General features: G+C 59.4%; 56 protein-coding genes (1 of these 56 cut by a window edge). 19 read left to right on the top strand and 37 right to left on the bottom strand.

Features of this window, described 5'->3' with window-relative positions; genetic code table 11:
• The first annotated feature begins 245 nt into the window (after positions 1-245).
• Positions 246-665, top strand: a complete 420-nt coding sequence (locus tag BZK31_RS20035) for an organic hydroperoxide resistance protein (RefSeq protein ID WP_083184767.1) — start codon at positions 246-248, stop codon at positions 663-665.
• Positions 666-690: 25 nt separating this feature from the next.
• On the top strand, positions 691-1,710 hold the full coding sequence (locus BZK31_RS20030; RefSeq protein ID WP_083184766.1) for an alpha/beta hydrolase: 1,020 nt from the start codon (positions 691-693) through the stop codon (positions 1,708-1,710).
• Positions 1,711-1,787: 77 nt separating this feature from the next.
• Here the strand turns inward: BZK31_RS20030 and BZK31_RS20025 are convergent, their stop codons facing one another.
• Together BZK31_RS20025 and earP are read right to left on the bottom strand one after the other, a co-directional pair.
• Positions 1,788-2,357 carry an elongation factor P gene (locus BZK31_RS20025; protein WP_083184765.1) on the bottom strand — a complete coding sequence of 190 codons (570 nt, stop codon included), beginning with the start codon at positions 2,355-2,357 and terminating at the stop codon, positions 1,788-1,790.
• A gap of 99 nt (positions 2,358-2,456) precedes the next feature.
• A complete protein-coding gene (gene earP / locus BZK31_RS20020) occupies positions 2,457-3,590 on the bottom strand; it encodes an elongation factor P maturation arginine rhamnosyltransferase EarP (RefSeq protein ID WP_083184763.1) in 1,134 nt (377 codons plus the stop codon).
• Positions 3,591-3,755: 165 nt separating this feature from the next.
• Between earP and BZK31_RS20015 the strand changes: the two genes are divergently transcribed.
• The 4 genes from BZK31_RS20015 (at position 3,756) to BZK31_RS20000 (ending at position 5,708) form a co-directional block, all read left to right on the top strand.
• Entirely contained in the window at positions 3,756-4,142 is a 387-nt protein-coding gene (locus BZK31_RS20015) for a hypothetical protein (RefSeq protein ID WP_083184761.1), read from the top strand.
• 3 nt (positions 4,143-4,145) lie between these two features.
• Positions 4,146-4,628, top strand: coding sequence for a GreA/GreB family elongation factor (locus BZK31_RS20010; protein ID WP_083184759.1), 483 nt, complete (start codon positions 4,146-4,148; stop codon positions 4,626-4,628).
• A 110-nt stretch (positions 4,629-4,738) separates the two neighbouring features.
• Entirely contained in the window at positions 4,739-4,945 is a 207-nt protein-coding gene (locus tag BZK31_RS20005) for a hypothetical protein (RefSeq protein WP_083184757.1), read from the top strand.
• A 226-nt stretch (positions 4,946-5,171) separates the two neighbouring features.
• Complete coding sequence (locus BZK31_RS20000; RefSeq protein WP_083184756.1) at positions 5,172-5,708, top strand: PaaI family thioesterase; 537 nt, start codon at positions 5,172-5,174, stop codon at positions 5,706-5,708.
• Between the two features lie 118 nt (positions 5,709-5,826).
• On the opposite strand, the gene BZK31_RS19995 is transcribed toward BZK31_RS20000, so the two are convergent.
• Complete coding sequence (locus tag BZK31_RS19995) at positions 5,827-7,104, bottom strand: aromatic amino acid transport family protein (RefSeq protein ID WP_083184754.1); 1,278 nt, start codon at positions 7,102-7,104, stop codon at positions 5,827-5,829.
• A gap of 340 nt (positions 7,105-7,444) precedes the next feature.
• On the opposite strand from BZK31_RS19995, the gene BZK31_RS19990 reads away from it, so the two are divergent.
• Positions 7,445-8,065 (top strand): TetR/AcrR family transcriptional regulator, encoded by a 621-nt coding sequence (locus BZK31_RS19990; protein ID WP_083184753.1) that lies wholly within the window; start codon positions 7,445-7,447, stop codon positions 8,063-8,065.
• A gap of 64 nt (positions 8,066-8,129) precedes the next feature.
• On the opposite strand, the gene BZK31_RS19985 is transcribed toward BZK31_RS19990, so the two are convergent.
• From BZK31_RS19985 to mtnA, 14 genes are all read right to left on the bottom strand, one after another.
• Positions 8,130-8,459, bottom strand: coding sequence for a ComEA family DNA-binding protein (locus tag BZK31_RS19985; RefSeq protein ID WP_083184751.1), 330 nt, complete (start codon positions 8,457-8,459; stop codon positions 8,130-8,132).
• Positions 8,460-8,618: 159 nt separating this feature from the next.
• Positions 8,619-10,613: a polysaccharide biosynthesis protein gene (locus tag BZK31_RS19980; RefSeq protein ID WP_083184749.1), complete on the bottom strand. Its 1,995-nt coding sequence runs from the start codon at positions 10,611-10,613 to the stop codon at positions 8,619-8,621.
• Positions 10,614-10,711: 98 nt separating this feature from the next.
• The gene (locus BZK31_RS19975; protein WP_083184747.1) at positions 10,712-11,728 is read right to left on the bottom strand and encodes an MraY family glycosyltransferase; all 1,017 of its coding nucleotides are present in this window, start codon (positions 11,726-11,728) and stop codon (positions 10,712-10,714) included.
• Positions 11,721-12,698, bottom strand: a complete 978-nt coding sequence (locus BZK31_RS19970; protein ID WP_083184745.1) for a UDP-glucose 4-epimerase family protein — start codon at positions 12,696-12,698, stop codon at positions 11,721-11,723. The genes BZK31_RS19975 and BZK31_RS19970 overlap by 8 nt, the downstream gene beginning before the upstream one ends.
• 216 nt (positions 12,699-12,914) lie before the next feature.
• The gene (locus BZK31_RS19965; protein WP_083184744.1) at positions 12,915-14,339 is read right to left on the bottom strand and encodes an MBL fold metallo-hydrolase; all 1,425 of its coding nucleotides are present in this window, start codon (positions 14,337-14,339) and stop codon (positions 12,915-12,917) included.
• A gap of 390 nt (positions 14,340-14,729) precedes the next feature.
• A complete protein-coding gene (locus BZK31_RS19960; protein WP_083184743.1) occupies positions 14,730-14,981 on the bottom strand; it encodes a LapA family protein in 252 nt (83 codons plus the stop codon).
• Between the two features lie 24 nt (positions 14,982-15,005).
• Positions 15,006-15,302 (bottom strand): integration host factor subunit beta, encoded by a 297-nt coding sequence (gene ihfB / locus BZK31_RS19955; protein WP_003369729.1) that lies wholly within the window; start codon positions 15,300-15,302, stop codon positions 15,006-15,008.
• A 295-nt stretch (positions 15,303-15,597) separates the two neighbouring features.
• Positions 15,598-17,283 carry a 30S ribosomal protein S1 gene (rpsA, locus tag BZK31_RS19950; protein ID WP_025261287.1) on the bottom strand — a complete coding sequence of 562 codons (1,686 nt, stop codon included), beginning with the start codon at positions 17,281-17,283 and terminating at the stop codon, positions 15,598-15,600.
• Between the two features lie 122 nt (positions 17,284-17,405).
• The gene (gene cmk / locus BZK31_RS19945; RefSeq protein ID WP_083184741.1) at positions 17,406-18,095 is read right to left on the bottom strand and encodes a (d)CMP kinase; all 690 of its coding nucleotides are present in this window, start codon (positions 18,093-18,095) and stop codon (positions 17,406-17,408) included.
• A complete protein-coding gene (locus BZK31_RS19940; RefSeq protein WP_415639604.1) occupies positions 18,092-19,684 on the bottom strand; it encodes a prephenate dehydrogenase/arogenate dehydrogenase family protein in 1,593 nt (530 codons plus the stop codon). Before BZK31_RS19940 ends, cmk begins: the two co-directional genes overlap by 4 nt.
• 87 nt (positions 19,685-19,771) lie before the next feature.
• Positions 19,772-20,866 (bottom strand): prephenate dehydratase, encoded by a 1,095-nt coding sequence (gene pheA / locus BZK31_RS19935; protein ID WP_083184737.1) that lies wholly within the window; start codon positions 20,864-20,866, stop codon positions 19,772-19,774.
• Positions 20,866-21,951 (bottom strand): 3-phosphoserine/phosphohydroxythreonine transaminase, encoded by a 1,086-nt coding sequence (gene serC / locus BZK31_RS19930; protein WP_083184735.1) that lies wholly within the window; start codon positions 21,949-21,951, stop codon positions 20,866-20,868. The genes pheA and serC overlap by 1 nt, the downstream gene beginning before the upstream one ends.
• A gap of 150 nt (positions 21,952-22,101) precedes the next feature.
• Positions 22,102-24,885, bottom strand: coding sequence for a DNA gyrase subunit A (gyrA, locus tag BZK31_RS19925; protein ID WP_083184733.1), 2,784 nt, complete (start codon positions 24,883-24,885; stop codon positions 22,102-22,104).
• Between the two features lie 304 nt (positions 24,886-25,189).
• A complete protein-coding gene (gene mtnA / locus BZK31_RS19920) occupies positions 25,190-26,266 on the bottom strand; it encodes an S-methyl-5-thioribose-1-phosphate isomerase (RefSeq protein WP_083184731.1) in 1,077 nt (358 codons plus the stop codon).
• 117 nt (positions 26,267-26,383) lie between these two features.
• Between mtnA and BZK31_RS19915 the strand changes: the two genes are divergently transcribed.
• The 5 genes from BZK31_RS19915 (at position 26,384) to BZK31_RS19895 (ending at position 31,179) form a co-directional block, all read left to right on the top strand.
• Positions 26,384-27,724: a TRZ/ATZ family hydrolase gene (locus BZK31_RS19915; RefSeq protein ID WP_083184729.1), complete on the top strand. Its 1,341-nt coding sequence runs from the start codon at positions 26,384-26,386 to the stop codon at positions 27,722-27,724.
• 84 nt (positions 27,725-27,808) lie between these two features.
• Positions 27,809-28,507 (top strand): bifunctional 2-polyprenyl-6-hydroxyphenol methylase/3-demethylubiquinol 3-O-methyltransferase UbiG, encoded by a 699-nt coding sequence (ubiG, locus tag BZK31_RS19910; RefSeq protein ID WP_083184727.1) that lies wholly within the window; start codon positions 27,809-27,811, stop codon positions 28,505-28,507.
• Between the two features lie 3 nt (positions 28,508-28,510).
• Positions 28,511-29,182, top strand: coding sequence for an N-acetylmuramic acid 6-phosphate phosphatase MupP (gene mupP, locus BZK31_RS19905; RefSeq protein WP_083184726.1), 672 nt, complete (start codon positions 28,511-28,513; stop codon positions 29,180-29,182).
• A 27-nt stretch (positions 29,183-29,209) separates the two neighbouring features.
• On the top strand, positions 29,210-29,950 hold the full coding sequence (locus BZK31_RS19900; RefSeq protein ID WP_083184724.1) for a YciK family oxidoreductase: 741 nt from the start codon (positions 29,210-29,212) through the stop codon (positions 29,948-29,950).
• 302 nt (positions 29,951-30,252) lie between these two features.
• Complete coding sequence (locus tag BZK31_RS19895; protein WP_083184722.1) at positions 30,253-31,179, top strand: GGDEF domain-containing protein; 927 nt, start codon at positions 30,253-30,255, stop codon at positions 31,177-31,179.
• 30 nt (positions 31,180-31,209) lie between these two features.
• Here the strand turns inward: BZK31_RS19895 and BZK31_RS19890 are convergent, their stop codons facing one another.
• The 7 genes from BZK31_RS19890 to BZK31_RS19860 all read right to left on the bottom strand — a co-directional run bounded on the left by BZK31_RS19890 (position 31,210) and on the right by BZK31_RS19860 (position 39,039).
• Positions 31,210-31,995, bottom strand: a complete 786-nt coding sequence (locus tag BZK31_RS19890; RefSeq protein WP_083184720.1) for an iron-containing redox enzyme family protein — start codon at positions 31,993-31,995, stop codon at positions 31,210-31,212.
• Between the two features lie 30 nt (positions 31,996-32,025).
• Positions 32,026-34,488 carry an EAL domain-containing protein gene (locus BZK31_RS19885; protein ID WP_083184718.1) on the bottom strand — a complete coding sequence of 821 codons (2,463 nt, stop codon included), beginning with the start codon at positions 34,486-34,488 and terminating at the stop codon, positions 32,026-32,028.
• A gap of 123 nt (positions 34,489-34,611) precedes the next feature.
• Entirely contained in the window at positions 34,612-36,438 is a 1,827-nt protein-coding gene (locus BZK31_RS19880) for an ABC transporter ATP-binding protein (protein ID WP_083184717.1), read from the bottom strand.
• The gene (locus tag BZK31_RS19875; protein ID WP_083184715.1) at positions 36,431-37,063 is read right to left on the bottom strand and encodes a DsbA family protein; all 633 of its coding nucleotides are present in this window, start codon (positions 37,061-37,063) and stop codon (positions 36,431-36,433) included. The genes BZK31_RS19880 and BZK31_RS19875 overlap by 8 nt, the downstream gene beginning before the upstream one ends.
• 3 nt (positions 37,064-37,066) lie before the next feature.
• Positions 37,067-38,005, bottom strand: a complete 939-nt coding sequence (gene trhO / locus BZK31_RS19870; RefSeq protein WP_167378062.1) for an oxygen-dependent tRNA uridine(34) hydroxylase TrhO — start codon at positions 38,003-38,005, stop codon at positions 37,067-37,069.
• 200 nt (positions 38,006-38,205) lie between these two features.
• Positions 38,206-38,499 carry a BolA family protein gene (locus BZK31_RS19865; RefSeq protein ID WP_083184712.1) on the bottom strand — a complete coding sequence of 98 codons (294 nt, stop codon included), beginning with the start codon at positions 38,497-38,499 and terminating at the stop codon, positions 38,206-38,208.
• A 12-nt stretch (positions 38,500-38,511) separates the two neighbouring features.
• Positions 38,512-39,039, bottom strand: a complete 528-nt coding sequence (locus tag BZK31_RS19860; protein WP_024688982.1) for a DUF2059 domain-containing protein — start codon at positions 39,037-39,039, stop codon at positions 38,512-38,514.
• 169 nt (positions 39,040-39,208) lie between these two features.
• Between BZK31_RS19860 and BZK31_RS19855 the strand changes: the two genes are divergently transcribed.
• Together BZK31_RS19855 and BZK31_RS19850 are read left to right on the top strand one after the other, a co-directional pair.
• On the top strand, positions 39,209-40,603 hold the full coding sequence (locus BZK31_RS19855) for a class II fumarate hydratase (protein WP_083184711.1): 1,395 nt from the start codon (positions 39,209-39,211) through the stop codon (positions 40,601-40,603).
• Complete coding sequence (locus BZK31_RS19850; protein ID WP_083184709.1) at positions 40,596-41,210, top strand: NAD(P)H-dependent oxidoreductase; 615 nt, start codon at positions 40,596-40,598, stop codon at positions 41,208-41,210. The genes BZK31_RS19855 and BZK31_RS19850 overlap by 8 nt, the downstream gene beginning before the upstream one ends.
• Before the next feature lie 18 nt (positions 41,211-41,228).
• Here the strand turns inward: BZK31_RS19850 and BZK31_RS19845 are convergent, their stop codons facing one another.
• On the bottom strand, positions 41,229-42,188 hold the full coding sequence (locus BZK31_RS19845) for a DMT family transporter (RefSeq protein ID WP_083184707.1): 960 nt from the start codon (positions 42,186-42,188) through the stop codon (positions 41,229-41,231).
• A 99-nt stretch (positions 42,189-42,287) separates the two neighbouring features.
• A complete protein-coding gene (locus BZK31_RS19840) occupies positions 42,288-42,890 on the bottom strand; it encodes a tRNA-uridine aminocarboxypropyltransferase (protein WP_083184705.1) in 603 nt (200 codons plus the stop codon).
• Between the two features lie 211 nt (positions 42,891-43,101).
• Here BZK31_RS19840 and BZK31_RS19835 point away from each other — a divergent pair, with 211 nt between their 5' ends.
• On the top strand, positions 43,102-43,416 hold the full coding sequence (locus BZK31_RS19835; RefSeq protein ID WP_083184703.1) for a hypothetical protein: 315 nt from the start codon (positions 43,102-43,104) through the stop codon (positions 43,414-43,416).
• A gap of 85 nt (positions 43,417-43,501) precedes the next feature.
• On the opposite strand, the gene BZK31_RS30300 is transcribed toward BZK31_RS19835, so the two are convergent.
• Positions 43,502-43,624: a PA1414 family protein gene (locus BZK31_RS30300; protein ID WP_102136517.1), complete on the bottom strand. Its 123-nt coding sequence runs from the start codon at positions 43,622-43,624 to the stop codon at positions 43,502-43,504.
• 181 nt (positions 43,625-43,805) lie between these two features.
• Positions 43,806-45,170, bottom strand: coding sequence for a DNA recombination protein RmuC (locus BZK31_RS19830; RefSeq protein ID WP_167378060.1), 1,365 nt, complete (start codon positions 45,168-45,170; stop codon positions 43,806-43,808).
• Positions 45,171-45,931: 761 nt separating this feature from the next.
• On the opposite strand from BZK31_RS19830, the gene BZK31_RS19825 reads away from it, so the two are divergent.
• The 4 genes from BZK31_RS19825 to BZK31_RS19805 all read left to right on the top strand — a co-directional run bounded on the left by BZK31_RS19825 (position 45,932) and on the right by BZK31_RS19805 (position 49,129).
• Positions 45,932-46,237 (top strand): hypothetical protein, encoded by a 306-nt coding sequence (locus BZK31_RS19825; RefSeq protein ID WP_083184699.1) that lies wholly within the window; start codon positions 45,932-45,934, stop codon positions 46,235-46,237.
• 482 nt (positions 46,238-46,719) lie between these two features.
• A complete protein-coding gene (locus BZK31_RS19815) occupies positions 46,720-46,944 on the top strand; it encodes a hypothetical protein (protein ID WP_083184807.1) in 225 nt (74 codons plus the stop codon).
• 270 nt (positions 46,945-47,214) lie between these two features.
• Complete coding sequence (locus tag BZK31_RS19810) at positions 47,215-47,694, top strand: hypothetical protein (RefSeq protein ID WP_083184697.1); 480 nt, start codon at positions 47,215-47,217, stop codon at positions 47,692-47,694.
• A 151-nt stretch (positions 47,695-47,845) separates the two neighbouring features.
• Positions 47,846-49,129, top strand: coding sequence for an OmpP1/FadL family transporter (locus tag BZK31_RS19805; RefSeq protein WP_083184695.1), 1,284 nt, complete (start codon positions 47,846-47,848; stop codon positions 49,127-49,129).
• Positions 49,130-49,253: 124 nt separating this feature from the next.
• On the opposite strand, the gene BZK31_RS19800 is transcribed toward BZK31_RS19805, so the two are convergent.
• The 9 genes from BZK31_RS19800 to cobD form a co-directional block, all read right to left on the bottom strand.
• Positions 49,254-49,805, bottom strand: coding sequence for a glutathione peroxidase (locus BZK31_RS19800; protein ID WP_083184693.1), 552 nt, complete (start codon positions 49,803-49,805; stop codon positions 49,254-49,256).
• 65 nt (positions 49,806-49,870) lie between these two features.
• Positions 49,871-49,993, bottom strand: coding sequence for a hypothetical protein (locus tag BZK31_RS30295; protein ID WP_279628814.1), 123 nt, complete (start codon positions 49,991-49,993; stop codon positions 49,871-49,873).
• A complete protein-coding gene (locus BZK31_RS19795; protein ID WP_083184691.1) occupies positions 49,990-51,198 on the bottom strand; it encodes an MFS transporter in 1,209 nt (402 codons plus the stop codon). Before BZK31_RS19795 ends, BZK31_RS30295 begins: the two co-directional genes overlap by 4 nt.
• A gap of 116 nt (positions 51,199-51,314) precedes the next feature.
• Positions 51,315-52,046: an adenosylcobinamide-GDP ribazoletransferase gene (locus tag BZK31_RS19790; RefSeq protein ID WP_083184689.1), complete on the bottom strand. Its 732-nt coding sequence runs from the start codon at positions 52,044-52,046 to the stop codon at positions 51,315-51,317.
• A 1-nt stretch (position 52,047) separates the two neighbouring features.
• Positions 52,048-52,620 (bottom strand): alpha-ribazole phosphatase family protein, encoded by a 573-nt coding sequence (cobC, locus tag BZK31_RS19785; protein ID WP_083184687.1) that lies wholly within the window; start codon positions 52,618-52,620, stop codon positions 52,048-52,050.
• Positions 52,617-53,669, bottom strand: a complete 1,053-nt coding sequence (gene cobT / locus BZK31_RS19780; protein ID WP_083184685.1) for a nicotinate-nucleotide--dimethylbenzimidazole phosphoribosyltransferase — start codon at positions 53,667-53,669, stop codon at positions 52,617-52,619. Before cobT ends, cobC begins: the two co-directional genes overlap by 4 nt.
• Positions 53,666-54,187 carry a bifunctional adenosylcobinamide kinase/adenosylcobinamide-phosphate guanylyltransferase gene (gene cobU / locus BZK31_RS19775; protein WP_083184684.1) on the bottom strand — a complete coding sequence of 174 codons (522 nt, stop codon included), beginning with the start codon at positions 54,185-54,187 and terminating at the stop codon, positions 53,666-53,668. The genes cobT and cobU overlap by 4 nt, the downstream gene beginning before the upstream one ends.
• A 1-nt stretch (position 54,188) precedes the next feature.
• Entirely contained in the window at positions 54,189-55,649 is a 1,461-nt protein-coding gene (locus BZK31_RS19770; RefSeq protein ID WP_083184682.1) for a cobyric acid synthase, read from the bottom strand.
• Positions 55,637-56,229 carry the 3' portion of a threonine-phosphate decarboxylase CobD gene (gene cobD, locus BZK31_RS19765; RefSeq protein ID WP_083184680.1) on the bottom strand. It continues 421 nt past the right edge of the window, so 593 of the gene's 1,014 nt are visible here — the last part of the coding sequence; the start codon falls outside the window, past its right edge; the stop codon is at positions 55,637-55,639. The genes BZK31_RS19770 and cobD overlap by 13 nt, the downstream gene beginning before the upstream one ends.

Raw genomic sequence — 56,229 nt, 5'->3', positions numbered from 1 at the left:
ATAAGGTCACCGCGTCCCTGCGCCCTCCTGCGCATGACGTGCGGGAGACTCCTCGCCCTGAAAACCTTTCGCGCGAACGACAAATGGCCAGGCACCTCCTCCCTTAACGCCCGCCATGCAGACTGATCAGCATTCTTTTCAAAAATTAACTTGCGCGCAAAGTATTCGAGGGCTACATTTATCTGGCACATATTTAGCGCGCAAACCTTTAGCGCGAAAACAAATATTCCATGAGGACCGACACCATGAACACGCTCTATACCGCAGTCGCAACCGCCACCGGTGGCCGTGATGGCCGTGCTGTTTCCAGCGACAACATTCTCGACGTCAAACTGGCCACGCCAAAAGAACTCGGCGGCGCGGGCGGCGAAGCTACCAACCCGGAGCAACTGTTCGCAGCCGGCTACTCGGCCTGCTTCATCGGTGCCCTGAAGTTCGTTGCCGGTCAGAGCAAACGCAGCATTCCGGCTGATGCCTCGATTACTGCCCATGTCGGCATCGGTCAGATCCCGGGCGGTTTTGGTCTGGACATCGATCTGCACATCAGCCTGCCGGGCCTCGAACAAGCCGATGCCCAGCAACTGGTCGATGCCGCTCACCAAGTGTGCCCGTATTCCAACGCCACCCGTGGCAACGTCGATGTTCGTCTGCACGTAACCGTCTAAACCTCGTCTGCCACAGGAAGCGAACATGAACTCTTTTAGCAAAGTCTTGACCGGTACCCTGCTTGCCCTGTCTGTCAGCGCTGCGTTTGCCGCAAGCGATTCGGGCGTGGAGCACAATACTCAGGCCTTCCTCGATGCCCTGAACTCAGGCACCGGCAAACCCATCGAGCAGTTGTCGCCCAAAGACGCTCGTGCGGTGTTGGCCGGTGCTCAGTCAGGTGTGAAGCTGACCCTGCCCAAGGCCGATGTCAGCGAGAAGACCATCAAGGTCGACGGACAGCCCATCAGCCTGAATATCGTGCGTCCTGCAGGCGTGAAAGGAACGTTGCCGGTTTTTATGTTCTTCCACGGTGGCGGCTGGGTACTGGGTGACTTTGCAACTCACGAGCGTCTGGTTCGCGATCTGGTCGCAGGTTCCGGGGCGGTGGCGGTGTTCGTCAATTACACGCCGTCGCCCGAAGCGCACTACCCGACCGCAATCAACCAGGCGTATGCCGCCACGCGCTGGGTGGCTGAGCACGGCAAGGAAATCAATGTCGATGGCAAGCGTCTGGCCGTGGCCGGCAACAGCGTTGGCGGCAACATGGCAGCGGTCGTGGCGCTGATGGCCAAAGAGAAAGGCGCACCCGCGCTGCGCTATCAGGTACTGCTATGGCCTGTGACGGATGCCAATTTCGATACGCCGTCCTACGATCAATACGCTGAAGGGCATTTCCTGACGCGCAACATGATGAAATGGTTCTGGGACAACTACACCACCGACGCCGCGCAGCGTAACGAAATCTACGCCTCGCCGTTGCGTGCGACCACCGAACAGTTGAAGGGCCTGCCGCCTGCGTTGGTTCAGACCGCCAGTGCCGACGTCCTGCGTGACGAAGGTGAAGCCTATGCCCGAAAGCTCGATCAGGCTGGCGTAGCGGTCACTGCGGTGCGCTACAACGGCATGATCCATGACTACGGCCTGCTCAATGTGGTCAGCCAGGTGCCGGCAGTTCGCTCCGCCATGCTGCAGGCGTCCGAAGAACTGAAAGCGCATCTGAAATAAGCGACGCGCCAAACCGCAGGCAAAAAGAAACCCGCATCGCTGCGGGTTTCTTGCGTAACGAGGTTACAAAACCATGCTTATTTGGCACGGCCTTTGTAGGAACCGCCGTCACGGGTATCGATCTCGATCATGTCGCCGATTTCGATGAAGTCAGCAACGCTCAGCTCGGTACCGTTCTTCAGCTTGGCCGGTTTCATGACCTTGCCGGAGGTGTCGCCACGCGCCGAACCTTCGGTGTAGTCAACCTGACGCACGATAGTGGTCGGCAGCTCTACGGAGACCAGACGCTCTTCGAAGAATACGGCTTCGCACACGTCGGTCATGCCTTCTTCAACGAAAGGCAGAACGCTTTCGATGTCTTCAGCGTTCAGTTCGTACATGGTGTAGTCAGTGGTGTCCATGAACGTGTAGGTGTCGCCGCTGATAAAGGACAGCGTCGCTTCCTTGCGGTCGAGGATCACGTCGTCCAGTTTGTCGTCGGCGCTGTAAACGATCTCGGTCTTGTAACCGGTCAGCAGGTTCTTCAGCTTGGTTTTCATGATCGCGCTGTTACGACCGGATTTGGTGAATTCAGCTTTCTGAACCAGCCAAGGATCGTTTTCCAGACGGATCACAGTACCGGGTTTCAGCTCTTTACCAGTTTTCATTGCATATATCCGAATTTGGATGGAATTAACCAAAGGCTCTGTACGAGAAATAGCCTGCACAGGCACTTTTCGTACAGAGCCTTACATCAAGGCCGCGTATCATAGCGAATTTACATAAAACTGCACCAGCGCTGCCGCAAGATCAGTCCGGGATGCCTGCGCTTCGCACCACTGTTCGGCGTGACGCTCGATTTCCGGCCAGTGCGCAATCGATGCCTGCCAGCCTGCATCCAGCGCCTGACCGGCGTTCCAGCTCTGCCAGAAAGCGTTCAGCGCCTCAGCGGCCACGGGAGAGAGACTGGCCAGGTAAAGTTCGAGAAACGCGTCAAGCTTGGGCAGATGAGCATCCCCTTCCTGCTGATAGATGTGCCAAAGCATCGGTCTGCCAGCCCATTGGGCTCGCACGAATGAGTCCTCACCTCGAACCACGTTGAAATCGCAACTCCACAGCAAACGGTCGTAGTCTTCCTGCCTGACGAACGGCAGCACCTGAACGGTCAGCGCGCCTCGGCGCTGCACGGCGCCACTCTGTAGATCGCCTGCGCCGAGCCAGTGGTGCAAGTCGCCCAGGATCCGTCCTTCGGGCACCAGCAGGTGCGTGACCTGCGTGTCGCTGGCCAGCGCGTCCAGCCAACTGCCCAGCGCCGGGTTCTCGTAGGCGAACAGCGAAATCAGCCGCGCGCCGGCCAGAGGCTCAATACCCAGTCGGGCGAGGAAGGCCGCCTGGGCAGTTTTGTCGCTCTGGAACGCCCGGCGTTGCTCGATCAAGCCGCTTTCACGCAGCAATCCGCCAGTGGTCTCGCGAAAGCCGGGGAAGAAAAAGAACTTCTTCAAACCGCTCGACTGCACTGAAGGCAGGCCGTGGCAACCGGTTACCCACTCCTCGGCGCTAAGGTAATCCAGGTTCAGCCACACCGGGCGCGGTGAACGCCTCAGCATCGCCTCGGTATAAGGCGTTGGCAGTCGACAGGCAAAGGCCTCGATCACGCCCTCCGGAACATCGTTACTCGTCCATTGTTGCGGCCAATGACGAATCTCGACGCCGTCCTGCCACTGCTGTTCTGCCCGAGGGTCAGCCTGCGGACACAAACGGGCAAAGGCCGCCAGGTCATCGATCCATAACCGAATGCTCAGCCCATGCTCGGCGACTAACTGACGCGCCAGTCGCCAGGTCACACCCACGTCGCCGTAGTTGTCGACCACGTTGCAGAAAATGTCCCAAGAGGCTTTCATCCTGGCTCCCTGAGGCAGATTGAGAAAAGGTGCGATTGTGCTTGAGAAGCACCTGCCTGCACCAGACTAGAGCCATTTGCGAACATTCGCCGGATGCACGATTGTCATCCACACTCTTCAGGCATGGCACAATCCCACCGTTGCCCTTTTGTCAGGAATCCAGACATGTCGTCCCACACCCGCCGTCGCGAGCTGTATGTCTCCGTGAAATTGATCGTCTGCATCGCCGTGGGTATCTGGCTGGGTGCGATGGCGGTATTCCTGACTGGCTGGCTGTTCTACAAAAACCTGCCGCCTGCGCAGACCGTGATGCTGGAAAAAGCTGCGACACAGTTGACGGCACCGCCTGCGCCGCAGGTCGAACCGGAAACCGCCATGTTCAGAAAATACGAGCAGAGCCTGCGTGAAAGCGAAGCGCGACAAGCCCGGGAACAGGTTCAGGAACAACAGCAGCGCAACTTCAGTCGCTCCAAATGCGACTTCTGGATGCAACAGGACCGTACTGCGCCGAGCGAAAAAAGCCGCGCCAGCATCAATGAATATTGCGGATAAACCATGAACAAGCAGGACGTGCTGCACTGCATCATCGACAAACTCAAAGGCGATCTGGACATTGCACAACGAGCGGCCCAGACCGCTCGCGAAGCCGCAACGCACGAAGAGAACATCGCCGAAAACAAATACGACACCCTGGGCCTTGAGGCTTCCTACCTGGCGGTCGGCCAGGCCAGGCGCGTGGAAGAAATCCGGCAGTCACTCAAGCGCTATCAGGAATGGTCGCTCAAGGCTTTCGACGAATCTCGCGGTATTCAGGTCGGTGATATGGTCAGGCTCGAAAGCGGCTCGGGTCAGGTGCAGCATCTGTTTCTGGGGCCCGACGCAGCGGGCCTGAAGGTCAGCGTGGCGGAACAGTTGATCACCGTCATCACGCCTCGGGCACCGCTGGGCCAGAATTTGTTGGGAAAGTATGAAGATGACGCGGTAGAGATTGTCATCAAGGGCAGCCAGCATTCGTTCGAGATCACCCAAATCGCATGACCACCTGATTCAGGGTTGATCGCGCCAAGTTTTTATGGGTAAGGTGGCGCTGTCGCAGTACTCGGGGCTACATCAAAGCAAGCAAGGACTAAAACCCAAGGAGATTTTTCATGACGCACGTCATTGCATTCCCTGACGCCCATGAACGTGATCGCCTGAAGTCCAGTCAAGATCCGGCGTTGAGATACCTGAACCACAAAGAGCGGCTGCTGATCGATCAGTTACGCTCGACCAGCCATGCGGGACGTCAATACGTCTACGACTACGCGAGCATCATGCACCTGTCCAGGCCGCTTTACCCTGAGCCTGTAGACTGACGGCATGCCTGACTGAGTAAGAGATCCGACTGAATATCCGGGGCGTCCGCAATGGAGCCCTGGCTGCACATCTGTGCGCTTTGAAACGTACTCCCTCCTGCACCCTTTCCATCGTCGCCAATGCGCACGCCGCTACATGTAGGAATATTTAATTGCGACCATCATCAATATAAGATTACGATCGTAATCGATCATTGCATCGTAATTGATGAAGGAGCGGCGTCCCATGCAGAATCTTTCGCGTGAAGAAAAGATAGAACGATGGCTGGCGGAAGAAAAGACTGTGCGCGCCACGCTCGGGGCTCCCGGTGATATCGGACTGGCCGAGGCTGCGGTATTGGAACCGATCGAGTTTTTCAACGGCATTGGTCGTGGCGATTTGCCCAGCCCATCGCTCGGCGCGCTGATGGACTTCATCCCGCTGGTTTTCTCCGAGGGACAATTCATCTTTCAGGGCACGCCCGACAAACGGCATTACAACTCACTGGGTAGCGTACATGGCGGTTACGCCGCCGCGCTGCTGGATTCCTGCATGGGCTGCGCCATCCACACCCGACTCAAGAAAGGCCAGGGTTACACCACGCTCGATCTGCGGGTCAGCTACGTACGCGCCCTGACCGACAAGGTCGGACCGATACGAGCAGAAGGCAAAGTCATCCATATCGGTCGGTCCACGGCACTGGCCGAAGGGCGTCTGTATGACGTGGATGATCGTCTTTACGCAACCGCCAGCACGACCTGCATGATTCTTACCCTGGGCTGAGCGAGCATTCGTTATGACAGAAAGAGAGCGGCACGCACGCAGGGTGATCCGGTCCAGGGCCATGAGGCAAGGCAAGCGCCCTGCCCCATGGCAATCCCGAACGGCCGGGTCGGCGACATTACTGAAGCAGGGAATAGACCAGCGCGGTAATGGCGACCACGCCTGCAGCGACCACGAAAGCGTTGGACAGCTTACCGGCGTATTGACGCATCGCCGGAACCTTGTGGATGGCGTACATCGGCATCAGGAACAGCAGCGCCGAAATGATCGGGCCACCGAGTGTTTCGATCATGCCCAGGATACTCGGATTGAGCGTAGCCACGATCCAGCACACCACCAGCATGAACGCAGCGGTCATCCGGTCCAGCGCTTTGGGCGCAGGCCGCCGGCCGGTTTTCACGATAAGCCCTTTAAGACCTTCGCTGGCACCGATGTAGTGGCCCAGAAACGATTTCGAGATCGCCACGAACGCAATCAATGGAGCGACGAACGCAATGGTTGGATTGCTGAAATGATTGGCCAGGTACGACAGGATCGAAATGTTCTGAGCCTTGGCTTCAGCCAGTTGGGCGGGCGACAGGGTCAGCACGCAACTGAAGACGAAGAACAGCACCATGACCACCATCAGGCCATGAGCGCGAGCCAGAATCTGCGAGCTGCGAACCTCGGCGTTCTGGCCGTACTGCCGCTTCTGGTCAACCGCGAAGGCCGAAATGATCGGCGTGTGGTTGAAGGAGAACACCATTACCGGGATGGCCAGCCAAAGGGTCGGCCAGAACGCCGACGCCTCGGGCAGAGTGGTCGCGGTGCTCAGGATGCCGCCAGTCCAGTGCGGGATCAGAAACACGGCGAGGAACAGCAGCGCCACGATGAACGGATATACCATCAGGCTCATGGCCTTGACGATGAACCGCTCACCACAACGCACCACGGCCAGCAGGCCGACAATCAGCACAAATGCCAGCACAGCGCGGGGCGGCGACTCGACATGAAGCTGATGCTCAAGAAAGCTGCCTACCGTGTTGGTCAGCGCCACACTGTAGATCAACAGAATCGGGAAGATCGCAAAGAAGTACAGCAGCGTGATCAGCGCACCGGCTGCCTTGCCGAAATGTTGCTCGACCACTTCGGTGATGTCGGCACCTTCGCGGCCGGACAGGACGAACCGCGTCAGCCCCCGGTGCGCATAGAACGTCATCGGAAACGCCAGTACGGCAAGCACCAGCAGCGGCCAGAAACCTCCGATGCCCGCGTTGATGGGCAAGAACAGGGTGCCTGCGCCGATGGCCGTACCAAACAGACCGAGCATCCAGGTGGTGTCGTTGCGGTTCCACGCAGTGACACTTGCGGGTGTTGCATCCAGACGTTCTACGACGCCATTTGCCTGATCATTCATCCGGTGGACTCTCCGTGGCCGGTTATCAAAAAGGGAAACGCATCGAAAAAACCTGGCAGTCAGCGCTTCCCTCGAAAACAGGGGCCGGATTGTCCGGGATTACGGCGAGAAATCAACGTTTTTGTCGGACAGTTTTGCAAGCAGGACGTTGAAACGGATCAAAGAAACCTTTCACCTCACTGCTCAAACACCGATCAGTTTGCCGATCTGCCTGCCACTTATCGGGTAGCGCTACCCGTCAAACACGGGCCCAAACCACCCAAAACCCATGCTGCATCGTTTCACCTATCCCTGTATAAAGGCTCTGTAGCATTTCGGCCACTTCCTGGAGACTCAGCGCATGCGTTACGCGCTTGATCGTAAAGCTCAAACCCATCAGCGGATTGTCAAGGAAGCATCCGTACGTTTTCGCCGGGATGGCATTGGCGCAACAGGCCTGCAACCTCTGATGAAATCGCTGGGGCTGACTCACGGTGGCTTCTACGCGCATTTCAAGTCAAAGGATGATCTCGTCGATCAGGCCCTGAGGCACGCCGTCGATGAATCCAAGGCTATTACCCGAGAAATGTTCACCGGACAGGACTCGCTGAACGAGTTCATCGACCTCTATCTGTCCCCCGCACACCGTGACGAACCGGGCACGGGATGTCCGTTACCGAACATGTGCGCGGAACTGGGCCAGTTGAATCGGCCCAGCCCGATCACCGACGAGATGATTGTTCATCTACTGGAAACCTTCGATAACGCGCTTCAGATCGAAAATCCGGAACCTAAAAGCATGCTGGTCCTGTCGAGCCTGGTGGGCGCGATGATGCTGTCGCGCAGTGCGCATGACAAACAATTGTCGGAGCACATCCTGAAGGTTACGCGCGAGCACGTAAAACTGCATATCAGCAAACCTGAAAGTGCAACGGTTTCTCATCAGGCATCCTTACCTGAGGAAATACCACTGAACAATTGAGGCAATAAAAAACAGGCCGATGATTCATCGGCCTGTTTTTTATACGTGGGGCTGAAGCGTTTCTTTATTCAACCGTCAGTTTGTCCCTGTTCTTTTCCAGAATAGACTTACCGATACCTTTGACTTCGATCAACTCATCGACCGAGGTAAATTCGCCGGTACTCTCACGATAGGCCACAATGGCCTCCGCTTTATTCTTGCCGATACCGGCCAACTCTTTTTGAAGGGTTTCTGCATCAGCCTTGTTGAGGTTGATACGGCCTGCGGATTGCTCCTGAACAGCCTGTGCACTCGGCGCATCGGCCTTGACCGGAGCGGCAGGTGCGGCGCTCACGGCAACGGACGCACTGGTCAGCAGGGCAAATATCAGGGAAGAAAAAAAAGCGGTTCGCATAGTTAACGCTCCATAACAAGTTAAGGCAGCTTTCCGAAACTGCGCTTGAAACTTAGGGCTCGCATGACCCCCTGTCAATGAAGCCTGGCGTTGCCACTTATTTCAATACATGCCAACCACGTAAACATAAGGCTGTCGACGATACGTCATCAAGTAACATCAGGTTTCGCTGCGACGCTCTTGATACATCCAGTCCACAATCTCACCTTCCGGCGCATAGCCGCTCACTGTTTCACGAAGTAACTGACGAACACTGGTGTAATCATCACGGTCCACCGCATCGAGCAACTTCGTCAGCCTGCCTTTAAGTACATCCCAAGGCAAATAATCTTCAGTGGCACTCATGATCATCGGGTGTTCGGTGGCCACGACGTTATCGCCGATCAGCAGCTCCTCGTAGAGTTTTTCGCCAGGACGCAGCCCGGTGAAATCAATGGAGATATCGCCGTGCGGATTCTTCTCGGAGCGGATACTGAGGCCGGAAAGGTGGATCATCTTCTCAGCCAGCTCAATGATCTTGACCGGCTCCCCCATGTCCAGGACGAACACGTCGCCACCATGGCCCATGGATCCGGCCTGGATCACCAGCTGCGCCGCTTCCGGGATGGTCATGAAATACCGGGTGATCTTGGGATGAGTAACGGTCAAGGGCCCGCCAGACTGGATCTGCTTGTGAAACAGCGGAATCACCGACCCCGAAGACCCCAGGACATTGCCGAAACGAACCATGGTGAAGCGGGTCTTGTTGACCTGATAAACATTGGACTTGTCGCCGAAAATGACCGGCGCGGTCTCTCGGCTGAGCGCCTGCAGGATGAGCTCTGCAAGGCGCTTGGTGCTGCCCATGACGTTGGTCGGCCTGACGGCCTTGTCCGTGGAGATCAGGACAAAATTGGAAACACCGGCCTGCAGCGCCGCCTGGGCCGTATTGAGTGTACCTACTACGTTATTGATCACACCTTCGGCAATGTTGTGCTCGACCATGGGCACGTGCTTGTAAGCTGCGGCGTGATAAACCGTATCGACCTTCCAGGCCTTCATGATCGCCAACAGTTTGGAGTGATTGCGCACCGAGCCCAGAATGGGCAGCAACTTGACGCTCAGCGACTCACGCGACGAACGCTGCTCCAGTTCCGAGACGATGCTGTAGAGATTGAATTCACTGTGATCGAGCAACAACAGTTTGGTCGGGCCCAGCAGCAGGATCTGTCGGCACAACTCGGAACCGATCGACCCACCGGCGCCCGTCACCAATACAGTCTGACCCTTGATGCAGTGCTCCAGCAGGTTGTCCCGAGCCGGCACTGAATCGCGCCCCAGCAGGTCAGCGATGTCGACTTCCTGCAGGTCGTCTACCTTGACCCGCCCGGCCGCCAGGTCCATGAATCCCGGAACGCTTCGCACGTGCAGCGGAAAACCTTCCAGAAAACCCAGAATCTCGCGGCGGCGGCCACGCGATGAAGACGGGATGGCCAGCAGAATTTCCTGGGCTCCGGTGGAGTCGATCATTCGCTGGATATGTTTGGGCTTGTAGACTTGAAGACCGGAAATCACCCGGTTCGAGATGGATTCGTCGTCATCGATGAAGGCCACCGGGTGCATGACTCTACCCATCCGCAAGGCGGCGACCAATTGGTTACCAGCCGCTCCGGCACCATAGATGGCAACCTTCTGTAAACCGTTGTCGCTCTTGGCAAACGGCACGTGCTGGGCCGCGGCAAACCAGTCACCGAGGAAATACTGCCGCATCGCCAGGCGCAGTCCGCCGATCATGACCATGCTCAACCACCAGTAGTTGAAAATGACCGAGCGCGGCACCAGTTGCTGATGGTTGCTGTAGACATAAACCATACAGCCCAAAATAAGTGAGGAAAGCGTGACTGCCTTGATGATCGCGATCAACGCGTCGTTGCCGAAATACCGCATGACCGCGCGATACATGCCGAAGCGTATGAACAGCGGGATGGCCGCCAGCGGCGCGCTGATGAACAGCCAGGTGTGCTTTTCCAGCGGATTGATCAGCTCATCGATTCCCAGGCGGACGACGAACGACATCCACAGAGCGGCCCAGACCAGGAGAACGTCAGCAGCAACCTGAATTATCCGCTTTTTGCGACGCGGCAGCGCCAGCAGAAAAGCTCGTAACTTGCTCATCAATTCGTCAACACTCCTTCGCCTTTGTCGTTAACCGCCACTGAACACCGTTGTCGCCACGCCACTCCACGTACTAGGACACTGAAGATCATATTTAGTTAAGGCGCTTCCGCCTGACCTGCATTAAACCTGACGGCCAGAATGCCCAACGGCACATAGGCAAGAACGATCGCTGTCATTCCGTCTGCACCTGCCAAGGCCACCCACAGGGCGATGGGAAGCAACCAGACAAGGTTTATCAGCCCCACCGCCAGCGTCACCGGAAGATGCCGACCGTAACGACGGGAGGCGAACTGATAGGCGTGACTGCGATGCGCTTCATAGACTTTTTCTCCACGTAACAATCGGCGCAAGAGCGTGACCGTGGCATCCACGACAAACACACCCAGCAGAATAAGCCAGGCCCAGAATAGCTGAGGTGAGGCCCAGGCTGCCTGAACGGAAAGTATTCCGAGGACAATCCCCAGAAACCCGCTGCCGGCGTCGCCCATGAATATGCGTGCAGGGGGAAAATTCCAATAGAGAAACCCGACGACCGAGGCCGCCAGCAGCAACGGTCCCCAGAGTAGCTCATTGAAGCCGCTCAGGCTGTAAACAAGACTGATGCCGCCGCAGACGGTCACCGCCTCGACGCTGGCCAGCCCGTCAATACCGTCCATGAAGTTATACAGATTGAGCATCCAGACCAGATAGAAGGCCGTGAGTATCTGACCCAGCACGCCCAGATTGACCGTCGTACCCATGAACTCGAGCGGCGCCAGTCCGCCCGACGCCACCAAGGCCCAGATTGCAGCCGCAAAGTGCCCCAGCAATCGCCAGCGCGCAGCGATGTGGCCGTGGTCGTCCATGAAACCGATCACTGCAACCAGGCCACCGGCACCCACCACGGCCACTGTGGAGGCAAGCGGCATCAATCCGAGCCCTGCCAGCACGAGCATCGCCAGGATGAACGCGACGACGATCGAAACACCTCCACCACGAGGCGTCGGAATGGAATGCGAGCTGCGGGCGTTGGGAACATCCATCAGGCTTCTGGACAACGCGTATTTGCGAAGCAGCGCCGTCAGTATCAGAGAAAGCAACGCGATGATCGCAACTGACAGCCACTCAAGCATGTGTGTGTTCCATATAGTACCGGGCCGTCTCTTGCAGAGCGTTTTCAGGTTTTACGGGAGGCACCCAATCGAGCACTTCACAGGTTTTTCTAATATCCACCTGCAGGGAGCCACACAGTCGCTGCGAAAATTCCTTTTTGCCAATCAGTGCCGCGGCACGTTGCAACATCCAGGCCGGAACAGGTAGAAGTCGGACAGGCTTGCCCATGGCGTGGCCCAGCACTTTCAACAGCCCGGTCGTGGAAAGGTCCTGCCCATCGCTGACCAGGAAGGTCTGCCCCGCTGCTGCCGGATGACTTATGCACGTCACGACCAGATCCACCAGATTCCCTACTGCCACCAGACTTCGACGGTTATTGATCGCACCGAGCGGCAGGGGCACGCCTTTGTCCAGCCAGCGCATCATGTTCAGAAAATTCGCCTTGACCCCAGGCCCGTAGACCAGCACCGGACGAATGATCACCACGTCCATGCCGGTACGAGCGGACAGCTCGCGCAACCCCTGCTCAGCCTGGTACTTGGACGATCCATACGGGTCGAGAGGATTACAGGCATCGTCAGCCGTGAACGGTCGGCCCGGCAAGGTGACTTCACCGTTGACCTTGATGGAACTGAGGAAAATGAAACGTCTGACACCGGCCGCAGCCGCCTGCTCTGCCAGGTTCAGCGTTGCAGCGACATTGGCACGAACGTATTCCTGCTCGGGTTGTGTGGCAGCGTCGTTCAATACATGAACGCGGGCCGCGCAATGAATCACCACCTCGGCATCGGTTAAGAACGAGGCCCATTGATTGTCTGGCGCAAGCGACTCAACGGTGACTACGTCTACACGCTCACTGGATTGACTGTACGGACCACGCACCGCAACCCGTACCCGGCACGCAGTGTTTTCCATCAAATGACGAACGACAGCGCTGCCCACGAAGCCTGTTGCACCTGTTATCGCAACCCATGCAGCCTCATCGTTCATATCGCAACGCCTTGTCAAAGCATGCGAATATTACTGACGTATGACTTTTTAGCAACTGTATTTACTTGCCGGGCATTCACTAAACGAGTCAACAGGTCGCCGACTCACACATCAATACTCCATGCGTTTAAATGCAGCAAACCGCGAGACGAAGGGTCATTAACGGGGCATAAATACTTCATTTAATAACTCGGCAGTTGTTCCATACCTGTCCACTCAAGGAATAATCAACTCCACTGCGCGCTTTTGAAGCGAATATTTGCGTGCAAGTACCTGACCCAATGTCTTCTTCGCTGCTGCATCACCATGCACCAGACGTATCTGCTCAGGCCATCGATCCATACCGGTCACGAACTCTACCAGGCCCGCCTGATCGGCGTGTGCCGAGTAACCACTCACCGTAGAAACGCCAGCACGGATATCGAAGCGCTCACGATCAAGCTCCACGTACCCGCCTTCAGGACCATGGGCCTGAATGGCCGCCCCCGGCGTACCCTTGGCCTGATAACCGACGAAGAGAACATTGTGGCGGCGGTCGCCGAGCATGGCCTTGAGGTAATTGACGATGCGCCCTCCGGCACACATGCCGCTGCCCGCAATGACGATCGCCGGCCGCGCTGTGCTGGCGAGATAGTTGAGGGTCTGCAGATGACTGGCATGCGTATCGATGGTGATCAACTGAGCGAAGCTCAGCGGCGCCCGACCCTGCTCGAGACGCTCACGGGCATCCGCTTCCCAGTAGTCGGCAAAAGACCGGTAAAGGCTGGTGAACCTGCTGGCCAGCGGCGAGTCGAGGATGATTGGCAACTGTGGCCAGTCGACGCTCGACACCTCACTGCCCAAGGGGTCGGCAGCCTGTGCCGAGAGTCCCTTTCTGTGCAGGATATCCTCCAGCTCGTAAAGAAGCTCTTGCGTCCGCCCGATACTGAACGCCGGGATCAGCACCGTACCCTTGTCTTCCAGCGCCTTTTCTATGAGCTGCTCAAGGCGCTGCTGACGCGTACTGCGATCTTCATGCAGGCGATCGCCATAGGTTGACTCCAGCACCAGAACATCCGCACTTTCGGGTGACTTGGGTGGAGGTAGAAACGGCGTGTGCGAGGCGCCGAGATCCCCGGAAAACACCACTCGTTGCGAACGGTTTTCCAGCGGATACGTCACGTCGCACTCGATGTAGGCCGAGCCCAGAATATGGCCCGCCCGCTGCAACCTGACCCGGCAGCGTAGCGACTCGGTGGCGATCAGGTCGAACCAGATGTCGAAAGGCAGGGCAATGACCCGTTTGCGAATGGCCTCAAGATGACGATCAATCTGCGCCTGATCATGCTCGAACTCGATCTTGAGCATATCCTCCATGACCAGCGGCAATAGATGGGCACTGGGCTCACTGCACAGAATCGGCCCCTTGTAGCCGCTCGCCAGCAACTCGGGAATACGTCCGACGTGGTCATTGTGTACATGAGTGACCAGCAGCGCCTTGATACCGGACGCAGAGAACCCGAATGCAGCATCACCGTTGTTCGCCGTTTGCGTAGAACCACAATCGATCAACAGACTGTTTACCGCATCCAGGCACAACTGATGACACGAGCCCGTCACGGCGTGTATTGCGCCGTGATGTACGAGTTTGGGATAAGACATTCAACTACCTTTGTGTAAAGCCAATAACTTTCTGGCAAACGACCCGTTTTGTGAGCCGGGTGTATTCTGCACTCGAAAACAGGCCATTCAAGTCTTGACACAAAAGCTCTGCAGCGATAGCGAAAACCTCCGCATTCGACACGACGACCGGCCTGCCAAGTAAACCGGGCATCCAATACGCCGCCCATATTTTTTCCCACAGCTAACTACGGGCATCCCGCAATTAGAGAAGAAAGTTCTTACAAAACTATAAACACAGATAACTACTGCAAAAGAACTTTCCCACAGGCATATATGCGTAGACCCACGCCATACCGCGTGCTGGAGAACAGAAAAAGAGAGACAACCAAGAGGTTACAACTGCCGGGTGAGCACCCGGCGAAGCACGATCTACTCAGACTTGAGAGATCGAGCGTAAGAAGGACGTTTCTTGCGCAGGCTGGCAATCCATGCGAGTACCGGACCGATCAGCATGCCCAGCAACAACGCCAGTACGACAGGCACGGCAAAGGGAAGCTGCGGCGCTGACCAGCCGAACAGGATCAGGTCGACAGGCTGCCGATTTTCAAGCACGAAGACTGTGGTGAACAACACGACCACCAGCACAACGGCGATCAGAATGACTCGTTTGAAGATACGCATCGGGTGATCCTTCGATTTACGATTTCAGAGGCCTTCTTCTTCGTCCTCATTGACGCGATCACGCAATTCCTTGCCTGGCTTGAAGTGAGGGACAAATTTACCGTCCAGACTGACCGACTGGCCGGTCTTGGGGTTACGTCCTACGCGAGGCGCACGGTAATGCAGGGAGAAGCTGCCAAATCCACGAATCTCGATACGGTCACCCGTTGCGAGGCACTGGGACATTTGTTCAAGCATGGTCTTGATGGCCAACTCGACATCCTTGGATGAGAGCAGCCCTTGATGGGTGACAATTCGTTCGATCAACTCCGACTTCGTCATATTTTTCCCTTCTTTTTCAAGCAGCTAGGTCAGCGCTCCGAAGGTTTTAGCATGGCCGGATGAATTTGAACAGCCCATCTCTTGACTTATGTGAACCATTGTCAAGCGCCTGCACACGCATGACGAGTGTGTGACAACAGTGCGCAGGTAACAGGGGTTGATGCGAACGCACGAAAGACGCGGCCTGGGAGGCTGCTGGAGAGAATCGAGGCATGTCCCCGTGCGGAGGAAAGACTCAAAACGCAGACGTAAAAAAGGGCGACCGAAGTCGCCCTTTTTAATGGCCAGACAGAACTTAGTTCTGCTTTTCCATTTGCGCGCGCAGCAGGTCACCAATGGTGGTAGGACCAGTGCTTTCAGCGGCTTCAGGCTTGCTACGCAGGCTCTGAATGGCTTCTTTCTCGTCTTCAACGTCTTTCGACTTGATGGACAAGCTGATTACGCGGCTCTTGCGGTCAACGCTGATGATCTTGGCTTCGATCTCTTCGCCTTCTTTCAGAACGTTACGTGCGTCTTCAACGCGGTCACGGCTGATTTCGGAGGCTTTGAGGGTCGCTTCGATATCGTCGGCCAGAGTGATGATGGCGCCTTTGGCGTCAACTTCTTTCACTGTACCGCGAACGATTGCGCCTTTGTCATTGACAGTGACGTACTCGGAGAACGGATCGCTTTCCAGCTGCTTGATGCCCAGCGAGATACGCTCACGCTCTGGATCAACAGACAGGATGACGGTGTCGAGCTCGTCGCCCTTCTTGAAGCGACGTACGGCTTCTTCGCCCACTTCGTTCCAGGAGATGTCGGACAGGTGAACCAGACCGTCGATGCCGCCGTCCAGACCAATGAAGATACCGAAATCGGTGATCGACTTGATGGTGCCGGAGATCTTGTCGCCCTTGTTGAACTGGCCAGAGAAATCTTCCCACGGGTTAGATTTGCACTGCTTGATGCCCAAGGAGATACGACGACGCTCTTCGTCGATGTCCAGAACCATGACTTCCACTTCGTCGCCAACCTGAACGACTTTGGATGGGTGGATGTTCTTGTTGGTCCAGTCCATTTCCGAAACGTGTACCAGGCCTTCCACGCCTTCTTCCAGCTCTGCGAAGCAGCCGTAGTCGGTCAGGTTGGTGACACGCGCAGTAACGCGGGTGCTTTCCGGGTAGCGAGCCTTGATAGCAACCCATGGATCTTCGCCCAGTTGCTTCAGACCCAAGGAAACACGATTGCGCTCGCGATCGTACTTCAGGACCTTTACATCGATCTCGTCGCCAACGTTGACGATTTCCGATGGATGCTTGATGCGCTTCCAGGCCATGTCGGTAATGTGCAGCAAGCCATCGACACCACCCAGATCGACGAATGCGCCGTAATCGGTGAGGTTCTTGACGATACCTTTGACTTGTTGACCTTCCTGCAGGGACTCGAGCAGAGCTTCGCGCTCGGCGCTGTTCTCGGCTTCCAGGACGCTGCGACGGGAAACGACAACGTTGTTGCGCTTCTGGTCCAGCTTGATGACCTTGAACTCGAGCTCTTTGCCTTCCAGGTGAGTCGTGTCGCGCACAGGGCGAACGTCAACCAGAGAACCAGGCAGGAACGCACGGATGCCGTTAACGTCGACAGTGAAGCCGCCTTTAACCTTACCGTTGATAACGCCCTTGACCACTTCTTCAGCTGCGAAAGCTGCTTCCAGAACAATCCAGCACTCGGCGCGCTTGGCTTTTTCGCGGGACAGCTTGGTTTCGCCAAAGCCGTCTTCGACCGCGTCCAGCGCAACGTGCACTTCGTCACCGACCTTGATGGTCAGCTCGCCAGCGTCGTTGTAGAACTGCTCGAGCGGGATGACGCCCTCGGACTTCAGGCCAGCGTGTACAGTTACCCAATCGCCGTCGATGTCGACAACGATACCGGTAATGATTGCGCCCGGCTGAAGGTTCAGGGTTTTTAGGCTTTCTTCAAAAAGTTCTGCAAAGCTTTCGCTCATTTTAATTCCTGTTGATCAAGGGCGAAGAATACGCCCATCTGCCACGCTCCAGACAACGTGGGTTTCGTTCATATGAAAGGAAGCCTGCAGGACGGGGTCTGGTCTCCTGCATGGCTCCTTGATCATCCGGCGATATCGCGCAGGGCGACTTCACTCAGGATGCGTTCCAGCACCTGCTCGATGGACAATTCGGTGGAATCCAGCTGTATGGCGTCGTGCGCCGGCTTGAGCGGGGCTACCGCTCGCTGGGTGTCACGCTCGTCGCGTGCACATATCTCATCTAGCAGACTCGACAGACTAACATCATCGCCCTTGGCCTTCAACTGCAAGTAACGGCGTCGTGCTCGCTCCTCGGCGCTCGCCGTGAGGAAGATTTTCAGTGGTGCGTCCGGAAACACCACGGTCCCCATGTCGCGACCGTCCGCCACCAGACCCGGCTCTTCCTGAAAGGCGCGCTGACGCTGCAACAGGGCATCGCGCACCGCTGGCAGCGAAGCCACCTGCGATGCACCGCTGCCGATCTGCTCGTTGCGAATCGCGTGAGTCACGTCTTCGCCTTCAAGCACGATGCGCTGCCCCTGCCCGGACACTGAGGCCTCGAACTGCACATCCAGATGAGCCGCTAACAGCTTGAGGGCTTCTTCATTGGTCAGATCGACGCCATGATTGCGGGCCGCGAAGGCCAGCAGGCGATAAAGCGCGCCCGAATCGAGCAGGCACCAGCCCAGTTTGGCGGCCAACAGCCCGGCGACAGTGCCTTTGCCCGAACCGCTGGGTCCGTCGATGGTTATAACAGGTGCTTTGATCTTCACTTTTTGTCCTCTTGCGCTACATGCATGCCGACTTGAGCGCACAGCGCCAGAAAATTGGAAAACGATGGAGCGACGTTTGCGCAATCATGAATATGAACCGGTGCATCCGCCCGCAAGGCCGCGACGCTAAACGCCATGGCGATACGCTGGTCGTCGTGAGCGTCGATCTGGCCACCGCTCAACGGACCGCCTTCGATAATGATGCCATCGGAAGCCATCTCGACCTCGACACCCAGCACAGTCAGGCCATCGGCCATGAGCCGCACCGCCTCAAGTTCGCGGCCTCGCAATTCCTGCGCACCGCGCAGAATGGTACGCCCTTCCGCACAGGCTGCGGCAATACACAGTTGAGGAAATTCGCCCAGGGCCAGAGGCACCAGCGCCTCAGGGATGTCAGTACCTCTTAGCCGCGCGGAACGCACGTGCACGTCGGCAACGGTCTCCATAGCCTGCTCGCGAACATCGTGCAACACGATATCGCCGCCCATCAGGCGCAGGATGTCGATGACCCCGGTGCACGCCGTGTTCATGCTCACCGCTTCAAGCAGCAGATCGGCGGAATCACTGACCGATGCCGCCACCATGAACAACGCAGCGGAGGCAGTGTCCATCGGGCCGTCAATGCGATGAGCGGCCTTGTCTGCGGCAACGCCGTGCACGGCGGACAGCTCGCCGGCCTTCGCCTCGCCACGGGCGCGCAACGCCAGAATCCTGCCGAAATGCTCGCGAGCCGCCTTGGCGCGGGTGAATACACTCAGCAACTGATGACCGTCGCCAGCACTGACTGCATCGCGCAAGGCATCGAGGTCGCTGCGAAAGGTGTCGAGCGTTCGCAGCACGGCGTCGCGGTTGGCGAGAAAGATGTCATGCCACATCACCGGATCACTGCCCGCAATACGCGTGAAGTCCCGGAAACCGCCCGCCGCATAGCGAAAAATCTCCAGATTTTCGTTGCGCTTGGCCAGCGAATCCACCAGACCGAACGCCAGCAGGTGCGGCAAGTGACTGGTCGCGGCCAGCACTTCATCATGGCGCTCGACCTGCATATGCTCGACATCGGCACCGAGCGCCGACCACAGACGATCAACCAGCGCCACCGCGTCGACGTCGGTTTCGGCCAACGGCGTCAGAATGACTTTGTGACGCCGAAACAACCCGGCGTTCGAGGCTTCGACGCCGCTCTGTTCGGAGCCTGCGATCGGGTGCCCCGGCACGAAGCGCGACGGCATCTGGCCGAACGCCAGGCGAGCCGCGCGGACCACATTGCCCTTGGCGCTGCCGACATCGGTCAACACGGCGCTGCCCAGATCGAGGGGTGCCAGCAGTGCCAGCAACTTTTCCATCGCCAGAATGGGCACCGCCAGTTGAATAACGTCGGCGCCACAGCAGGCAGCCGCCAGATCTTCTTCACAGCGGTCGACCACGCCCAGCTCGACTGCCAGCTCGCGCGACTGTGGATCGAGATCGACGCCGACCACTTCCCGGCACAGACCGCTTTCGCGCACACCCTTGGCAAAGGAACCGCCGATCAAACCGAGGCCGACCACCACCAGACGCCCGATGAGCGGGCCGGTCGCTTGCTCTGACATGACTTCAGCCACGTGCGATTACCTGAAAACCGTAAAGGTTTCCGTGCCCCTTGAGGGCGAAAAAAAGGTTATTCATGCATCGCCCCTTCACAGAACCGCTTTCGGGTAGGAACCCAGCACCTTCAAGGCAACGGCTTCGTGACTGATCTGTTCGAGAACCGCCTTGACCAGCGGGTCCTGGTGATGGCCCACGAAATCGATGAAGAACACGTAGGTCCACTTGCCACTGCGCGAAGGGCGGGTTTCGATGCGAGTCAGGTCCAGACCGTTTTCATGGAACGGCACCAGCAGTTCATGCAAGGCACCCGGCTTGTTGCTCATCGAAACGATGATCGAAGTCTTGTCGTCGCCGGTCGGTGGGACTTCTTGATTACCGATGATGAGAAAGCGCGTGGAGTTGTCCGGGCGGTCCTCGATTTTTTCGGCCAGACGGGTCAGGCCATACAGCCCGGCCGCCATGTCACCGGCGATGGCGGCGGAATTCCACTCACCCTTGACGCGCTTGGCCGCCTCGGCATTGCTGGCCACGGCGACACGCTCGACATTCGGGTAGTGGGCGTCCAGCCACTTGCGGCACTGGGCTAGCGACTGAGCATGCGAGTAGATACGCGAGATGCTTTCGGTCTTGGTGCTTTCACCGACCAGCAAGTGATGGTGAATGCGCAGCTCGACTTCGCCGCAGATGACCATGTCGTGCTCGAGGAAACTGTCGAGGGTGTGATTGACCGCGCCCTCGGTGGAGTTTTCCACCGGCACGACGCCAAAGTTCACCGCGCCGGCCACCACTTCACGAAACACTTCATCGATCGCAGCCATCGGCATGCTGATCACCGCATGACCGAAGTGCTTCATGGCCGCAGCTTGCGTGAAGGTCCCTTCCGGCCCCAGATAGGCCACTTTCAACGGCTGCTCGAGCGCCAGGCAGGACGACATGATTTCGCGGAACAGGCGCGCCATCTCCTCGTTGCTCAAAGGACCGCGATTGCGCTCCATGACGCGCTTGAGCACCGCAGCTTCGCGCTCGGGACGATAGAACACAGGCGCCTCGCCCTCGGCCAGGGACGACATCTTGACCCGGGCAACTTCCTGAGCACAGCGAGCGCGCTCGCTGATCAGCTCCAGAACCTTTTCGTCGAGGCTGTCGATACGGACGCGTAGCGCCTTGAGTTCCTGTTCGGACATCAGCCGTGCTCCTTCTCGAAGTCTTTCATGTAGGCGACCAGTGCATTGACTGCATGGATGTCCACCGCGTTGTAAATGGAAGCGCGCATGCCGCCAACCGAACGATGGCCTTTCAGGTTGAGCAGGCCGGCAGCATCCGCCCCCGCCAGGAACGGCTTGTCCAGCCGGTCGTCAGCCAGACGGAACGGCACGTTCATCCACGAGCGGTCAGGCTTGTTGATGGGGTTGCTGTAAAGCTCGCTGGCATCAATGAAGTCATACAACGTGCGCTGCTTGATATCATTGAGCTTGCCGATCGCCTCGACGCCGCCCTGCTCCTTGAGCCATTCGAAGACCAGCCCGGACAGGTACCACGCCAGCGTTGGCGGCGTGTTGTACATCGAGCCATTGTCGGCCGCGACCTTGTAGTTGAGCATGGTCGGGCACAGCGAGCGCGCGCGGCCCAGCAGGTCTTCACGGATGATGACCACCACCACACCACTCGGACCGATGTTTTTCTGGGCACCCGCGTAGATCATGCCGAAACGCGAGATGTCCACCGGACGCGACAGAATGTCCGAAGACATGTCAGCCACCAGCGGCACATCACCGGTTTCCGGAATCCAGTTGAATTCCAGGCCACCAATGGTTTCGTTCGGCGCGTAGTGAACGTAGGCCGCATCCTTGGACAGCTGCCATTCATTCTGACCGGGAATGGCGAAGTAATCGTAGGCCTTGGCACTGGCGGCCACATTGACGGTGCCGTAACGCGAGGCTTCTTCGATCGCCTTCTGCGACCAGATGCCGGTGTCGATGTAATCGGCCTTGCCGTTTTCAGGCAGCAGGTTCAGCGCAATCTGCGCAAACTGCTGGCTGGCACCGCCCTGCAGGAACAGCACTTTGTAATTGGAGGGAATGGACAGCAGGTCACGCAGATCCTGCTCCGCCTTGCTGGCGATGGAGACGAACTCATCGCTGCGGTGACTCATTTCCATGACTGACAGGCCTTTGCCATGCCAATCCAGAAGTTCAGCCTGGGCACGCAGCAGAACAGCTTCAGGAAGCGCAGCAGGACCTGCGCAGAAGTTAAAGGCTCGCTTGCTCATATCCACTCTCGTCAAATACGTTTGGGTCTGTACGCATATTCTCTGCATAAGGCTGGCCATTCGACCGGCCGAATGCCGTAAGGGCTGGACTTGCCTGCAGTGCACATGCACTACCAGACGAGCCAGCCCTTATCTGTTTTACATCACAGCTCAGCCTTGCGAGTCATCGTCTTCCGGCGCAGCGTCGACTTGCACGTCGTCACCGGCATCATCGAGTTCAGAAACATCGGCTGCCAGAACGTCAACGCCCTCTTCGCCTTCCAGCAGTTCCTGGCCTTCCACCTCGGAAGGCTCCTGAACACGCTCCAGACCTACCAGTTTTTCGTCACTGGCCAGCTTGATCAGGGTAACGCCCTGCGTGTTACGACCCAGGCTCGACACTTCGTCGACCCGAGTACGCACCAACGTGCCCTGATCGGAGATCAGCATGATTTCCTCGCCATCGAGCACCTGAACCGCACCGACCAGACGGCCGTTACGCTCGTTGCTCACCATGGCGATCACGCCCTGGCCGCCACGCTTGTACTCAGGGAACTCGGAAATGGCCGTACGCTTGCCGTAACCACGCTCGGAAGCGGTCAGGATCTGGCTGCCCTCTTCCGGAATCAGCATCGAAATCAGCTTCTGCCCTTCCGGCAGACGCATACCGCGCACACCGCGAGCGGTACGGCCCATGGCGCGAACGTCGGACTCCTTGAAGCGCGTGACCTTGCCGCCGTCGGAGAAGAGCATGATTTCCTGCTCGCCGTCGGTGATGGCGGCGGAGATCAGGATGTCGCCTTCGTCCAGTTCCAGCGCGATCAGACCGACACTACGCTGACGGCTAAAGGCTACCAGCGGGGTTTTCTTGACCGTACCATTGGCCGTGGACATGAAGATGAACGGTGCCTTCTTCTTGTCGGCAGCCTTGATGCGCGCCTTGCGCTCTTCTTCGGTCTCGTTGCTGTTTTCCGCGTCGTCCAGCTCGCCTTCGAGGGCTTCGCCTTCTTCGTCGGCACGCTTGCGCATGGCTTCCAGATCGACCGGCAGCATGGTAGTGATGTATTCGCCATCACTGAGCGGCAGCAGGTTGACCAGCGGACGACCACGAGCGGCACGCGAGGCTTCCGGAATCTCGTAGGTCTTGAGCCAGTACACCTTGCCTTTACTGGAGAACATCAACAGCGTGGTGTGGCTGTTGGCAACCAGCAGGTGAGCGATGTAATCCTCATCCTTGATACCGGTCGCCGACTTGCCCTTGCCGCCACGGCGCTGCGCCTGATAGACCGCCAGAGGCTGGGTCTTGGCATAGCCACCATGGGAAATGGTCACGACACGCTCTTCTTCGGTGATCAGATCACCCAGGGTCAGGTCCAGACGCGCATCGAGAATCTCGGTGCGACGGGCGTCGCCGTATTCGGAGCGGATCAGTTCCAGCTCTTCGCGAATGACTTCCATCAGGCGCGTGGCGCTGTTCAGGATGCGGATCAGTTCGCCGATCTGGGTGAGGATTTCCTGATACTCGCCCAGCAGCTTCTCGTGTTCCAGACCGGTCAGACGGTGCAGACGCAGTTCCAGAATGGCCTGAGCCTGTTCTGGCGACAGGAAATACTTGCCGTCGCGCAGACCGTATTGCGGATCGAGGTTTTCCGGACGGCACGAATCGGCACCGGCGCGCTCGACCATCTCGACCACCGCACTCGATTCCCAAGGCGTGCTGATCAGCCCTTCCTTGGCTTCGGCCGGCGTCGGCGAGGCCTTGATCAGTGCAATGACCGGATCGATGTTGGACAGCGCAACCGCCTGACCTTCAAGGATGTGGCCACGCTCACGGGCTTTGCGCAGTTCGAAGACGGTACGGCGGGTGACGACTTCGCGACGGTGACGCACGAAGGCTTCCAGCAGGTCCTTGAGGTTCAGGATCCGCGGACGGCCGTCGATCAGCGCCACGATGTTGATGCCGAACACGCTTTGCAGTTGAGTCTGGGCGTAGAGGTTGTTGAGGATGACCTCAGGCACTTCGCCACGACGCAGCTCGATGACCACACGCATGCCGTCCTTGTCGGACTCGTCGCGCAGTTCGGTGATCCCTTCGAGCTTCTTCTCCTTGACCAGCTCGGCGATCTTCTCGATCAAACGCGCCTTGTTCAGCTGGTACGGCAGCTCGGTAATGACGATCTGCTGGCGACCACCGACCTTGTCGATGTCTTCGACGATCGAGCGGGCACGCATGTAAATGCGACCGCGACCGGTACGATAGGCTTCGATGATGCCGGCACGACCGTTGATGATCGCGGCCGTCGGGAAGTCGGGGCCGGGGATATATTGCATCAACTCGTCGACCGTCAACTCGGGGTTGTCGATCAGTGCCAGGCAACCGTCGATGACTTCACCCAGGTTGTGCGGCGGAATGTTGGTCGCCATGCCCACGGCGATACCGCTGGAGCCGTTGACCAGCAGGTTGGGAATACGGGTCGGCATGACCGCGGGGATCATTTCGGTGCCGTCGTAGTTCGGCACCCAGTCCACGGTTTCCTTGTGCAGGTCGGCCAGCAGCTCGTGAGCCAGCTTGGTCATGCGCACTTCGGTGTATCGCATCGCCGCGGCGTTGTCGCCATCGACCGAACCGAAGTTGCCCTGGCCGTCGACCAGCAGGTAACGCAGCGAGAACGGCTGAGCCATACGAACGATGGTGTCATAGACAGCCGTGTCGCCGTGCGGGTGGTACTTACCGATCACGTCACCAACCACACGGGCGGATTTCTTGTACGGCTTGTTCCAGTCGTTGCCCAGCTCGCTCATCGCGAACAACACGCGCCGGTGCACGGGCTTCAAGCCATCGCGCGCATCCGGCAGAGCTCGACCGACGATAACGCTCATTGCGTAGTCGAGGTAGGACTGTTTCAGCTCGTCTTCGATATTGACCGGGAGGATTTCTTTGGCCAGTTCGCCCATGAGAAGCCTGATTCCTTTTTCTGGTGAAACCTCGCAAACCCATTCGGGGTAAACGAAGCTCGCCGCTGCCAGCATGTGCGGGGCAACGACTTACGACAAATCAATGAGTTAAGACTTGGATCTGCGCAGTGCGGGAGGCTAACAATAGCGTCCCTGGAAACCGCCGGATGTTACCACAATCGCCGAGGCGCTCACATCCTTTGCAAGCGCTGAAAACGAGCCATGTACGCGCAGGACGCCTGAGAGGCGCTTACAGGCCCGTTCAAACACGACGCGCTCGGGAAAAGCGCGAAGACATGAAATTTCAATGAAGATGCTTGCGGCTCATCAATTGCGCCATCTTGGCCGTATCGGGACGTTCAACGATGCCCTTTTCGGTCACGATGGCATCGATCAGGTCCGCAGGCGTCACGTCGAACACCGGATTGAACGCATCGATCTCGGCACCGACGCGCTGACCACCGACTTCAAGCAATTCGCGGCCGTCGCGTTCTTCAATGACGATGTCCTCGCCGCTGGCCATCTCCATGTCGATGGTCGAACTCGGCGCCACCACCATGAAGCGCACGCCGTGGTGCATTGCGGCAACCGCCAGCTGATAAGTGCCGATCTTGTTGGCGACGTCGCCATTGGCAGTAATGCGGTCGGCACCGACGATGACCCAGGTGATGCCCTTGGTGCGCATCAGATGAGCGGCGGCGGAGTCGGCGTTCAGGGTCACCGGGATGCCTTCATTGGCCAGTTCCCAGGCGGTCAGTCGCGAGCCCTGCAGCCAGGGCCGGGTTTCGTCGGCGTAGACACGCTCGATCATGCCTTCCAGATGGGCTGCGCGAATCACGCCCAGCGCCGTGCCGAAACCACCGGTCGCCAAGGCACCGGTGTTGCAGTGGGTCAGAACGGTCTGCAGATTGCCCTGATTCTTGCGGATCAGGTCTGCACCGAGCTGTGCCATGGTCAGATTGGCTTCGCGGTCGCTCAGGTGAATGGCCACGGCTTCGGCCTCCAGCACGGCCAGCGGATCGTCGGTGGCTTTCAGGCGTTGCAGACGATCACGCATCCGGTTCAGCGCCCAGAAGAGGTTGACGGCCGTGGGACGTGAATCCGCCAACTGGCGAAAATCGTCTTCCAGCGCCAGCTTCCAGTCGCCACCGACGGCAACGCGGGCCCGGGCGCCGAGCACCACGCCATAGGCTGCACTGATACCAATGGCCGGTGCGCCGCGCACCACCATCGAACGAATGGCCTCGGCCACCCCCGCTGCGCTGGTGTAGGCGTGCCAGGTTTCCTCGAACGGCAGCACCCGCTGGTCCAGCAGGTACAGAGCGTCATCCCGCCAATCGATGGCCTTTACCTTCTCCGCAGCCAACAGTCGATCGCGCATCGCCCACTCCATCTTGAAATCCAAAGCCAGAATCAAAAGCGGCTGATTATAGCGAGCCGCCCGCCAAGACGCTCGGGTATACTTCGCCATCACCGTAATAAGCCATGGAAACCTGTCATGCCGAACGCCACAGCACCGCTCGACCTTTTGCTCCTGCCCACCTGGCTGGTGCCGGTCGAGCCCGCAGGCGTGGTTCTCAAAGACCACGGCATCGGCATTCGGGACGGGCTCATCGTTTATATCGGACCCAGAGCAGAGGCGTTGAAGCAGACCGCGACGCAGGTGCAGGAGTTGCCGTACGCCCTGCTCAGCCCCGGCCTGATCAATGCCCACGGCCATGCCGCGATGACCCTGTTCCGTGGACTGGCGGACGATCTGCCGCTGATGACCTGGCTGCAAGACCACATCTGGCCGGCCGAAGGCAAATGGGTCGACGAGGATTTCGTCCGCGACGGAACCGATCTGGCCATCGCCGAGCAACTCAAGGGCGGGATCACCTGTTTCTCGGACATGTACTTCTACCCCAAGGTGGCCGCTGACCGTGTTCACGTCAGTGGGATCCGCGCGCAGATCACGGTGCCGGTGCTGGATTTCCCGATCCCGGGCGCCCGGACCACCGATGAAGCCTTGCACGCCGGTATCGAGCTGTTCAACGATCTGGCGCACCATCCGCGCATCAGAATCGCTTTCGGCCCGCACGCCCCGTACACCGTCGGCGATGAGAACCTGGAAAAGGTCAGGGTCATCGCCGACGAACTCGACGCGATGATTCAGATGCATGTGCACGAGACCGCCTTCGAAGTCGAGCAGGCGGTGGAACAGCACCAGGAACGGCCGCTGGCACGCCTGCATCGCCTGGGCCTGCTTGGCCCGCGCTTCCAGGCCGTGCACATGACGCAGATCAGCGACGACGACCTCGCCCTGCTGGTCGAAAGCAACACCAGCATCATTCATTGCCCCGAATCCAACCTGAAACTGGCCAGTGGCTTCTGCCCGGTGGAGCGCCTGTGGCAAGCCGGCGTCAACGTGGCCGTCGGCACGGACGGGGCCGCCAGCAACAACGATCTGGATCTGCTCGGAGAAACCCGAACCGCCGCCCTGCTGGCCAAGGCCGTTGCCGGTTCGGCCACGGCGCTCGATGCCCACCGCGCACTGCGCATGGCCACCCTCAATGGCGCACGTGCCCTGGGCATTCAAGGTGAAACCGGCTCGCTGGAGCTGGGCAAGGCCGCCGACATGGTTGCGTTCGACCTGTCTGGGCTTGCCCAGCAGCCGATCTACGATCCGGTTTCCCAGCTTATATACGCAACCGGGCGTGACTGCGTGAGCCACGTGTGGGTCGCAGGCAAACAGTTGCTCGACAATCGCCGCCTGACCCGGATGGACGAACAGGCGCTGCGTGACACTGCCGTGGCCTGGGGCCGGCGCATCTCGGGCCAGAGCGAAGAAACTCGCTGACCGATAAAAACGAACACATGACGGCCTGGCCTATCTATAAGCCAGACCGATGAAAACGAATTTTGAGTTCAAGAGGGATACCCCATGAGCAACGTCGACCGCGCAGAAATCGCCAAATTCGAGGCCCTGGCCCATCGCTGGTGGGACCGCGAGAGCGAATTCAAGCCGCTGCACGATATCAACCCGTTGCGCGTCAACTGGATCGACGAACGCGTCAATCTGGCTGGCAAGAAGGTACTCGACGTCGGTTGCGGCGGCGGCATCCTGAGTGAGGCCATGGCCTTGCGTGGTGCAACCGTGACCGGCATCGACATGGGCGAAGCGCCTTTGGCCGTTGCCCGGTTGCATCAACTGGAATCGGGCGTCAGCGTTGAATATCGGCAGATTACCGCTGAAGACATGGCCGAACAAATGCCCGAGCAGTTCGACGTCGTGACCTGCCTCGAGATGCTGGAACACGTGCCGGACCCTTCTTCGGTAATCCGCGCCTGCTACCGCATGGTCAAACCGGGCGGCCAGGTGTTCTTCTCGACCATCAACCGCAACCCGAAAGCCTACCTGTTCGCCGTGGTCGGTGCCGAGTACATCCTGGGCCTGCTGCCGCGTGGCACTCACGACTTCAAGAAATTCATCCGCCCTTCCGAGCTGGGTGCGTGGAGCCGCGACGCCGGCCTGCAGATCAAGGACATCATCGGCCTGACCTACAACCCGCTGACCAAACATTACAAGCTGGCTTCGGATGTGGATGTCAATTACATGATCCAGACGCTTCGGGAGGCCTGAGGCATGCGCTTGAGAGCGGTTTTATTCGACATGGACGGCACGCTGCTCGACACCGCACCGGACTTCATCGCCATTGCCCAGGCGATGCTGGCCGATCGTGGTTTTCCGGTGGTGTCGGACAAGCTGATTCGCGACGAGATCTCCGGTGGCGCCAAGGCCATGGTTGCAGCGACGTTCGCCATGTCGCCCAACGAGCCGGAGTTCGAAGCGCTGCGCCTGGAGTTCCTTGAACGCTATCAACGCGACTGCGCGGTGCATAGCAAGCTGTTCGATGGTATGGCCGAGCTCTTGGCCGACATCGAAAAGGCCGGCCTGATCTGGGGCGTGGTGACCAACAAACCCGTGCGTTTCGCCCAGCCCATCATGGAGCAGCTCGGTCTTTCCGAGCGTTCGGCGCTGCTGATCTGCCCGGATCATGTCACCCACAGCAAGCCTCATCCCGAGCCGCTGATCCTGGCCTGCAGCAGGCTGGATCTGGACCCGGCCAGCGTCCTGTTCGTCGGTGACGATCTGCGCGACATCGAATCCGGACGCGATGCGGGCACCCGAACGGCCGCCGTGCGCTACGGTTATATCCACCCTAACGACAATCCCGATCACTGGGGTGCCGACGTCGTGGTCGATCATCCGCTGGAACTGCGCAAGGTGCTGGACAACGCCCTGTGCAGTTGCTGAGCCACCGACAATCGTTTGAGGTTTTTCATGTTTGATTATTCCGCTCGCCCGGACCTGCTCAAGGACCGGGTGATTCTGGTCACCGGCGCAGGCCGGGGCATCGGCGCCGCCGCTGCCAGAACCTATGCGGCGCACGGCGCCACGGTCCTGCTGCTGGGCCGGACCGAAAGCAGCCTGACCCGCATCTACGACGAGATCGAAGCCGCCAATCAGCCTCAGCCGGTGGTCATTCCGTTCGACCTGGAAACCGCCCTGGCACCGCAGTACGAAGAGCTGGCGACCATGATCGAAACCGAGTTCGGTCACCTCGATGGCCTGTTGCACAACGCTTCGATCATCGGTCCGCGCACCCCGCTCGAACAGCTTTCCAGTGAGGAGTTTGCCCGGGTGATGCACGTCAACGTCAATGCGACGTTCATGTTGACACGCGCGCTGCTGCCGCTGCTCAAACGCTCCGAGGATGCATCGGTGGCGTTCACGTCGAGCAGCGTCGGGCGCAAGGGCCGTGCGCACTGGGGCGCCTACGGCGTATCGAAGTTCGCCACTGAAGGCCTCATGCAGACGCTGGCCGATGAGTTGCAGGATGTCGCCGCCGTACGCGCCAACAGCATCAACCCCGGCGCAACGCGTACCGACATGCGCGCCCAGGCCTACCCGGCCGAGAACCCGCTGAACAATCCGACGCCCGAAGACATCATGCCGGTCTACCTGTACCTGATGGGCCCGGACAGTAAGGGCATCAACGGTCAGGCTCTGAACGCCCAGTGACCGGCGTGACACACGCTGAAACAGCGCCGTTTCTGCGGGTTCGCGCCCGCAGCAAAACGGTATTGCCCCATCGATAAACCCAAGCCGTCATGAACGCGGGCAATCTGACGGCCGCGCTTTCCCTGCGACTCAAAAAGCCCGGCCAGTCGCAGTTTCCGTCAACAAAATGTCGCGCCGATAATTGTCTGAGCGTTCAGTAATTCGCTAACCCGCTGATTTTTAATATTTCCCGTCTAATGAACCGAATGGCACGACTTTCGCTCTAACCCTGCCAAGCCTGTAACGTGCTGAGGAGCGAAGAGATGAGTTCTCCTACCCAGACCCATGCTATCGATTTCGATACCGCCAGGCTGCAATGCCTCGGTTTCCGGAATCGTCCCAATGCCGAGCTGCCGCCCCTGACGTTGCCTGAACTGGTCAAACAATTGGGGCTGCAATTGCAGACCAGCCTGGAAGCCGAACGAATTCTGACCTTGTTCTTTCAAGGGGTTCAGCGACTGATTCCGCTGGAAGGTCTGGTATATCGCCATGCAGACAGCGATCTGCAACTGCGCTTGGGTGAAAACTCATTCCACATCACTGACTTTCATTTACGTCATGAAGGCGAGGACATTGGGCAGCTTGAATTTCAGACCGCTCAGCCCATTGACGAGCCTCGGCTGCATGATCTGGAAACGCTGCTGGCCTGCCTTCTGTATCCGCTGCTGAACGCCCTGCTGTATCGAATCGCGACCCAGAGCGCGCTCCGCGATGCCCTGACCAGCACTGGCAACCGGATTGCAATGGACCAGAACCTGGCCCGGGAAGTGGACATATCGCGCCGACACAAACAGCCCTTGTCGCTGCTGATGCTGGACATTGACCACTTCAAGCAGGTCAACGACGGCTATGGCCATTACACAGGCGATCAGGTGCTCAAGAGCATTGCCCTGACCCTCAAAGGGCAATTGCGCAACATAGACCGGATATTTCGCTACGGCGGTGAAGAGTTCGTGGTGATTCTGGCCAACACCGACAGCGCCAGCGCTGCACTGGTGGGCGAACGCCTGCGTCAGGCCGTACGCGAACTGCGCTTCAAGGATTTCGATCCGGCCCTGATGATGACCGTGAGCCTGGGCTGCTCGACGCTGCTGTCAGCGGAGACCGCTGACAGCCTGCTACGCAGAGCGGACGATGCGCTTTATGCCGCCAAACGCGAAGGCCGAAACCGTCTGGCCATGGCCTGCTGAGGTCGGCGACGGCTCGCCTGTCGGACGCTGTCAGACAGGCTCGGCCGCAACACGCTCGCGTGACGGTTTGACCTTTTCCAACTGCATGCAGCGCTCCAGAAACAGGTACATGTAGTCGTAACTCTTGGTGGTTGCTTGACGCAACTCGGCCTGCAACTGTGTACTCGGATTATTACCCGCCAGCGTGCAGATAATCTCCAGCGCCTCCCAAGGGTGCGCATCATCGTACTGCGCATGCAGCTTGAGCCATTTCATGGCCTTCTTGCGCATATCGTCAGGGAACGCCTCGGCGTACGCACCGGTGGAGCACACCACCGCCGACCACTCCCCCGTTGCGCCTTCGATCGCATAATTGGTGGCCGCCATCGCGACCGCCAATGAATCCGATGAGCTGGTCTGCCAGCACCAATGGCTCAACGCATGCAACTCCGGGGCAACCTGCTGGGCGTGCAGATCGTCCAGCGACACGCCGTGGGCTGCACACCAGTTGACCCAGTAATCGGCATGATTGAGTTCGACGCGAATGTTGCGCATCAGCCAGCGGCGCGCCATGTCCTCGCCGGGATGGCGACCGAAGCGGGTCTTGGTCAAGTTCTTGGCCATGTACACGGCGAACTGCTCGACCACAGGCCAGCCGCCAATCAGGTAATGACGCATGATACGGGGACTGAGCGTCGCATCACGCATCTGCTGGTACAACTCGTGCTCAACCACGCGAGCCTTGGCAGCGCTGCAATCCTTGATCAGCTTCTGAGCCCAGGCCGGATAACTACTGGCTTCCATGAGCGGACCGGTTCTAGTGAAAGTGTCGATCACTGTGTAGCTCCTTATAGTGGCTTATACGGTTTAACTGAACGCTCCTGGTGAGCGGAACATTACGGGGTCGGGTCGTATGGGGTGTGTGTACAGACTTTCACACGTAAATAACTCAGGACGCCCGATCAGATAACCCTGAGCAAAATCCACGCCTATTTCCTCCAGGGCAGATTCGATCTGTGGTGTTTCTACAAACTCTGCAATGGTGCGCTTACCCATGACATGCCCAATATTGTTGATAACCTCGACCATGGCGCGATTGATCGGGTTGTCGAGCATGTCCTTGACGAAACTTCCGTCGATCTTGAGAAAGTCCACCGGCAAGTGTTTGAGGTAGGCAAACGACGACATGCCCGAGCAGAAATCGTCCAGCGAAAACAGGCAACCGAGCGACTTCAATTCATTGATGAATCGAATGGCGCTGCCCAGATCGGCGATCGCGCTGGTTTCGGTGATTTCAAAACAGATCATGTCAGGGGCCACACCAAACATTCTGAATTGCGACTTCAGATAATCCAGAAAGGCATCGTCACCGATGCTCGACCCGGACAGGTTGATCGCACACATGGCCTGCGGTGCCTGATGACGGTGCTCATTCGTGCAACTGGCAATGACCTGAAAAACGTTATGGACGACCCAACGATCAAGTGTAGTCATCAATCCATAACGTTCGGCAGCCGGAATGAAACTGTCCGGCGCGACCATACGTCCCGACTCGTCGCGCAGCCGCAGCAGAATCTCGATATGCCTCACCCCGTCACCCGGCTGCCTGATGGAGGCAATTTCCTGCGCAAACAGACAGAAGCGGTTTTCATCCATTGCGATATGAAGCCGTTGAATCCAGGCCATTTCACCCGAGCGAATCGACAGTGTCGTATCATCGGAACGGTACACCTGAACCCGGTTTCGGCCTTTTTCCTTGGCCATGTAGCACGCCATGTCCGCAGCGCAGAGCGAGGCTTCCAGCGTGGCGGGCGCATCACCCAGGTGCACCAGACCAATGCTGACGGTGGTGACGAACGGTCGACCTTTCCAGGTGAAGTGCAGGTTCTGCACAATCTGGCGAAGGGTTTCGGCAATTTCATGCGCCCTGTTCGCCGGGCAATCGACAAGCAGCACGCCGAATTCATCGCCGCCCAGCCGCGCCAGCGTGTCGCCGTCACGCAAGCCCTGTGGCAGCGCCTTGCACAGATGACGCAGCAGGTCGTCGCCGGCGGCATGACCGCTGGTGTCATTGACCAGCTTGAACTGATCGAGATCGAGGAACATCAGGCAATGGCTGCCCAAATCCGAGTGTGCGGCAGTAAGGACTTGCTGCAGGCGATACTCGAACTCGCTGCGATTGACCAGACCGGTCAGCGCGTCATGGGCCGCTTGCCACGCCAGGTTGGCGATGTACTGCCGCTCCTGAGTCATGTCGTGCAACACCAGCACCGCGCCGCTGATCACGCCTTCGGTGTAGATCGGCGAACCGACCAGCGCAACGGGCACCGTACTGCCATCGAGCCGCTGGATGAGCTTGGTATTGGCACTGCCGCCCTTCAGTTTTCCGCCAAGGATATGGTCGATCAGCGTCGAACTGTCGCGCTGATCGTTCTCATCCAGCAGATTGAACAAGGCTGCCAGCGGCAAGCCGTTGGCCTGGGCGTTTTTCCAGTGGGTGAGCCCTTCGGCAGCCGGATTCATGTAAACGATCGCGCCTTTGACATCCGTGGTGATCACGCCGTCGCCAATCGACTCCAGCGTGATCTGCGCCCGCTCGCGCTCCACCTGCAGAGCGTCGGCAAACAGGCGGCGCTGAGCGATCAGTTTGCGTACGCGCAAGAACGCCAGCAGGATCAGCACGAACGCCGTGACCAGGTTGATCACCACCAACAGCCTGAGAATGAACCGTGAGCCCTCCCCCAGCGCGTCGCTGAACGCCTTCGCAGCCGGTGCCACGCCCTCATTGATGGCGTTGATCCGGGCGCGCCATTGCTCGACCTCGACAGGCGTCACGCCGCCCGCCCGGACCCGGTCATGAATCTCGCCAGCCAGACCGTCGAGCTGCATCAGATAGCTGTCGCCGACCTTCCAGTGATGAATGGCGGTTTTCATGAAGCTGAAATTATGGAAATTCAGGTACATCCAGATGATCCCGGACGCATCGTCGGGATGATTGCCGCCCTGCAGAATCGCGGCCCGTGCGTCGGACAGGGACGGAACCGGCTTGTTGAGTGCCTCGCGCAGGGCATGTCCGCCCTGCGGAACCGCGAAAGCCTCCTGGTACTTCAGGTAATCACCCTCGTCATGCCAACTGGCGTAAAGACCGAGGTAATGAATGGCGTCCTTCTGGCCCTTCGACCAAAGGCTCTCACCCACCACATAGCTGCGCACTGCGGACATCGTATAAAGGCTGACACACCCCAACAGCGCCTGGAATAACGCCACCGCTATGAACGGCCATACGATGCCTGTCAGACGAGGCTTGGAAAAGGTCCACGGCTGCTTCATGGGTTTGCGTCACCACATGTCTGAATGATCGTGCTGAGCAGAGCCTAGGCTAAATCCGCCCATGATGGCAGGTGATTTTTTCGGATTTGACACAACGTTCGTGTAAATACGGGGCGTAATCACTCAGATTTGTTGCAGATGACCGTACAGCTTGGCGTAAAGGCCACCATCGGCGATCAGCTGCTGGTGCTCGCCATCTTCGGCAATGCGTCCGCCGTCGAACACCAGTACGCGGTCGGCCTGTTTCACGGCCGAGAGCCGATGGGCGATGATCAGCGTGGTGCGGCTGCGCAGAAAGCGCGCCAGCGCTTGATGAAGGTTGTATTCGGTGGCGGCATCCAGCGCCGAGGTCGCTTCGTCGAGAATCACCACCTTGGGATCGGACAACACCATCCGGGCAATCGCCATGCGCTGACGCTGCCCGCCGGACAGACGAACCCCGGAACGCCCTACGACACTATCCAGACCATCGGGCAACTCGCGAATCGCAGGTTCCAGTTGCGCCACTTCCAACGCCCGCCAGCAGGCCTCATCGGAACAATCGCGGCCCATGGTCAGATTGGCCCGCACGCTGTCGTTGAACAGGGCTGGATGTTGCAGCACCACCGCAACGTTCTCGCGTACCCGCTCCAGGCCGATTTCCTGTTGGGAGGCACCGCCAAAACGAATCGTCCCGGTTTGAGCGGTGTATAAGCCGAGCAGCAATTGCACCAGCGTGCTCTTGCCGCCTCCGCTGGCACCGACGATGGCGACTTTTTCACCTGGTGCGATGGTCAGGTTCAACTGATCCAGCACCAGGTCCTCGCCATAACCGAAACTGACACCGCGCACTTCGATGCCCACCGTTTCGTGCCCCTCGAACGGATCGACCGTACCGGCGTACTGCGGCTCGTCGCCACGGGCAAGCAGCTCGTTGATGCGGGTCAAGGCACCGCCTGCCGCGTAATAGGCGTATTGCAGATTCAGCAGCTGTTCGACCGGCGCCATCATGAACCAGAGGTAGCTGAACACCGCGAGCATCTGGCCGATAGACAGGTCTGAGAACAGCACGGTGAGCATTGCCGCGGCACGAAAGATATCGATGCCGAATTGAAACAACAGGCCGCTGGCGCGTCCGGAGGCGTCGCTTTTCCATTGTGAGTTGATCGCGTAGTCACGCACTTCCTGAGCTTTCAGGCCCAGACGACCCAAGAAAAACCCTTGGCGATTGCCTGCGCGAACTTCCTGAATCGCCTCCAGCGTCTCGCTCAACGCCTGAGTGAAACGCGAGGTGCTGTCGTTCTCCAGCTTCTTCAGGTGCTTGACGCGCTTGCCCAGCTTGACCGTGACAAAGATCACCAGCGGGTTGAACAGCATGATCAGCAGCGCCAGCTTCCAGTGCATCCACATCAGAATACCCGCGGTGCCGGCCAGGGTCAGCGTGGCGACCAGGAAGCGGCTCAGGGTTTCGCCGACGAACTTGTCCAGTGTGTCCAGATCGGTGACCAGGTGAGTCGTCACCATGCCGCTGCCCAGGCTTTCATATTCACGCAGGGAAATGCGTTTGAGCCGCTCGATCAGGCGCAGACGGATGCGATAGACAATGTCCTTGGCCAGCCGGGCGAACAGCCGGGCCTGCAACACGTTGAACAATAAGGCACCGGCTCGCAGCACCAGGGTCAGCAACAGCATCAGGCCAATATAGCCCGCAGCCTTTTGCAGGCCGTCGGGCAACAGGTGATCCATGACCTTCAGGGCCGCATCGCCACGCCCCAGCAATACTTCATCCACCAGCAGCGGCAGCAGCAACGGAATCGGCACGCTGCACAGCGTCGCCAGTATCGCCACGCCATTGGCGATCCACAGGGCCTTCTTGTGCCGCAGGGCGAGCCTGCGAATTTCGGCCCAACTCAGCGCATCGCGACGCGTGCCTTCTGGATTGAGCGAACTGCCCGTTGAGTCATCACGCACTGGCCGCACGCTCCAGCCATCGGCCGAGCAACGGCGACAGTTCACTCAAGGGTTGATAACCGTTGGTCAGCAGCGCCAATTGGCCATTGCGCTCAGCCAGCAAGGTCGGGAAGCCCGCAATGCCCAGGTCTTGCGCCCAGGTGAAGTCGGCAGCCGTCGCTGCCTGTTGCGCAGAACTGTCGAACGCGTCGGCGAACTGCTGACGCGACAGACCGGCCTGCTCCGCGAGTTCGGCCAGCACGGCCGGACGGGTCACGTCCCTGCCTTCGACATAGAACGCGGCCTGGATCAGCTTGACCAGCTCCCAGGCACGCTGCGGGTCCAGCGATCGCGCAGCAGTGACGGCCAGACAGGCGGGCGTGGTGTCGTAGACAAAACCGTCCGGCAACGCACCTTCATGGCGAAATGACTGGCCAGTGGCCTGCTCGACGGCCTGCCAATGCTCCAGAATGTAGCGCCGCCTGGAAGCTTCCAGCGGCGCCGCTTCGGAGCGCAGGCCGCCCATGACCAGATGCAGCGACACGCCCGCCGCCCGAGCCTGCAGCACCAACGCATCGGCGACGGGGGCGAAGCCCCAGCACCACGAACACATAGGGTCCATGACATAGATCAGGCGGGCGGACATGGCTCAGGCCTCGGATGGCAGACGGTAATTGCGACCGATCGGATGAGGCTGGTTGCGCGCCTTCGCCAGTTCGATCTGCTTCTGCCGGTCGATAGCGCTGCGACGGGTTTTCTCGCTCAGCGAATCCCAGCAATGCGGGCAGCTTACACCGGGCGAATAATGCTCGCTGGCGCGGTCTTCGGCGCTGATCGGAGTACGGCAGGCGTGACACTGATCGTAGTCGCCTTCGGTCAGGTCATGGCGCACGGTGACACGATTGTCGAAGACAAAACAGTCGCCGCGCCACTGACTTTCTTCCTGCGGCACTTCTTCCAGGTATTTCAGGATGCCGCCCTTGAGGTGATACACCTCTTCGAAGCCCTCGCCCAGCATGTAGCTCGAAGCTTTTTCGCAGCGAATGCCGCCGGTGCAGAACATCGCGACCTTCTTGTGCACCGCCGGGTCGAAGTGCGCCTTGATGTACTCGGGAAACTCGCGGAAGGACGTAGTCTTGGGATCGATGGCGCCTTCGAAGGTACCGATGGACACTTCGTAGTCGTTGCGCGTATCTATCAGCAGGACCTCGGGATCGGCGATCAGCTCGTTCCAGTCCCTGGGCTCGACATAGGTGCCCACGGCCTTGTTGGGGTCGACGCCCTCGACGCCCAGGGTCACGATCTCTTTCTTGAGTTTGACCTTGGTGCGATAGAACGGCTGCTCGTCGCAGTAGGATTCCTTGTGGTCGATGTCGACCAGCCGCGGGTCGCTGCGCAACCAGGCCAACAGGCCGTCGATGCCCTCGCGGCTGCCGGATACCGTACCGTTGATGCCTTCATCGGCAATCAGCAATGTGCCCTTGATGCCATTGTCGACCATGGCCTTCAGCAGCGGCTCGCGGAACTCGACGTAGTCGCTGAGGGTGACGAATTTGTATAGCGCGGCCACGACGATCGGCTGAGTCATCGGCTCTTGAGTCATGTATCTCTCCAGGTGGCGACCCTCGCAAAGGGCCTACCGGACAATAAATTCTGAACGAAAAAACGCACCGGCCAGGCGGCGCGGTGCGGATTCTAGCAAAACCGGAGTTGTACAGGCAGGTCGGGAGATTGATTTACATCAACGGCCCGACCGCGTGACCACCGTCATCATCGCCCCGAACGGGATCAATGACCGCCAGCGCAGGTCGGCGAGGCCGGCGCTGCGCCGGTCCTGGCCCACTCTTCAGGCGTGTAGGTGTGCAAGGCCAAGGCATGAAACTCGCCCATCAGCGCTCCCAGCGTGGCGTACACCTTCTGATGACGCTTGACCGAGTTCAGACCCTCAAACTGGTCGCTGACCAGAATGGCCTTGTAGTGCGTCTGCTCGCCGCGACTGTGCATGTGGCTCTCATCGAGCACTTGCAGGTGATGCGGCTGCAGCAGCGCCAGCGCCGATTCGATACGTGTTTGCATAGTCATGACGGGATTCGCTTAAGGCTTCTTGGCCGGAGCCGGAGCCGCTGCCTTGGCAGGTTCCAGTTCGGCGGTCATGTCGGCGAGCAGCTTGTTGACGACCGGCACTGCGCTCTCCAGCTTGCCCTGAGTCAGCTGGGCGGATTGCTGGGCCAGCTCAGGCATTTTGGTCATCACTTTCTTGCCCAGTGGCGACTGGTAGAACGCAACCAGGTCCTTGAGCTCGCTTTCGGTGAAGTTGGCGGTGTAGAGCTTGACCATTTCAGGCTTCAGCTTGTTCCAGCCAATGGCCTGATCCAGAGCAGTGTTGGCTTTGGCCTGATAGGTTTCGAGCAAGGCCTTTTTCGAGGCAGGTGCCTTGGTTTCGGCGAAGCGCTGGGCGAACATCTGCTGCACTTGGGCGTAGACCGGAGCGCCCAGGCGATCGGCGTTGGCAAGCTTCAGGAACGTTTCGGCGCTCGCGTTGTGACTGGCGGTGTCAGCGAGGACCTGGCCACTGGCACAGACCAGAGCTACCGCGGTACAAATGGCACGAAGACGGGTCATCGAGTTTCCTTATCTAGCAAACGAGGCATTACCCCAGGGCCGACCATTCTGCGCTTATGTGGGCTTTTGGCTCAACCCCCGGCTCGCCGAGCGGTTAAAAAGCAATGAATGGGAACCCTGTTCCCATATGGACGCCTAACCCTGCAATGCACTTAAAGGAGTAAGCACAGTGAGCCGCACAGAAACCGACAGCATCGGCCCGATCGAAGTCCCCGAAGACGCCTACTGGGGAGCCCAGACCCAACGCTCACTGATCAACTTTGCCATTGGGGATCAGCATATGCCGTTGCCGGTGCTGCACGCCCTGGCGCTGATCAAGAAGGCCGCCGCACGCGTGAATAACCGCAATGGTGACCTGCCCGCCGACATCGCCCGCCTGATCGAACAAGCTGCCGACGAAGTGCTGGACGGGCAGCATGATACCCAGTTCCCGCTGGTGGTCTGGCAGACCGGCAGTGGCACGCAGAGCAACATGAACGTCAACGAGGTTATTGCCGGACGCGCCAACGAACTGGCCGGCCAGGGCAAAGGCGGCAAGTCGCCCGTTCATCCAAACGACCATGTGAATCGTTCGCAGAGTTCCAACGATTGCTTCCCGACCGCAATGCACATCGCCACCGCTCAGGCCGTCAAAGACAAGCTGTTGCCAGCCATTGCCGAGCTGTCCGCCGGACTCGCCGAACAGTCGGCCCGACACATGAAGCTGGTCAAGACCGGCCGCACACACATGATGGACGCAACGCCGATTACCTTCGGTCAGGAACTGTCCGGTTTCGTCGCGCAGCTGGATTACTCGGAAAAAGCCATTCGCGCCACGCTGCCTGCGGTCTACGAACTGGCCCAGGGCGGTACGGCCGTGGGCACCGGTCTGAACTCGCCGAAAGGCTTCGCCGAAGCCGTGGCCGCAGAACTGGCCGCGCTGTCGGGTCTGCCGTTCGTCACTGCGCCCAACAAGTTCGCCGCACTCGCGGGCCACGAACCGTTGACCGCGCTGTCTGGCGCGCTGAAGACGCTGGCCGGCACCCTGATGAAAATCGCCAACGACCTGCGTCTGCTGGGTTCCGGCCCGCGTGCCGGGCTGGCCGAAGTCAGGCTGCCTGCCAATGAACCCGGCAGTTCGATCATGCCCGGCAAGGTCAACCCGACGCAGTGCGAAGCGCTGTCAATGCTTGCCTGCCAGGTGATGGGCAACGATGTGACCGTGGGATTCGCTGCAAGCCAGGGCCACCTGCAATTGAACGTCTATAAGCCAGTGATCATTCACAACATCCTGCAATCGATCCGTCTGCTGGCCGACGGCTGCAGCAACTTCAACGAACACTGCATCGCCGGGATGGAGCCGGACGCCGAGAAGATGGCCGAACACCTCGAGCGCGGCCTGATGCTGGTCACTGCGCTCAATCCGCACATCGGCTACGACAAGTCGGCGCAGATTGCCAAGAAGGCCTACGGCGAGGGGCTGACCCTGCGTGAAGCGGCGCAGTCACTGGGTTATCTGACGGATGAGGAGTTCGACGCCTGGGTGCGCCCGGACAAAATGCTCGAGGCTGGCAGCAATGGCTGATGCCAAAAGTGGCGCCACGCCACTGGAAGGCAGCGGCAAACGCATTCTGATGGTCTATGGCACGCCCAAGACCATCAGCCTGTGCCACGCGCTCGGTGAGGCCTACACACAGGGCGCGCGCAGTGAAGGCCATGTGGTCCGGATCCTGAAACTGGGGGAGCTGGACTTCGATCCTGTGCTGCACAATGGTTACGAACAGAGCCAGACGCTGGAACACGACCTGCTCGAAGCCCAGCGTCAGATCCACTGGGCCGAGCATCTGGTGTTCGTCTATCCGGTCTGGTGGGGCGGTCTGCCAGCGCTGCTGACCGGTTTTTTCGATCGGGTGCTGACGCCCGGGTTCGCCTTCAAGGCCCATGGTCGCAGGCATCCGTCCAATGAGTTGCTTAGAGGAAGGACTGCGGAGCTGCTGGTGACCATGGACACCCCGCCCCGCTATTTTCACTGGATCTATGGGGCGCCTGCGCATCGACAGATGATCCGCACCATTCTCGGCTTCTGCGGTGTCAAGACCCGGCGCCTGACCGAGTTCGCGCCGGTTCGCACCTCAAGCGAAGAACAGCGCCAACAGTGGCTGCATCATGCGTTGGCGCTGGGCAAACGCTGAAACGGGCGTCAATCGGTTTTACGCCTGCGCCAGCCTCGCTCTTCTGGCCCGCAGCCCGGCAACCAGCGACGGCCCCAACGCCGTCAATGCGGACCCCAGGACCACCAGCAGCGCACCGCCGTATCCCACCGCATTGATCTCTTCGGCCTGCACATACGCCGGCCACAACCACGACGCAATAGCCACCGATGCCAACGTGATCAAGGGCGTGAGGGCCAGTGTCGCACTCACCCGTGACGCTTCCCAATGCGCCAGCGCTTCGGCGAAGGCACCGTAGGCCACCAGTGTATTCAGGCAGCAGGCCAGCAACAGCCAGCCCTGCAATGGACTCAACTGCAACGCCTCGGCAGGGTGTGCCCACGGCGTGATTAACAACGCGCAGAACAGGTAGATCACCATCATGACCTGCAGCGAGTTCCAAACGGTCAGCAGTTGTTTTTGGCTCAAACCGTAAAAGGTCCAGACCAGCGACGCGAGCAGGACGATCAGCACGCCGGTGGTGTATTCGCTCAACGACGTCAGCAACTCCACCAGCCGCTGATTGAAGAACAGCCCGAAGCCGATCAACAACACGGCCAGACCTATCCCCTGCCCGATGCTGAAACGCTCCTTGAACAGAAAAATGCTGCTGATCAGCAGCAGAATCGGTCCGATCTGGATGAGCAGTTGTGTCGTACCAGGGCTCAGCATGCGCAGACCGACCAGATACAGCATGTAATTGCCCACCAGTCCCAGCACCGCCAGCAGCACCAGCACCTTGCCCTTGCGCCCGAGCAGCGTGAAGCTGGGCAAACGCTTGACCGACGCCAGCCAGACGAACAACACGGCTCCGGATACGGACAGCCGGAACCAGGTGACGGTCACCGGATCCATTGCCTGCAGGACCTGTTTGAGTTTGACGGGCAAAATGCCCCAGAGCAGAGCCGTCAACAGAGCAAGGCAGAGGCCATACACCCAGCGGCCAGAAGAGATATGCATCGGGCATTCCGAAAGACAGGACAAGACGTCTAATTCTAGGCGCTGATCCGCAAAGCGACAGTTACAGCTGCGCAGGGTTATCGCAGCCAATTGTTTTACTTATGCCGACCGGTCGCCATGGTTGCGCTGGTAAGTGTCTTCTCCCATCGCTTGAATCTGAGCGTCTATCAAGGCATCGAACGGCTTGAGCAACGCCTCGAAGGACGCAGGTGCTTCCAGCGTTTGCAGCGCATGAACAATGGCCTCCAGCGTTGACAGGGCATCAGGACCCGGTGCCTTGCGCAAGCGATAGCGGGACGGCGGCGCGTCGTCCAGCGTCACTCGCGGCAAGGCTGCCAGCGCCGGATTGAGGTGCAGCAGCTTGCGCGCCTTGCGCCAAGTGCCGTCTGGTACCACCAACAATGTGGGCAGCGCTCCCTGCGGCTCGCGCACCAGCGACTGAGCGCCTTCGCCGGGAAACAACAGCCGGGCCTGATAACCGGACAGGCTGAGCAATGTGTCCAGGTCATCGAACACTTCACCGACCCGCAACTGCGCATTGATCAGCCCGAGCGCCGCCAGACGCGCAGTATTCAGCGCGTGCCCCACCTCGCTGGAGTGTTGCAGAATCAGCACCCGAGTGCGGCTGTCCAGTTGCGGAATCAACGCACACAGGCAGTATCGGACAGGCCGCAGGCAACGTTCACATCGGGCTCGGGACATCGGATCAACACTGCTCGCTCGGGACTCGGTGACAGAAAGCTCGACCGACAAAGCGTGCCGCCTGTCGAGTAACGCCGCAGTTTAAACAACTCGACATCTTTGCGCCGGAGCAATCAGCGGCTGCGCTTGAGATTTGAGCTAGCCTCAATGCACAGGGCTGGTGACATGAAGTCCCCCTGCTGGATCATCACGATCAACGTCAGGGGTTCTCATGAATCGCGAGGGAATCAAACAAAGGGTGCTGGACGCGCTGGGCGTGATTCTGGTGGACAAAGCCGAGATCCGCGATGACGCCACCTTCAAGGACCTGGTGCTGGATGACGAAGATGTGGAAACGCTCTTCAGTCAGCTGGGCAGCGAATTCAACTTCGAATTTCCGGAATTCATCCGCAAACGCGCCATCCATAAACCCGAACACCTGTCATTGCCGATGGTCGTGGACCTGATTCTGCTCATGCAGCAAGAGTCGTCGAAAGATGGAGAAAACGAGAGGAAAACCGATCGACACGCCCCTTGGCGGCGCTGAGCGTATGGGTTCGTATCGGGACGCGGGTGCGCCCCGGTGATGTAGCGTCCTGCACTGCCCTTGCGACAACGCTGGCCGGTAAAACCTATCGGCGCGGGCGGCGACGCGAGTCGTCAGTACGAACCGGAATGGGCTGTAGCTTTGGTCGCTCGATCAGACCCAGCGCAACACCCAGATCATGGAGCCAGTCTTGCAGTTTGCTGTTCATAAAGCCCCCTTCAGGGAAAACGCGGCAACCAACCTGTGCTGATCACTCAATAGAGATCATAGAAGCATGTGGTCGATTCGCCGAGCATTAAGGAAAACAATTTTCCCGATATGGGCAATGTGACAGCTGTGCGGTTTTCCATCCAGCCTTTGCGACGGACGGCAATGCCCGGACTGACGAATCAATCCGGCAACCGGACCAGACCGTCATCATCGGTCATCGCACGCTCCAGCAGATCGGGTGGCAGACTCTTGCTGGCACGTGCGCCCAACAGCTTGAGTTGCTCACTGCGACTGACCAGATTTCCGCGGCCTTCGGTCAGTTTGTTGCGCGCTGCCGAATACGCCTTGTCCAACTGCTGAAGCCGACTGCCCACTTCGTCCAGATCCTGAATGAACAGGACGAACTTGTCATACAGCCAGCCAGCGCGCTCGGCGATCTCGCGAGCGTTCTGACTCTGGCGTTCCTGCTTCCACAGGCTGTCGATAACGCGCAGCGTGGCCAGCAGCGTGGTAGGGCTGACGATCACGATGTTGCGGTCGAAGGCCTCTTGAAACAGATTCGGCTCGGCCTGCAGCGCTGCGGAAAACGCCGCCTCGATGGGCACGAACAGCAACACGAAATCCAGACTATGCAAGCCTTCGAGTCGTTTGTAATCCTTGCCCGACAGCCCTTTGACGTGATTGCGCAGCGACAGCACGTGCTGTTTCAGTGCTGCCTGACCGATCACCTCATCGTCTGCCGACACATACTGTTGATAAGCCGTCAGGCTGACTTTGGCGTCGACCACCACCTGCTTGTCGCCCGGCAGCATGATCAGCACGTCAGGCTGAAAGCGCTCGCCGTCCGGCCCCTTGAGGCTGACCTGGGTCTGATATTCCCGGCCTTTTTCCAGACCGGCGTGTTCCAGCACCCGCTCCAGAATCAGCTCACCCCAGTTGCCCTGGGTTTTCTGCCCTTTGAGCGCCCGCGTCAGGTTGGTGGCCTCGTCGCTCAAGCGCAGGTTGAGCTGCTGCAGACGCTCCAGCTCCTTGGCCAGCGAAAACCGCTCGCGGGCTTCGTTCTGATAACTTTCCTCGACGCGTTTTTCGAACGACTGGATGCGCTCCTTAAGAGGCGTCAGCAATTGCCCCAACTGCTGCTGGCTGGTTTCGGCGAAACGTTGCTCGCGCTCATCGAAAATCTTGCCTGCCAGCTCGGCGAACTGGGCACGCAACTCGTCACGTGAGCCCTGCAGATCATTGAGGCGCTGCTGATGGCTGTCCTGCTGCTCACGCAGTTCGGCACCCAATGCGGCGCATTGCGCGTCCAGGCGGCGCAGCTCGACCTCCTTTGTGGCGCGTTCCTGACTCCAGCTCTGGGCGACATCCCGCGCGTTGTCGCACTCCTGCCGCAACAACTCGACCTCACGGCGCAGGGCGGCCAGATCCGCCTGCTTGGCGGCATTGGCCTGGCCAAGATCGCTGATCTCGTCACGACAGGCATCGAGTTGCGCATTGAGGCCATCCTGCGCCATCTGCGCCATGCTCAAACGCTCGTCCAGCAGTGCCGTATCGGCCTCGCGGCGAGACAAACGGCGCTGCAAGTGCCAGACCCACGCCAGCAACGGCAACGCTGCGGCGCCAAGGCCCAGCAGCAGGCTGTTCAGGTCAAATGCCATAACGACTCCCTACGTGCCGATTGAATGCCAATCGCATTATGCGTAAAGCCTTGAGAAAAATAGAGGGTGCAGCAGTAGTAGCGCTTTGGGCAGAGGTCGAAGCGACAGCGCAGGGTCAAATCGGGGGACGAGATTCTACTCGCTTTCAGTGTCAGGCACACTCTCAATTCTGTGTCATTCTGGATCGGGACAATCCACAGAAGCTGTGGATAACTCAGTGGACAACACCCCTTTAACTCTCTCAAACGCAGACAGGGTGGGGCTTGCGCTCAAACTGACGATTTTTTCACCAGTTTAAAAAAACGATGTTTTTCATTGACTTAATAATTCACCATCAGAAATCAAACCCTTAGCGATGCATGTGACAGTGATGTGGCAGCTTGTGACGCTAATGTGCACAACTCTGAAACGACCGGGTTCTGGCGTGTTTCAAACCTTTGGCAGCGACCGCGCAAATGCATCGGTTTCTCAACAGGCATACGGGTTTCAGGGCTGTTTCGAGCGGCAAAAAAGAGGATCGGACGCGCACTTTCCTTCCCCTGCCTGGCACCTCGCAATCAGGTATGCGACAAAATACATTCGCCGCTGTCCAATCGAGCCTGAAAGCGCCACGCGGCCGTTCATGCTTGCCACGTTGAAGGGACACGATGAAAGAAGTCATGAAGTTGTTCGTGCTGCTGCTGGCCGTCTGCGCCATCGCCATCGGCGTGAGCATCGTGCTGCCGCCCCCGGACGGGGGCGTATTTGCCTACACCATCCTGCTGTCGGCAATTGCCATGGCGCTGATCATTTGCAACGACCTGAGCAATGGCCGGATCAACGAAGTGGGCGACATCATGCGCGCCATCGAGCGCCGCGAGTCTCGCCGCCTGACGGTCGCGGCCTACGTGCTGGGCTGCTCGATGGTCGCCGCTGCCACGGTTCTGATCTACCGAATCGCCGGGCACTGGTAGCGTGATTATTTTGCATGCACCCTTGCAATCCATTGCCAACCTGATTAGCATAGCCGCCGTTAGTACCAAGCTGAAAATCAATTCCGGTCGACAAGTCCCCCAGTGTTAGCTCTTTCCAGTGGAAGAGAATGCTGGCTACAAGGGATCGACCACCTCGATGGTTTCCAGGCATGACCCTTTCGCATTCGTGAGCCACCTTGGCGGCGTTGCAGTTACGGCTATCATGTTCTGCTTCAACCAGCCTGCAATTGATCAGGATCTTCACCCGGAGCGTCGAACCTTTGCTCCTGTTGTGTTGCCTGCCCTCCTAAGTACCTACCAGCCAGCCAGAGCGCCATACGATAAAGCGCGCTTCAACTGACTGTCTTGTTCCAGTCAGGTTCTTCGCCCCGCCAGGCTTTAATTACCCAATGCCGGCCCGCGTTTACTGGAATCTTTATTTATGCACGGTATTGTTCCGTGTTGATTCAGGAAACACCTACATGACTCACCATAACCAGACCCAACACGCCATTCATACTCTGACCAACGCTTTTGCCCCTATGAATTGCCTGATCATGGCCGCCCGCAAAGGCTGCTTCAGCTTCACCATCGTCAACGAGCACGGCATCGCCCGCCACAGCGAACGCCTGTACCCCGATCAATACGCCAGCGCCGAACCGCTGCAGGCCGTGATCGAGCGTACCCGTCAGGCGTTGACCGCTTAAGACGAACGCCACACCGCAAGCCCGAAGCCCCGCCCTCACAAGCGGGGCTTTTTATTGTCTCGGCTTCACGCCCGGCCGTCTGGCTAATCGCCAACCGATCTATCCGGTTATCGACGACGAGGCAAACAATTTAAAAACAGGCCTTTACACTGCAAATTTGACACTACACTTCAACTCGAGCGGCTCAAGACCGCTTCCGGCAGCCCTGCCCTGTTTACCGTCACCGTGCATCAGGAGCCTCCGGCCACCCTTACGAGCGCCGACAGTATTATGGGTATTGCAGCCATAGAATTATGCCGTCACGTGATCCGTCCGACCCTGGTCTATCTCGACCGCCGCAGCCACTGCGCCGAGTCACTCCTGCTGGGGATCGCCGCCAGCCAGTCCTCGCTGGGCACCGCTCTCGACAGCCGCCGAGGACACGGCCTCTACCGCATTCCCGAACCCAGTCACCAGCGACTCTGGGACGACTATCTGGCGCTGGACCCCGAGCTGGCCAGCCGGGTTCGCGGCCTGGCCAGTCAGCATGCATTTCTCAGCGGACCGCATCTGGAACTGACCGTCAACCTGCGCTACTCCACGGCCATCGCCTGGATGATGATCGAAGCCGGAAACACCGTTCTGCCCGCTGAAGATGATCCGCTGGCAATGGCCAGAATCTGGAGAAATATTTTTCAGCCGCAGGGACGCCTGAGAGATTTTGTCGCCTGCTGGAACGCCAGCGTCGCGCCCCTGTATTTATCGGCATGAGCGAAACATTGTAATTCGAAGATCGGCAGCGTTCGCTGCAAGATAGATGGATTGTCCTACAAGAATAGCTCTATCTCGGGCACTTTAGGCTATAGCGCGCCATCGAAAATGTTGGTAATTTCCGCCCGGTGATCAACAAGGAGTTCTAATAATGAAAATAATGACAAAAGCACTGAACAGGACAACGTTGGGTCTGGCCATCGGCCTGGCCTCCTCTCAGCTATTCGCTGCCGGTTTCGCACTTAACGAACAAAGCGTCAGCGGCATGGGCACCGGTTTTGCCGGCCGTTCGTCGTCTGCCGATGATGCCAGCACCGTCTTCGGCAACCCTGCCGGCATGTCCCGCCTCAAGCGCGAAGAGATCAGCGTGGGCGCGGCAGCCGTGATCGCCAAGACCGATATCGACAATGGCCGTGGCACCTTCGGCGGCAGCAACGACGGCGACATGGTCCCCGTGGTCGGCGTGCCTATGGGCTACTACGTCAAACCTATCGATGATCACTGGGCCTTCGGCCTGGGCATGTACGCCCCCTTCGGTCTGGTGACCGACTACGAAAGCGGCTTCGCAGGCCGTTACTGGGGCGACAAGAGCCACGTTCAGGTCGTGACTCTTCAGCCGACCGTCAGTTACGCCTTCAATGACAAGGTATCCATCGGGTTCGGCCCCACGATCAACCGTATCGACGGCGAGCTGACCTCCTCCACGCTCAACGCCGCAACGCCGGGCCGTAACGACGGCAAGGTGAAGATCGAAGGTGACGACACCGCGCTGGGCTTCAATGTCGGTGTGCTGGTACAGGCCACTGACACCACGCGCCTGGGCCTGACCTACCACTCCAAGGTCGATTACAAGCTCAAGGGCAAGACCAAGATCGAAGGCTCCGGCTTCGGTCCGTTCGGCGGCCAGAAATACGACGCTTCGCTGGACATCTCCACGCCTGAGTCGGTGGACTTTTCCATTACCCAGCAGATCGATGAAAACTGGACTGTCTACGCAGGCAGCACCTGGACCCGCTGGAGTCGCCTGACCGACATCACCGTCAACAACGACGGCGTTCCCCCACAACTGGGTGGCTCGGCAGGCCCGATCGGTACCATCTCCGAAGAGCAGGACTGGCACGACACCTGGGCTCACGCCATCGGTGCTTCGTACAAGGTCAACAAGGAGTGGACACTGCGCACTGGCTTCTCCGTCGACCAGGCACCGACCAACAACGTCAATCGCTCTCCACGCATCCCGACCGGCGACCGCAAGATCGTCAGCTTCGGTGCTGGCTGGAGCCCAACCGACGATCTGACCATCGACGTGGCGTACTCGTACCTGCGTGAAGACGAAGCCAAGATCCGCAACAGCAGCGCCACCAAACGCTCCTACAGCGCGGACTTCCGCAACACTGCGCACGGCGTCGGTACATCGGTCACCTATCGCTTCTGATAAACCACTGAAAACCGGCTGAAAAAAGCCCGCACGTCCTCAGGGATTGCGGGCTTTTTGCTGCCTCGTAATTGAGAAAGCGGCAGCAGCCGAATCTTTCCCGACTGCCTTTCAGCAGGCTTGATCAGGGCTTTGACGCAATCGCCTTCTCGATCGCTGCGATCAGATCGGGATCGTCCGGTTTGGTCATGCTGGAAAAGTTGGCGATCACCTTGCCCTGGCGATCCACCACATACTTGTAGAAGTTCCAGCGCGGCGCACTGCTCTGTTCGGCCAGCACTTTGAACAGGTGGGTGGCGTCGTCACCTCTCACCGCCTGCGGCTCGGTCATGGTGAAGGTTACGCCGTAATTGACGTAGCAGACCTTGGCGGTTTCTTCACCGTCCTTGGCTTCTTGCTTGAAGTCGTTGGAAGGCACACCCAGCACCTCAAGGCCCTGGCTCTTGTAGCGCTGGTTGAGTTCTTCGAGCCCTTTGAACTGGGGCGCGAAGCCGCAGAAACTTGCGGTGTTGACCACCACCATCGGCTTGCCGGCGTAGCGCTGGCACAAGTCGATGTTTTCCTTGGAGCGCAGCTTGGGCAGTTCCCCTTGCAGCAGTGCCGGGCAGTCGGCGGCCATCGCTGCGCCACTCATCGCCAGCAGCAGCAAAGGCATCGATATCAGGCGAGTATTCATCAAAAGGGCGTCCCGGAATGGATTGGGTTGTCTGCCGATACGCTACCCCAAGAAGCGCCCTCTGCCTAGCAAGCGACCATGCCCAGTTGCAGCGCGGCCAGGCCCACGTACTGCCAGGCCCACCAGACCAGCGCCAACACCGCGGCGCCGCAGACCAGCGCCACCATCAACGGCCATTGCCTGTTCACACTACACTTGCCTGCGCCTGCAGCCGCGCCACAGGGCGCTCGCGCACAGGCCAGTTGAGGGCTGCCGCCAGCAGACTGAGCAGAATTGACACTTGCCAGATCAAGTCGTAACTCCCGGTATGGTCATACACCAGCCCGCCCAGCCAGCCGCCCAGGAAAGCGCCCAACTGGTGGAACAGGAAGACGATACCACCGAGCATCGACAGATTGCGCACCCCGAACAGCGTCGCGACCGTGCCATTGGTCAGCGGCACCGTAGACAGCCACAACAGGCCCATCGCCACCCCGAACAGGTAAGCGGTGGTCTGGCTCAACGGCACCCACAGAAACAGTACGATCACTACCGCCCTCAGCAAGTACAGCAAGGTCAGCAGACGCGGCTTGGACATGCGCCCGCCCAGCCACCCGGCGGTGTAAGTGCCAAAGATGTTGAACAGGCCGATCAGTGCCAGCACGGTCGTGCCTACCTTGGCCGGCAGATGCTGATCCACCAGATACGCCGGTAGATGCACGCCAATGAACACCACCTGAAAACCGCAGACAAAAAAACCCAACGCCAACAGCCAGAACCCGGAGTGGCTGCACGCCTCACGCAACGCTTCACCCAGGGTCTGCTGGATGCCGACGGACTCGGTCGGCTTGTCCTTGAGCATACTCACCAGCGGCAGGATCAACGCCACCATCACACCCAGCACCAGCAAGGCGCCGGACCAGCCCAGCCAGCCGATCAACCCCAACGTGCCAGGCAGCATCGCGAACTGACCGAAGGAGCCCGCAGCACTGGCGATACCCATGCCCATGCTGCGCTTTTCGGCGGGCAACGCGCGTCCGACCACCCCCAGGATGACCGAGAACGACGTACCGGACAGGCCGATGCCGATCAGCAAGCCCGCACTCAGGGAGAGGGTCAGTGGTGAATCGACCATGCTCATGCACAACAGACCTACCGCGTACAGCACACCGCCAACGAACACGACTTTGGCAGCACCGAAACGATCAGCCAGAGCACCGGCAAATGGTTGCGCCAGACCCCACATCAGATTCTGCAGGGCGATGGCAAAGGCGAAGACCTCGCGGCCCCAGCCAAAGTCAACGCTCATGGGCGCGAGAAACAGACCAAAACCGTGCCTTGTCCCCAAGGACAACGCGAGAATCAGTGCACTCCCGAGCAGTATCCAGCCACTGGTACGCCAGACCGATGTCATTATTGTTGTGCTCCCGAAACCGAAATGCGTGGATATACCCGTAAATGGATAGAGGCGAAATTACGCTCCAGCGCTGGAGCCTGTCAATCAGTTATCGGGCGATTTCCGAGTGGCAATCAGCGCAGCGCCACCGCCAACAGCGCGGTCACTTCCAGCAGTTCAAGCAGCGCACCGGCCGTGTCACCAGTGGTGCCGCCAAGCCGAAGGATCATCAATTGGCGCAGCCAGAGAAAACAGAGCATAGCCGCCAGCACGGCGATCAGCCCTGACCAGCCTGCCAGCAGAACGCAAGCTGCCATGCTGATCAACAGCACCCGGCGTGCAGCACTGCGCGGCAGGTGATCCGCCAGCGCCTGACCAAGACCGCCAGCGCGCACGTAAGGCGTACTCAGAAACAGGCCCAGTATCGCGCTGCGCCCAATCAACGGGGCCAGCAGCAACGCGATACTGTGACCGTTGTCGATCAGCGCTAGGATGGCGGTGAACTTGAGCAGCAGCACCAGCACCAGCGTCACGACGGCAATAGGCCCGCTGCGCGGGTCTTTCATGATGGTCAGGGTGCGTTCGCGATCACCGAAACCGCCGAGCCAGGCGTCGGCGCTGTCAGCGAGACCGTCCAGGTGTAACGCGCCGCTCAACAGCACCCAGGCACACAGCAGCAGCGCGGCGTGCAACATCGAAGGCGTGCCCTGAAGCAAAACGTCGAGGCCCATCAGCACAATGCCGAACAGCGCACCCACCACCGGATAGAACAGCAGCGAGCGACCGTTTTCCTCAGAGCACGGCATGCCCGGAAGGCGAACCGGCAGACTGCTGAGAAACTGCAGGGCGATCCAGAACGGCAACATGTCAGGCCTCCGTCAAAGCGCCATCAGCGGCGACCCGGATCGACAACAGCGCGCCATGACCGACCACCACGTGCAACAACTGCTCACGCGGCAGACCACGCGCGCGCGCCAGCAACAGACGCATCACACCGCCGTGACTGACCAGCAGCACCCGCTCTCCGGCGTACGCCTGATGCAGGCGCTGCACGGCGTTCAGAACACGGGTCGAGAAATCGATTACAGGCTCGCCATTGGGCGGTGTGAAGGCATAAGGATCGTTCCAGAACAGGCCCAGCCCTTCCTCGTCCGTTTCCATCAACTGTGCCGCGCTGCGACCTTCCCAGTCACCGAAATGCAACTCCTGCAAGCCGGCCTCAAACTGCAGCGGCAGCGCCAGGCGTTCGGCCAGATCTTCGGAAAATCGTGCACAGCGCTGCAAGGGAGAACTCACAATCCGGTCCCAGGGACCGGCTTCGGCGACGGCACTGCGCATCTGCTGCCATCCGGGTTCGGTCAGCGCATCGTCAAGGCTGCCCCGCATGCCGCCGCCCAACTCGGTTTCGCCATGACGCAAAAGGTCCAGATGCAGAGTCATGCCGGACGGTCCGAGACGCTGGCTTCGGCAAAGGTCGACATGCGGTTGTGCAACTCGCAAGCCATACGCACCAGCGGCACGGCCAGCGCCGCACCACTGCCCTCGCCCAGGCGCAGCCCCAGATCGAGCAACGGATCGGCCTGCAGGATCTCCAGCACATGGCGATGCCCAGGCTCGGCACCTCGGTGGCCGAACACCAGCCAGTCGCGGCACGACGGATTCAGGCGCACCGCCACCAACGCGGCCACGCTGCAAATGAATCCGTCGACCAGCGCCGCGATGCCTTCCTGCGCACACGCCAGATAAGCGCCCGCCAACGCGGCAATCTCAAAACCGCCGAGGCTGAACAGGCTGCGCAACGGATCACCGGCATGCTCGGCGTGCAGCATAAGGGCACGTTCGATGACCTGGGTCTTGTGCGCGATACCTTCGGCGTTCAGACCGGTGCCGGGGCCGACCAGCAGTTGTGCGGCGCACTCCAGCAGCGAACAGGCCACAGCACTGGCAGCGGTGGTATTGCCGATGCCCATTTCGCCGCCGATGAACAACTCGGCCCCCGACGCCTTGCCACGCAAGACGCTGTCGCGCCCGGCCTGCAAGGCAGCGTGGCCCTGCTCAGCAGTCATGGCCGGGCCCTGAGCGAAGTTGGCGGTGCCCGCGCCAATCCGCAGATGACGCACGCCTGGCAGGTCCATCGGCAGAACCGTGCCCAGATCCACAACGTCCAGTTGCGCCGACAACTGACGCGCCAGCACGCTGATCGCCGCGCCGCCGTTGACGAAGTTGTGCAGCATCTGGCCGGTAACGGCTTGCGGGTAGGCCGACACGCCTTCGGCCACGATTCCGTGATCACCAGCGAAAATGGCGATCCACACCTGATCGGCAGCCGGACGCTCTCTGCCCTGCAGACCTGCGAGCTGCACCGCCAGCCGCTCAAGTTGCGCCAGCGAACCGGCCGGCTTGGTCAGTTGCTGCTGACGGTTCAGCGCGGCTTCACGCACCGCCGCGTTGATCGCCTGTGCGGGCTCAAGCCACCAGGAGTTACTCATAACGCAGTTCCTTTCAAAGTCAGAGGCAGGCCAGCCACGGTCAACACCACGCGCTGGCAACGTTCGGCCAGGGCCTGGTGCAACAGGCCCGCTTCATCGACATAACGACGAGTCAGCTCACCGAGCGGCACGACGCCAAGTCCGGTTTCGTTACTGACGAATATGATTTCACCCGGCAACGCAGCCAACCCGTCGAGCAGCGCGTCGCGTTCCCGGGCAAGACGCTCGGGGTCATCGAGCATCAGCAGATTGGTCAACCACAGGGTCAGGCAATCCACCAGCAGGCACTGGTCGTGCGCGGCAGTTTCCCGCAGAACACGGGCCAGTTCGACCGGCTCTTCCACCAGCCCCCATTGCTCGGGACGTCGGGCACGGTGGCTGGCGACCCGCTGGTTCATCTCGCCATCCAGGGGTTGACTGGTCGCGATATAGATCACCTCCAGGCCGGATTGCGCGGCCAGTTTCTCGGCCAGACGACTCTTGCCGGAGCGTGCACCGCCCAGGATCAATTGCAGCATTTCAGTTCGCCTCCAGGCCGCACAATTGACGCAGCAAGCCGCCGTCCAGGTGCTTTTCCACCAGATCCGCCAGACGCTCGATGTCGCGCTCGCGCAGGGCGTGGTAATCCACCGTCTGCACATCGCGAAGCCCGGCCCAGCGCAGCAACGCGCCGCAGGCCGCAGGTGACTCGAACAGGCCGTGCAGGTAGGTGCCTAGAATCTGCCCGTCGGGGCTCTGCGCGCCATCGTAACGTCCGTCATCCAGCTGAACGGCGGCCTGTTCCAACGCCGCCCCCGTGGTAACGCCGGCGTGGATCTCGTAACCGCTGACTTCAGCACCTTCCAGCGTCAGCCGCCCGCGCACGTTACGCAGTTGCTTTTCAGACTCAAGCACCGTGCTCATCGCCAACAGGCCGAGGCCGGGACTGGAGCCGGCCGCCCCCTCAAGACCCAGCGGGTCATGCATCTGCTCGCCGAGCATCTGCAATCCGCCACAGATCCCCATCAGTTTGCCGCCGTAGCGCAGGTGTCGCTGGATGGCGTCTTCCCAGCCGTTGGCGCGCAAATAGGCAAGGTCGCTGCGCACGCTTTTTGAGCCTGGCAAAATGATCAGGTCGGCGGACGGGATCGTCTGGCCCGGCCCGATGAACTGCAGATTGACCTGCGGGTGCAGACGCAGCGGATCGAAGTCGGTGTGATTGCTGATGCGCGGCAGCACCGGGACCACCACATTGAGCACCTGCTCGACCTTGTCGGTCTGACGCTGATCCAGGCCATCTTCAGCCTCCAGGTGCAGGTCCATCACGTACGGCAGTACGCCGACCACCGGCTTGCCGGTACGCGCTTCAAGCCAGTCCAGCCCCGGCTGCAGCAGGGCGATGTCGCCGCGAAAGCGATTGATGATGAAGCCCTTGACCCGCGCCTGCTCGCTGGGCGACAGCAGCTCCAGCGTGCCGACCAGATGGGCAAAGACGCCGCCACGGTTGATGTCGGCAATCAATAGCACCGGGCAGTCGACCGCTTCGGCAAAACCCATGTTGGCAATGTCATTGGCGCGCAGATTGATCTCGGCGGGCGAGCCCGCACCTTCGACCATGATCACCGGATAGTGCTGGCCCAGACGCTGATGCGATTCCAGCACCGCACGCATGGCGATCTCTTTATAGCCGTGGTACGCCACCGCATTCATGGTGGTGACGGCGCGACCGTGGATGATGACCTGCGCCCCGGTGTCGCTATTGGGCTTGAGCAGCACCGGATTCATGTCGGTATGCGGTTTCAGGAAGCAGGCCTGGGCCTGCACCGCTTGAGCGCGGCCGATCTCGCCGCCGTCGTCGGTGACCGCGCTGTTGAGCGCCATGTTTTGCGGCTTGAACGGCACGACCTTGATGCCCTGTCGCGTCAGCCAGCGGCACAGCGCTGTTACCAGCGTGCTTTTGCCCGCGTCGGACGTGGTGCCTTGTACCATCAGCGTGGCCATGAGGATTCCTTGCGGTATTCGAACAGGACAGTGTGCAGACGCCGCCAGTCGGCTTCGTCGCAGGGAAGACCGAAACGCAGGCTGGAGGCTTCGGGAACATCGCCGACAAAAAGCCGCAACAGCACACCACGCCGGGCGCAAAATTCATAGAGCGCCTGCGCTTCAGGAGTAACCAGCCACTGAAACAGTGCGCAGCCGCCAGTCGGCGCAAAGCCGTACAACTCAAGCAGCGTCACCAGTCGGTCACGTGCCTGACCGGTACGTTCTCGCTGCCGGGCCTGCCCCTCGCGATCGCTCAGACACGCCTGACCGAGCACGCGCGTCGGCCCGCTCACCGCCCATGGACCGATTTCCTGCGCCAGCAACCTGAGCAGGCCGGGCTCGGCCAGCACGAAGCCGAGCCTGACCCCGGCCAGGCCAAAGAACTTGCCGAACGAGCGCAGCACCACCAGACCGATGCGCCAGGTCTCGGCTGACAGGCTCAGGCTCGGCGTGTTGTCCATGAATGCCTCGTCGACCACCAGCCAGCCGCCCCGCTCCGCCAGCCGCGCATGCCAGCCCAGCAGCCGCTCGGCGCTCA

Origin of the sequence: Pseudomonas floridensis, from assembly GCF_002087235.1 — a bacterium.
Lineage (GTDB): Bacteria > Pseudomonadota > Gammaproteobacteria > Pseudomonadales > Pseudomonadaceae > Aquipseudomonas > Aquipseudomonas floridensis.
This window is presented reverse-complemented; position numbering and strand designations above follow the sequence as displayed.

Excerpts from the sequence above, each read along its gene's own strand:
- BZK31_RS20035 (WP_083184767.1), top strand. The coding sequence starts at position 246 with ATGAACACGCTCTATACCGCAGTCGCAACCGCCACCGGTGGCCGTGAT.
- BZK31_RS20030 (WP_083184766.1), top strand. The coding sequence starts at position 691 with ATGAACTCTTTTAGCAAAGTCTTGACCGGTACCCTGCTTGCCCTGTCT.
- BZK31_RS20025 (WP_083184765.1), bottom strand. The coding sequence starts at position 2,357 with ATGAAAACTGGTAAAGAGCTGAAACCCGGTACTGTGATCCGTCTGGAA.
- earP (WP_083184763.1), bottom strand. The coding sequence starts at position 3,590 with ATGAAAGCCTCTTGGGACATTTTCTGCAACGTGGTCGACAACTACGGC.
- BZK31_RS20015 (WP_083184761.1), top strand. The coding sequence starts at position 3,756 with ATGTCGTCCCACACCCGCCGTCGCGAGCTGTATGTCTCCGTGAAATTG.
- BZK31_RS20010 (WP_083184759.1), top strand. The coding sequence starts at position 4,146 with ATGAACAAGCAGGACGTGCTGCACTGCATCATCGACAAACTCAAAGGC.
- BZK31_RS20005 (WP_083184757.1), top strand. The coding sequence starts at position 4,739 with ATGACGCACGTCATTGCATTCCCTGACGCCCATGAACGTGATCGCCTG.
- BZK31_RS20000 (WP_083184756.1), top strand. The coding sequence starts at position 5,172 with ATGCAGAATCTTTCGCGTGAAGAAAAGATAGAACGATGGCTGGCGGAA.
- BZK31_RS19995 (WP_083184754.1), bottom strand. The coding sequence starts at position 7,104 with ATGAATGATCAGGCAAATGGCGTCGTAGAACGTCTGGATGCAACACCC.
- BZK31_RS19990 (WP_083184753.1), top strand. The coding sequence starts at position 7,445 with ATGCGTTACGCGCTTGATCGTAAAGCTCAAACCCATCAGCGGATTGTC.
- BZK31_RS19985 (WP_083184751.1), bottom strand. The coding sequence starts at position 8,459 with ATGCGAACCGCTTTTTTTTCTTCCCTGATATTTGCCCTGCTGACCAGT.
- BZK31_RS19980 (WP_083184749.1), bottom strand. The coding sequence starts at position 10,613 with ATGAGCAAGTTACGAGCTTTTCTGCTGGCGCTGCCGCGTCGCAAAAAG.
- BZK31_RS19975 (WP_083184747.1), bottom strand. The coding sequence starts at position 11,728 with ATGCTTGAGTGGCTGTCAGTTGCGATCATCGCGTTGCTTTCTCTGATA.
- BZK31_RS19970 (WP_083184745.1), bottom strand. The coding sequence starts at position 12,698 with ATGAACGATGAGGCTGCATGGGTTGCGATAACAGGTGCAACAGGCTTC.
- BZK31_RS19965 (WP_083184744.1), bottom strand. The coding sequence starts at position 14,339 with ATGTCTTATCCCAAACTCGTACATCACGGCGCAATACACGCCGTGACG.
- BZK31_RS19960 (WP_083184743.1), bottom strand. The coding sequence starts at position 14,981 with ATGCGTATCTTCAAACGAGTCATTCTGATCGCCGTTGTGCTGGTGGTC.
- ihfB (WP_003369729.1), bottom strand. The coding sequence starts at position 15,302 with ATGACGAAGTCGGAGTTGATCGAACGAATTGTCACCCATCAAGGGCTG.
- rpsA (WP_025261287.1), bottom strand. The coding sequence starts at position 17,283 with ATGAGCGAAAGCTTTGCAGAACTTTTTGAAGAAAGCCTAAAAACCCTG.
- BZK31_RS19940 (WP_415639604.1), bottom strand. The coding sequence starts at position 19,684 with ATGTCAGAGCAAGCGACCGGCCCGCTCATCGGGCGTCTGGTGGTGGTC.
- pheA (WP_083184737.1), bottom strand. The coding sequence starts at position 20,866 with ATGTCCGAACAGGAACTCAAGGCGCTACGCGTCCGTATCGACAGCCTC.
- serC (WP_083184735.1), bottom strand. The coding sequence starts at position 21,951 with ATGAGCAAGCGAGCCTTTAACTTCTGCGCAGGTCCTGCTGCGCTTCCT.
- gyrA (WP_083184733.1), bottom strand. The coding sequence starts at position 24,885 with ATGGGCGAACTGGCCAAAGAAATCCTCCCGGTCAATATCGAAGACGAG.
- mtnA (WP_083184731.1), bottom strand. The coding sequence starts at position 26,266 with ATGCGCGATCGACTGTTGGCTGCGGAGAAGGTAAAGGCCATCGATTGG.
- BZK31_RS19915 (WP_083184729.1), top strand. The coding sequence starts at position 26,384 with ATGCCGAACGCCACAGCACCGCTCGACCTTTTGCTCCTGCCCACCTGG.
- ubiG (WP_083184727.1), top strand. The coding sequence starts at position 27,809 with ATGAGCAACGTCGACCGCGCAGAAATCGCCAAATTCGAGGCCCTGGCC.
- mupP (WP_083184726.1), top strand. The coding sequence starts at position 28,511 with ATGCGCTTGAGAGCGGTTTTATTCGACATGGACGGCACGCTGCTCGAC.
- BZK31_RS19900 (WP_083184724.1), top strand. The coding sequence starts at position 29,210 with ATGTTTGATTATTCCGCTCGCCCGGACCTGCTCAAGGACCGGGTGATT.
- BZK31_RS19895 (WP_083184722.1), top strand. The coding sequence starts at position 30,253 with ATGAGTTCTCCTACCCAGACCCATGCTATCGATTTCGATACCGCCAGG.
- BZK31_RS19885 (WP_083184718.1), bottom strand. The coding sequence starts at position 34,488 with ATGAAGCAGCCGTGGACCTTTTCCAAGCCTCGTCTGACAGGCATCGTA.
- BZK31_RS19875 (WP_083184715.1), bottom strand. The coding sequence starts at position 37,063 with ATGTCCGCCCGCCTGATCTATGTCATGGACCCTATGTGTTCGTGGTGC.
- trhO (WP_167378062.1), bottom strand. The coding sequence starts at position 38,005 with ATGACTCAGCCGATCGTCGTGGCCGCGCTATACAAATTCGTCACCCTC.
- BZK31_RS19865 (WP_083184712.1), bottom strand. The coding sequence starts at position 38,499 with ATGACTATGCAAACACGTATCGAATCGGCGCTGGCGCTGCTGCAGCCG.
- BZK31_RS19860 (WP_024688982.1), bottom strand. The coding sequence starts at position 39,039 with ATGACCCGTCTTCGTGCCATTTGTACCGCGGTAGCTCTGGTCTGTGCC.
- BZK31_RS19850 (WP_083184709.1), top strand. The coding sequence starts at position 40,596 with ATGGCTGATGCCAAAAGTGGCGCCACGCCACTGGAAGGCAGCGGCAAA.
- BZK31_RS19845 (WP_083184707.1), bottom strand. The coding sequence starts at position 42,188 with ATGCATATCTCTTCTGGCCGCTGGGTGTATGGCCTCTGCCTTGCTCTG.
- BZK31_RS19840 (WP_083184705.1), bottom strand. The coding sequence starts at position 42,890 with ATGTCCCGAGCCCGATGTGAACGTTGCCTGCGGCCTGTCCGATACTGC.
- BZK31_RS19835 (WP_083184703.1), top strand. The coding sequence starts at position 43,102 with ATGAATCGCGAGGGAATCAAACAAAGGGTGCTGGACGCGCTGGGCGTG.
- BZK31_RS30300 (WP_102136517.1), bottom strand. The coding sequence starts at position 43,624 with ATGAACAGCAAACTGCAAGACTGGCTCCATGATCTGGGTGTTGCGCTG.
- BZK31_RS19825 (WP_083184699.1), top strand. The coding sequence starts at position 45,932 with ATGAAAGAAGTCATGAAGTTGTTCGTGCTGCTGCTGGCCGTCTGCGCC.
- BZK31_RS19815 (WP_083184807.1), top strand. The coding sequence starts at position 46,720 with ATGACTCACCATAACCAGACCCAACACGCCATTCATACTCTGACCAAC.
- BZK31_RS19810 (WP_083184697.1), top strand. The coding sequence starts at position 47,215 with ATGGGTATTGCAGCCATAGAATTATGCCGTCACGTGATCCGTCCGACC.
- BZK31_RS19805 (WP_083184695.1), top strand. The coding sequence starts at position 47,846 with ATGAAAATAATGACAAAAGCACTGAACAGGACAACGTTGGGTCTGGCC.
- BZK31_RS19800 (WP_083184693.1), bottom strand. The coding sequence starts at position 49,805 with ATGAATACTCGCCTGATATCGATGCCTTTGCTGCTGCTGGCGATGAGT.
- BZK31_RS19795 (WP_083184691.1), bottom strand. The coding sequence starts at position 51,198 with ATGACATCGGTCTGGCGTACCAGTGGCTGGATACTGCTCGGGAGTGCA.
- BZK31_RS19790 (WP_083184689.1), bottom strand. The coding sequence starts at position 52,046 with ATGTTGCCGTTCTGGATCGCCCTGCAGTTTCTCAGCAGTCTGCCGGTT.
- cobC (WP_083184687.1), bottom strand. The coding sequence starts at position 52,620 with ATGACTCTGCATCTGGACCTTTTGCGTCATGGCGAAACCGAGTTGGGC.
- cobT (WP_083184685.1), bottom strand. The coding sequence starts at position 53,669 with ATGAGTAACTCCTGGTGGCTTGAGCCCGCACAGGCGATCAACGCGGCG.
- cobU (WP_083184684.1), bottom strand. The coding sequence starts at position 54,187 with ATGCTGCAATTGATCCTGGGCGGTGCACGCTCCGGCAAGAGTCGTCTG.
- BZK31_RS19770 (WP_083184682.1), bottom strand. The coding sequence starts at position 55,649 with ATGGCCACGCTGATGGTACAAGGCACCACGTCCGACGCGGGCAAAAGC.